This is a genomic window from Streptomyces sp. Wb2n-11 (genome assembly GCF_001049855.1).
GTDB classification, from domain to species: Bacteria; Actinomycetota; Actinomycetes; order Streptomycetales; family Streptomycetaceae; genus Streptomyces; species Streptomyces altiplanensis.
Genome location: NZ_CVPB01000001.1, coordinates 7363646 through 7421316 on the forward strand (window position 1 = coordinate 7363646; position 57671 = coordinate 7421316).

At 69.6% G+C, this 57671-nt stretch carries 47 protein-coding genes and 6 pseudogenes (2 of these 53 running past the window's edge); 30 read left to right on the top strand and 23 right to left on the bottom strand.

Going from position 1 to position 57671, the window contains the following annotated elements:
* On the top strand, positions 1–489 hold the 3' portion of the coding sequence (locus tag BN1555_RS33475) for an endo alpha-1,4 polygalactosaminidase (RefSeq protein WP_093802904.1). The gene continues 315 nt to the left of window position 1, outside the view; 489 of the gene's 804 nt are visible here — the last part of the coding sequence; its start codon lies beyond the left edge, outside the window; it ends in the stop codon at positions 487–489.
* 408 nt (positions 490–897) lie between these two features.
* Here BN1555_RS33475 and BN1555_RS33485 read toward each other — a convergent pair whose 3' ends face one another.
* From BN1555_RS33485 to BN1555_RS33505, 3 genes and pseudogenes are all read right to left on the bottom strand, one after another.
* Entirely contained in the window at positions 898–1272 is a 375-nt protein-coding gene (locus tag BN1555_RS33485; protein ID WP_093802906.1) for a hypothetical protein, read from the bottom strand.
* An 821-nt stretch (positions 1273–2093) separates the two neighbouring features.
* Complete coding sequence (locus BN1555_RS33495) at positions 2094–4436, bottom strand: Orn/Lys/Arg family decarboxylase (protein WP_093802907.1); 2343 nt, start codon at positions 4434–4436, stop codon at positions 2094–2096.
* A gap of 524 nt (positions 4437–4960) precedes the next feature.
* A pseudogene (locus tag BN1555_RS33505) lies at positions 4961–6958 on the bottom strand (flavin monoamine oxidase family protein).
* A 308-nt stretch (positions 6959–7266) separates the two neighbouring features.
* On the opposite strand from BN1555_RS33505, the pseudogene BN1555_RS33510 reads away from it, so the two are divergent.
* Positions 7267–9203: pseudogene (locus tag BN1555_RS33510) on the top strand (NAD-binding lipoprotein).
* 115 nt (positions 9204–9318) lie between these two features.
* On the opposite strand, the gene BN1555_RS39315 reads toward BN1555_RS33510, so the two are convergent.
* Positions 9319–9474 (bottom strand): hypothetical protein, encoded by a 156-nt coding sequence (locus BN1555_RS39315; protein WP_176710221.1) that lies wholly within the window; start codon positions 9472–9474, stop codon positions 9319–9321.
* 250 nt (positions 9475–9724) lie between these two features.
* Here BN1555_RS39315 and BN1555_RS33515 point away from each other — a divergent pair, with 250 nt between their 5' ends.
* The 8 genes from BN1555_RS33515 to BN1555_RS33550 all read left to right on the top strand — a co-directional run bounded on the left by BN1555_RS33515 (position 9725) and on the right by BN1555_RS33550 (position 18380).
* Entirely contained in the window at positions 9725–10360 is a 636-nt protein-coding gene (locus tag BN1555_RS33515; protein WP_255306308.1) for a hypothetical protein, read from the top strand.
* Between the two features lie 161 nt (positions 10361–10521).
* Positions 10522–10791, top strand: coding sequence for a hypothetical protein (locus tag BN1555_RS33520; protein ID WP_093802909.1), 270 nt, complete (start codon positions 10522–10524; stop codon positions 10789–10791).
* Between the two features lie 645 nt (positions 10792–11436).
* The gene (locus tag BN1555_RS33525; protein ID WP_093802910.1) at positions 11437–11916 is read left to right on the top strand and encodes an MSMEG_6728 family protein; all 480 of its coding nucleotides are present in this window, start codon (positions 11437–11439) and stop codon (positions 11914–11916) included.
* 974 nt (positions 11917–12890) lie between these two features.
* Positions 12891–13874: a TauD/TfdA family dioxygenase gene (locus BN1555_RS33530; protein ID WP_255306309.1), complete on the top strand. Its 984-nt coding sequence runs from the start codon at positions 12891–12893 to the stop codon at positions 13872–13874.
* A 59-nt stretch (positions 13875–13933) separates the two neighbouring features.
* Entirely contained in the window at positions 13934–14701 is a 768-nt protein-coding gene (locus BN1555_RS33535; protein ID WP_093802913.1) for a sulfite exporter TauE/SafE family protein, read from the top strand.
* 31 nt (positions 14702–14732) lie between these two features.
* Positions 14733–15806, top strand: a complete 1074-nt coding sequence (locus tag BN1555_RS33540; protein WP_255306310.1) for an alpha-hydroxy acid oxidase — start codon at positions 14733–14735, stop codon at positions 15804–15806.
* A gap of 75 nt (positions 15807–15881) precedes the next feature.
* Positions 15882–16997: an aminotransferase-like domain-containing protein gene (locus tag BN1555_RS33545; protein ID WP_093802915.1), complete on the top strand. Its 1116-nt coding sequence runs from the start codon at positions 15882–15884 to the stop codon at positions 16995–16997.
* A 78-nt stretch (positions 16998–17075) separates the two neighbouring features.
* The gene (locus BN1555_RS33550; RefSeq protein WP_093802916.1) at positions 17076–18380 is read left to right on the top strand and encodes a benzoate/H(+) symporter BenE family transporter; all 1305 of its coding nucleotides are present in this window, start codon (positions 17076–17078) and stop codon (positions 18378–18380) included.
* Positions 18381–18922: 542 nt separating this feature from the next.
* Here BN1555_RS33550 and BN1555_RS33560 read toward each other — a convergent pair.
* On the bottom strand, positions 18923–19438 hold the full coding sequence (locus tag BN1555_RS33560) for a M23 family metallopeptidase (RefSeq protein WP_093802917.1): 516 nt from the start codon (positions 19436–19438) through the stop codon (positions 18923–18925).
* Positions 19439–20721: 1283 nt separating this feature from the next.
* Here BN1555_RS33560 and BN1555_RS33575 point away from each other — a divergent pair.
* Entirely contained in the window at positions 20722–20940 is a 219-nt protein-coding gene (locus BN1555_RS33575; protein WP_093802919.1) for a hypothetical protein, read from the top strand.
* Between the two features lie 32 nt (positions 20941–20972).
* Here the strand turns inward: BN1555_RS33575 and BN1555_RS33580 are convergent, their stop codons facing one another.
* Entirely contained in the window at positions 20973–21422 is a 450-nt protein-coding gene (locus BN1555_RS33580) for a VOC family protein (protein WP_255306311.1), read from the bottom strand.
* Positions 21423–21498: 76 nt separating this feature from the next.
* Here BN1555_RS33580 and BN1555_RS33585 point away from each other — a divergent pair, with 76 nt between their 5' ends.
* The gene (locus tag BN1555_RS33585; protein ID WP_255306312.1) at positions 21499–22101 is read left to right on the top strand and encodes a TetR/AcrR family transcriptional regulator; all 603 of its coding nucleotides are present in this window, start codon (positions 21499–21501) and stop codon (positions 22099–22101) included.
* Between the two features lie 447 nt (positions 22102–22548).
* Here the strand turns inward: BN1555_RS33585 and BN1555_RS33590 are convergent, their stop codons facing one another.
* Positions 22549–23295, bottom strand: a complete 747-nt coding sequence (locus tag BN1555_RS33590) for a hypothetical protein (protein WP_093802920.1) — start codon at positions 23293–23295, stop codon at positions 22549–22551.
* Between the two features lie 1009 nt (positions 23296–24304).
* Here BN1555_RS33590 and BN1555_RS33595 point away from each other — a divergent pair.
* Positions 24305–25519 (top strand): serine hydrolase domain-containing protein, encoded by a 1215-nt coding sequence (locus BN1555_RS33595; protein ID WP_093803840.1) that lies wholly within the window; start codon positions 24305–24307, stop codon positions 25517–25519.
* A gap of 412 nt (positions 25520–25931) precedes the next feature.
* Here the strand turns inward: BN1555_RS33595 and BN1555_RS33600 are convergent, their stop codons facing one another.
* The gene (locus BN1555_RS33600; protein WP_141662931.1) at positions 25932–26288 is read right to left on the bottom strand and encodes a hypothetical protein; all 357 of its coding nucleotides are present in this window, start codon (positions 26286–26288) and stop codon (positions 25932–25934) included.
* A gap of 138 nt (positions 26289–26426) precedes the next feature.
* Between BN1555_RS33600 and BN1555_RS39320 the strand changes: the two genes are divergently transcribed.
* A complete protein-coding gene (locus tag BN1555_RS39320) occupies positions 26427–26576 on the top strand; it encodes a hypothetical protein (RefSeq protein WP_176710223.1) in 150 nt (49 codons plus the stop codon).
* 96 nt (positions 26577–26672) lie between these two features.
* Here BN1555_RS39320 and BN1555_RS33605 read toward each other — a convergent pair.
* Positions 26673–26984 (bottom strand): annotated as a pseudogene (locus BN1555_RS33605) (calcium-binding protein); the annotation flags it as partial.
* Positions 26985–27022: 38 nt separating this feature from the next.
* Positions 27023–27511: an MmyB family transcriptional regulator gene (locus tag BN1555_RS33610; protein WP_176710224.1), complete on the bottom strand. Its 489-nt coding sequence runs from the start codon at positions 27509–27511 to the stop codon at positions 27023–27025.
* A 483-nt stretch (positions 27512–27994) separates the two neighbouring features.
* On the opposite strand from BN1555_RS33610, the gene BN1555_RS33615 reads away from it, so the two are divergent.
* On the top strand, positions 27995–28363 hold the full coding sequence (locus tag BN1555_RS33615; protein ID WP_093802923.1) for a VOC family protein: 369 nt from the start codon (positions 27995–27997) through the stop codon (positions 28361–28363).
* A 337-nt stretch (positions 28364–28700) separates the two neighbouring features.
* On the opposite strand, the gene BN1555_RS33625 is transcribed toward BN1555_RS33615, so the two are convergent.
* The 3 genes from BN1555_RS33625 to BN1555_RS33635 form a co-directional block, all read right to left on the bottom strand.
* Positions 28701–29234, bottom strand: coding sequence for a phosphotransferase (locus BN1555_RS33625; RefSeq protein ID WP_093802925.1), 534 nt, complete (start codon positions 29232–29234; stop codon positions 28701–28703).
* Between the two features lie 150 nt (positions 29235–29384).
* The gene (locus tag BN1555_RS33630; RefSeq protein WP_176710225.1) at positions 29385–30200 is read right to left on the bottom strand and encodes a S1 family peptidase; all 816 of its coding nucleotides are present in this window, start codon (positions 30198–30200) and stop codon (positions 29385–29387) included.
* 143 nt (positions 30201–30343) lie between these two features.
* The gene (locus BN1555_RS33635) at positions 30344–30625 is read right to left on the bottom strand and encodes a hypothetical protein (RefSeq protein ID WP_093802926.1); all 282 of its coding nucleotides are present in this window, start codon (positions 30623–30625) and stop codon (positions 30344–30346) included.
* A 1006-nt stretch (positions 30626–31631) separates the two neighbouring features.
* On the opposite strand from BN1555_RS33635, the gene BN1555_RS33640 reads away from it, so the two are divergent.
* The 3 genes and pseudogenes from BN1555_RS33640 (at position 31632) to BN1555_RS33650 (ending at position 34123) form a co-directional block, all read left to right on the top strand.
* Positions 31632–32120, top strand: a complete 489-nt coding sequence (locus BN1555_RS33640; RefSeq protein WP_093802927.1) for a hypothetical protein — start codon at positions 31632–31634, stop codon at positions 32118–32120.
* Between the two features lie 95 nt (positions 32121–32215).
* Positions 32216–32395, top strand: a pseudogene (locus BN1555_RS33645) (transposase); the annotation flags it as partial.
* Between the two features lie 201 nt (positions 32396–32596).
* Entirely contained in the window at positions 32597–34123 is a 1527-nt protein-coding gene (locus tag BN1555_RS33650) for a hypothetical protein (RefSeq protein ID WP_093802929.1), read from the top strand.
* A gap of 611 nt (positions 34124–34734) precedes the next feature.
* On the opposite strand, the gene BN1555_RS33655 is transcribed toward BN1555_RS33650, so the two are convergent.
* The gene (locus BN1555_RS33655) at positions 34735–35658 is read right to left on the bottom strand and encodes an aminoglycoside phosphotransferase family protein (RefSeq protein ID WP_176710227.1); all 924 of its coding nucleotides are present in this window, start codon (positions 35656–35658) and stop codon (positions 34735–34737) included.
* Between the two features lie 437 nt (positions 35659–36095).
* Between BN1555_RS33655 and BN1555_RS33660 the strand changes: the two genes are divergently transcribed.
* Complete coding sequence (locus BN1555_RS33660; RefSeq protein WP_176710228.1) at positions 36096–36341, top strand: hypothetical protein; 246 nt, start codon at positions 36096–36098, stop codon at positions 36339–36341.
* A gap of 44 nt (positions 36342–36385) precedes the next feature.
* Here BN1555_RS33660 and BN1555_RS33665 read toward each other — a convergent pair whose 3' ends face one another.
* From BN1555_RS33665 to BN1555_RS33675, 3 genes are read right to left on the bottom strand one after another with little or no spacing between them, the layout of a single operon-like run.
* Positions 36386–36730, bottom strand: coding sequence for a hypothetical protein (locus BN1555_RS33665; protein WP_093802930.1), 345 nt, complete (start codon positions 36728–36730; stop codon positions 36386–36388).
* A gap of 35 nt (positions 36731–36765) precedes the next feature.
* Positions 36766–37359, bottom strand: coding sequence for a hypothetical protein (locus BN1555_RS33670; RefSeq protein ID WP_093802931.1), 594 nt, complete (start codon positions 37357–37359; stop codon positions 36766–36768).
* The gene (locus tag BN1555_RS33675; RefSeq protein ID WP_093802933.1) at positions 37356–37694 is read right to left on the bottom strand and encodes a hypothetical protein; all 339 of its coding nucleotides are present in this window, start codon (positions 37692–37694) and stop codon (positions 37356–37358) included. The genes BN1555_RS33670 and BN1555_RS33675 overlap by 4 nt, the downstream gene beginning before the upstream one ends.
* An 829-nt stretch (positions 37695–38523) precedes the next feature.
* On the opposite strand from BN1555_RS33675, the gene BN1555_RS40935 reads away from it, so the two are divergent.
* Positions 38524–38646 carry a hypothetical protein gene (locus BN1555_RS40935; protein WP_255306313.1) on the top strand — a complete coding sequence of 41 codons (123 nt, stop codon included), beginning with the start codon at positions 38524–38526 and terminating at the stop codon, positions 38644–38646.
* A 180-nt stretch (positions 38647–38826) separates the two neighbouring features.
* Here BN1555_RS40935 and BN1555_RS33685 read toward each other — a convergent pair whose 3' ends face one another.
* The 4 genes from BN1555_RS33685 to BN1555_RS33695 form a co-directional block, all read right to left on the bottom strand.
* The gene (locus BN1555_RS33685) at positions 38827–40125 is read right to left on the bottom strand and encodes an RICIN domain-containing protein (protein WP_093802934.1); all 1299 of its coding nucleotides are present in this window, start codon (positions 40123–40125) and stop codon (positions 38827–38829) included.
* Between the two features lie 94 nt (positions 40126–40219).
* The gene (locus BN1555_RS33690) at positions 40220–41650 is read right to left on the bottom strand and encodes an endo-1,4-beta-xylanase (protein ID WP_093802935.1); all 1431 of its coding nucleotides are present in this window, start codon (positions 41648–41650) and stop codon (positions 40220–40222) included.
* Positions 41651–42612: 962 nt separating this feature from the next.
* Positions 42613–42741: a hypothetical protein gene (locus BN1555_RS40940; protein WP_255306314.1), complete on the bottom strand. Its 129-nt coding sequence runs from the start codon at positions 42739–42741 to the stop codon at positions 42613–42615.
* Positions 42742–43135: 394 nt separating this feature from the next.
* A complete protein-coding gene (locus tag BN1555_RS33695) occupies positions 43136–44107 on the bottom strand; it encodes a glycoside hydrolase family 6 protein (RefSeq protein ID WP_093802936.1) in 972 nt (323 codons plus the stop codon).
* Positions 44108–44378: 271 nt separating this feature from the next.
* Between BN1555_RS33695 and BN1555_RS33700 the strand changes: the two genes are divergently transcribed.
* On the top strand, positions 44379–45410 hold the full coding sequence (locus tag BN1555_RS33700) for a LacI family DNA-binding transcriptional regulator (protein WP_093802938.1): 1032 nt from the start codon (positions 44379–44381) through the stop codon (positions 45408–45410).
* A 323-nt stretch (positions 45411–45733) separates the two neighbouring features.
* A pseudogene (locus tag BN1555_RS38245) lies at positions 45734–46095 on the top strand (family 1 glycosylhydrolase); the annotation flags it as partial.
* Positions 46096–46196: 101 nt separating this feature from the next.
* Here the strand turns inward: BN1555_RS38245 and BN1555_RS33710 are convergent.
* Positions 46197–48415, bottom strand: a pseudogene (locus BN1555_RS33710) (glycoside hydrolase family 3 N-terminal domain-containing protein).
* Between the two features lie 9 nt (positions 48416–48424).
* Entirely contained in the window at positions 48425–49438 is a 1014-nt protein-coding gene (locus tag BN1555_RS33715) for a LacI family DNA-binding transcriptional regulator (RefSeq protein WP_093802940.1), read from the bottom strand.
* Positions 49439–49668: 230 nt separating this feature from the next.
* Between BN1555_RS33715 and BN1555_RS33720 the strand changes: the two genes are divergently transcribed.
* The 8 genes from BN1555_RS33720 to BN1555_RS33755 form a co-directional block, all read left to right on the top strand.
* Entirely contained in the window at positions 49669–50961 is a 1293-nt protein-coding gene (locus tag BN1555_RS33720; RefSeq protein WP_093802941.1) for an extracellular solute-binding protein, read from the top strand.
* Positions 50962–51058: 97 nt separating this feature from the next.
* The gene (locus BN1555_RS33725; RefSeq protein WP_107081140.1) at positions 51059–51955 is read left to right on the top strand and encodes a carbohydrate ABC transporter permease; all 897 of its coding nucleotides are present in this window, start codon (positions 51059–51061) and stop codon (positions 51953–51955) included.
* Positions 51952–52782: a carbohydrate ABC transporter permease gene (locus BN1555_RS33730; protein ID WP_093802942.1), complete on the top strand. Its 831-nt coding sequence runs from the start codon at positions 51952–51954 to the stop codon at positions 52780–52782. Before BN1555_RS33725 ends, BN1555_RS33730 begins: the two co-directional genes overlap by 4 nt.
* Positions 52783–52827: 45 nt before the next feature.
* Entirely contained in the window at positions 52828–54222 is a 1395-nt protein-coding gene (locus BN1555_RS33735; RefSeq protein ID WP_176710229.1) for a glycoside hydrolase family 30 protein, read from the top strand.
* Between the two features lie 29 nt (positions 54223–54251).
* Entirely contained in the window at positions 54252–55292 is a 1041-nt protein-coding gene (locus BN1555_RS33740; RefSeq protein ID WP_093802944.1) for a glycoside hydrolase family 10 protein, read from the top strand.
* Complete coding sequence (locus tag BN1555_RS33745) at positions 55289–56335, top strand: Gfo/Idh/MocA family protein (RefSeq protein WP_093802945.1); 1047 nt, start codon at positions 55289–55291, stop codon at positions 56333–56335. The genes BN1555_RS33740 and BN1555_RS33745 overlap by 4 nt, the downstream gene beginning before the upstream one ends.
* Positions 56332–57192, top strand: a complete 861-nt coding sequence (locus tag BN1555_RS33750) for a DUF6807 domain-containing protein (RefSeq protein WP_093802946.1) — start codon at positions 56332–56334, stop codon at positions 57190–57192. The genes BN1555_RS33745 and BN1555_RS33750 overlap by 4 nt, the downstream gene beginning before the upstream one ends.
* Positions 57189–57671, top strand: the 5' portion of a protein-coding gene (locus tag BN1555_RS33755; protein WP_093803843.1) for a cupin domain-containing protein. 261 nt of this gene lie beyond the right edge of the window; the window shows 483 of its 744 coding nt (coding positions 1–483); its start codon is at positions 57189–57191; its stop codon lies off the right edge, out of view. Before BN1555_RS33750 ends, BN1555_RS33755 begins: the two co-directional genes overlap by 4 nt.

Here is a 57671-nt window from a genome sequence, read left to right on the forward strand (position 1 = left end):
GCCGCCGTTCTGGGCCGGGGCAACGGGTGGGCCGGCGAACGCTGGCTCGACATCCGCCGGCTGGACGTCCTGCGCCCGCTGATGGCCAAGCGCTTCGACATGTGCCGCGAGAAGGGCTTCGACGCGGTGGAGCCGGATCTGATGGACGGCTACCTCAACGACACAGGTTTTCCCCTGACCGCCGATCACCAGCTGGCGTACAACCGTATGCTCGCCGGCCTCGCTCACGCGCGCGGCATGTCGGTGGGCCTGAAGAACGACTTGCCGCACATCCCCGAGCTGGTCGCGGACTTCGACTTCGCGGTGAACGAGGAGTGCGCGCAGTACGACGACTGCGCGGCACTCACTCCCTTCGTCCGGGCCGGCAAGGCGGTCCTGCACGTCGAGTACGCCGTCCCGGTCGGCGACTTCTGCGAGCGTTCCAGAGAGCTCGGCCTCAGTTCGATGCGCAAGAAACTGGACCTCGGAGCGTGGCGCCAGCCGTGCTGACAGGCACCGGCGTCCGCCCCGGACGGGCGGTTATGACTACGCGCCGACGTCGTGCAGGACACGAGGTCCCGGCTCTTCGCCACGCCCGGAAGGTGGCCGTGTACAGGGACGTCGAGAGGGTGCGGGAGCGGCCGGTGCCGCAGGGCGAGCAGCCAGTGGATCCGCCGCGGCGCACGTCGGGTGATCCGCACTACGACACTCCGCTGAGCAGTACGGCCGCCTCACACGCAGCGTGGCAGCGCAGCGTGTGCGGGTACCTGGTGATGACACGGTCCGTGCCGGACAGGGAGCCTCAGGATCCCTGCGATCGGTCCGAGGCTTTGGCCGTGACGGCCGAGGCCTCACGGACGGAGGGCCTGGCGGCGTTCTGGTACGTCCACCGGGCTGAAAACTGGCACTGACCGACGGTCACGAGTCCGGATCGGCCGCGTGGGGAGGGACCTCGACGCCCGACACGGCGAAGGGCCGCACGAGCACGTGGTAGTGCTCCTGCGCGAGCCTTTCGCGGCGGTGGACCGCCCGTGCGGCAATGACGTACGCGGACTTGGCGTCCGAGAGCAGGCCGGAGCGGAACGCGTTCAGTTCCTCGGCACGCGGCAGCAGTGCCGACCTGACCACGGCCTGCAACTCGGACTCGTGCGAAGCGGAGAGCTTGAGCGTGCGGCTTGCCTCGCGGCCTCCTTGACCGCGAAGGAGCACCGTGTGGTCGTAGACGGCGGCGAGCACGTCGGGGGTCAACTTCGCCGCTGTCCCGATGAACCGGGTGGTCACCGCATCCAGCATGTGCTCCTCCTCGTATGGAAACCGGCCGAGGGCAGCCTATCCCCGCTGCTGCGAGGCACTGCCGGCGATCCTTGCTTCGGCGTATGGAGGTGGGGCATGGAGGTGGGGTGGCCGGGGCGGTTTTCGTGAATCGTCGCGGCCATGCGGCCGACCGGTGCAGCACCGGTGCATGCCGCCACCCGGGTCCCGCCGAATGGGCCGTGCCTGCCCCGCAGCACGTCTTCACCCCGGCTGGCGCGTAGGGCGGATGACTCACGGCCCGCTCCCAGATGCCGACAACGGTCCACATCCGCAGACAGTTGCAGACAGCGCGCCACCTGCCGTACTTCTCCGGCAGGTGGACCCACTGGCGTTCCGGTCCGGAGCTTGGAGACGACCACGTCGATCACCTCATGGTGGTCACGCCGGACGAACCGTGCCCGCCACCGGCTCACCGCATGCGGTGTCGAGCGCTGCCGCGCGGCCACGTCCCTGTTCGACGCGCAGTGGCGTACGCCGGGATGATCCGGCACCGCCGTTCCACGCCTGCGGCGTGGAACGGCGCCCCGCACCCACCCCTCCAGCGCAGCCCGCTCCGTGCCCGGCAGGATCAACTCGCCCTTCAGCCGCCCCCGTACGCGTCACCAGGCGGCCCCGCGCATCTGCACAGAACGCCTGACTCGGGAGACTGGTGCGGACGACGCCGTGGCCCGTGACGGGTGATCCTGTCCGTCTCGGACGTCGTGAGTTCCCTCGTCGCCGTCCTCACGCGGTGAACTCGCCCTGGCGTCCGCTCGGAGAACGGTTCGGTCGCACGCAGCCGGGCGCCACCCCTTCGCGTTTCATTCCCCACCGGTGGGCGTGCCGTCCTGGCGCACGCATTCGATGAGGTAGTCGCCGGTGTCCGGGTCGATGGTGACGCCGTGGGCTTCGCTGTGGAAGCCGGGGAAGGCCCGGTCGAAGGCTTCCAGAGCGCTGAGGTAGCGCAGGACCGGCCCCTCGGGTGTGCCCAGGGCTTCTCCGGGCATCAGAACGGGGATGCCGGGCGGTGTGACGGTGACCATCGCGGCGGCGATCCGCCCTGCGGCCTGAGCGAGCGGGAGGCGTTCGGTGCCGCCCCTGATCAGTTGCTGGTAGCAGTACTGGGGCGGGTGGACCGGCTCGGGCAGTTCCTGGAAGGCGGTGTCCAGGGCGGTGATCAGTTCGGCACGGGTGAGGTGTTCGTGCATGTCCTGGCACAGGCCGCGCAACGTCATGTGGCCGTAGCGCTGCGGATACTGCTCGACCAGCTGCGGCAGGACCTGCCGCAGCGGGGTGTCGGAGTCATGAAGCGCCTTGAAGTCCATCAGGGCGTCCATCAGCGTCCCCCATTTCCCCTTGGTGATCCCCATGGAGAACAGGACGAGGGTGGTGTAGGTGTCGGTCTTCTCCACCACGATGCCGCGCCGGCCGAGGTAGGAGGTCAGGACGCGGGCGGGAATGCCCCAGGGCTCGGTCTCACCCGTGGCCACGACTCCGGGGCAGGTCAGGGTCACCTTGACGGGGTCCAGCATGCACTGGCCCTGGCTCAGCCCGCGGAAACCGTGCCACGGGGCCTCGGGCTCGAGCAGCCAGCAGCTCGGGTCGGAGGCCAGCAGCGCCGGTGAGGCATCCGCGAAGGCCGACTGCGTACCGGTGACCGGGTCGGTGACCGTCTCGGGCTGCCAGATGCCGAAGAACCACGGCGGCCGGTCACCGGCCTGTACGATCCTGCGCCCGGTCCGTACGACCGCCTGCCGGAACCGGATCGCCTCGGTCACCGCCTCATTGACCAGCCACTCGCCCTGAGGCCCGTCCATCATGGCCCCGGCCACGTCGAGCGAGGCGATCGCCGGATACAGGGCCGAGGTGGTGCCGTGCATCATGAACGCCTCGTTGAACCGCTCGTGCTCGACCGGCGCCCGCGGCGAGGACTTCACATGCACCATCGCGGTCTGGGACAGCGCGGCCAGCAGCTTGTGCGTGGACTGGGTGGCGAAGACGGTGGGACGGTCGTTCTCCTCGAACGTCTCCGGTCCGACGGCCATGCCGTACCGGCCGGAGTAGAGCGGATGGAAACGCGCGTAGGCGAACCACGCCTCGTCGAAGTGGAGCCGCGGAGTGCTGGGCGCGAGTGCGCGGGCGGTCTGGAGGGTGTCGTAGCACAGGCCGTCGTAGGTGGAGTTGGTGATCACGGCGTACTGGGCCTGCACCGAGACTGCGCCCGGCGTCAGCGGATGCGCGGCGATCCGGGCAGTGACCGCCTGCGCCTCGATCTCACGGATAGGCAGCGGGCCCGCCAGCCCGTACCCGTTGCGCGTGGGGATCAGGTAGACCGGTCGGGCGCCGGAGATCACCAGCCCGTGCAGGACCGACTTGTGGCAGTTGCGGTCCACCAGGGCGATCTCGTCGGAGGTGACGCAGTAATGGCCGACCATGCGGTCCGCGGTGGAATCCCCGTGCAGGACGAAATACGTGCGGTCGGCGCCGAAAATCCGCGCGGCGTTGCGCTCGGCCTCGCCGATCGGGCCGCTGTGCTCGAAGAGGGAGCCGAGTTCTCCCACCGAGATCGACAAGTCGGTGCGGAAGAGCCGCTCACCGTAGTAGTCGAAGAACGCCCGGCCCACCGGCGACTTCAGGAACGCGACCCCTCCCGAGTGCGCGGGAGTGTGCCAGGAGTACTCATGGGCGTCGTCGAAACGCCGCAAGGCCTTGAAGAACGGCGGCAGGACGGAGTCGCCGTAGGCCCGGGCCGCACCGGCCACGCGACCCGCGATGAAGGACGGGGTGTCCTCCAGCGGCCAGATGTACCCCACGGCGATCTCTGCCACCCACAAGGGAAGCCGATCCAGGCCGTGATCGGACTCCTCCGACATCACGATGAACGCGGGCAGGTCCTTGAAGCGCCGGGAAATCTGCCGCAGCACCGCCGCGCCGCCGCCCTCGGCACTCCCGCCGGCTTCGGACGGAAGATCCCAGCCCACCACGACCGCGGTCAGCCCGGCCTCCGTGCGCAACGCCGCGCAGGCCCCCTCGGCCGTGCCGGCCCACCGCACCTCCAGGCCCCGGTTCTCCAGTTCCTTGCCGATACGCCGAAGCTGCTCTCCACCCACCCCGCCGCCCAAGGGGTCTTCGCGCAAAGCCAGCAGGACGGTTCCGTTCGCCATGACACTCTCCACCGGGTCGCACCGACTTCACTTCCCGCCCAAGTGTTCCGGCTGCCGTCCGGAGACCGGAGGACTACCGCACGGATCACTCGAAAGAGATGCTGGGTTGCGATGGCCAGGGCCGGGAAACGGCGAACCGGTTCGGACATCGCACAGCACGTACGGCAGCGGCTTGCTGGACTGCGCGACCGCATGCCCCGGATCCTGCAGGCATGCGACCGGCTGTGGGGGAAGCGCCGGTTCGCGGTCGAACCGGCTGCGGCCCTCCCGTTCGCCGCATGGCCGGTGGGCCGGGTTCCCGGAGACCTGCCGTGCCCGATCGCCCGCGGTGCGAACGCCTGCCGGGCCGCCGGGTGAGGGCACGTGCCGTGACGGCCGAGTGGGCCGAGAACCGCATCAGCTTCCGCGGACCAGCCGTGTGAGCACGCACGACGGGAGCCCGGTGACGTACGCGCACACGGGCGGCCGTCCCCGCCGGAGCGCGGCGAGGACGGCTGCCGCGCTCCGGCGGGGACGGGTTCTTCTCATGCCGTGTGGACCTCCCAGGCGGCGCGCACCGCGGATTCCAGCGCTCCCTCGATCCAGGCCGGTTTGACGGACGTGTGGTCGCCGGCGAAGTGCAGCGGCCCCTCGGGTGTGGGGATGGCGGGCAGCAGCTCGGTGTGCTGGCCGGGCAGGAGTACCGATGCCTCCCCGTAGGCGTAGGGGTCGCGCAGCCAGCTCTGTGTCCGCCCGGCGCCGGTGTAGAAGACCTCGATCCGCTGGCCGTAGACCTGCTGCATGCCGCACAGGGCGTGAGGGTAGCGGGCGTCGTCGTCCAGCGAGTCCCAGCGCCGGGCGTCGTCCGCCCAGCTGTAGGAGGCCAGGACCACACCGCCGTCGCTGCCCGCCACCGGGTGGGAGGGGTGGAACATGAACCGGTTGGCGTTGTCGGACATGGAGCCGCCGCCCAGGACCTCGACCGCCTCGGGCTGGTCCCGCGTGATCGCGCGGTTGGCCGCGTAGTGCGTGCGCTGGCCCTCGGTGATGTGACCGGCGGGTACGGAGGGGTGGGCGCCGAGCAGGCTGCCGTCGGCGGGGCGCGTCCCGTACGGTAGGCCTCGTACAGCCCCGGACGGATACGGCGCAGCTCCCGCTTCCAGTCGGCTTCGTCGAACTCCCACCAGCGGCGGCTGAATTCCAGCAGCACCTTGGTCGCGCTGTCGTAGTGGAGTTCGCAGACGGCGCGGCGTTTGCCGTACGACAGGGGCGGGTCGATCTGGACGTGCCGCAGCCCGGAGAACGGCACGGTCACCACCGCGGCGTCCGCGGTGAACTGCTGGCGCACGACAGGGCCGTCGCGCCCTTCGGACACGGTGTCCACCCACACGTGGGGTTTCTTGCCGCCGACGTGTTCGGCGCCGGCAGTGGGGCGGTCGGGGTGGTGGTACTGGATGCGGGTCACCCGGCGGTCGAAACGCACCTCTTCGTGCACGCGTTCCAGCAGGGCGTCCGGCAGCACGGCGGTGCCCCCTTCCAGCTCGTAGAAGGGGTGTCGGGGCTGATGAGCGAGGAGCCGATGAAGCTGTGGATGAAGGACAGGGGCAGACGCGAAGTGAGGTTCTCGAGGGTTCCGATCAGGTCGATGGTCCGCTCGTCGAGGTCCGCGTGCTCGGTGAGGAACCGGAACATCGACCAGTCACCGAACCGCTGCACCACCCGGGCCCAGCCCTGCAGCCGCTCCGGCAGCGGTTTGTCGACGCGCTTGCCGTCGCTGCCGACGCGGCTGAACTCGTCGCGCACGGGGTCCAGCACACCGCGCAGGATGACCGCGGCGGGGGTGTCCCAGAGGGCACGGGGCACACCGAAGGACTGGTTGATGCGCCGGGGTGAGCGGGCGTAGTCGGCGCGGCGCATGCGGATGCCGTTGACGTGGATCCAGGTGCGGTTGGCGGGACGGCCCTCGCTGTCGACGTCGATGTAGTGGAAGCGTCGCTTGGGCAGGTCGAACCGGTCGATCAGCCCCATCACCAGGGGGTGGCTGCCGGGGATGCGCATCGCGCCCGCCTCGGCGTACTGGCGGGGGTCGGCGAAGGGTTGTTCGGCCTGTTCGTGACCGCCGCGGCGGAAGGTCTTGACGCGTCCGCCCGCACGGTTGCCGTTGGCTTCCAGGATCGTCACGCGGTGGCCGGCCCGCTTCAGCAGCCAGGCGGCCACCAGGCCGGCCGGGCCGGCGCCGACGACCAGCACGTGCTTGGGGCGGGTCCCGCGGCGGGCGGGCAGGCCCTTGTCGAGGATGCGCTCGTAGCGCGGGACGAGCGGTTGGTCGTCGGAGTCCAGTACGAGCAGTGCGCGAGCGACGGCCAGGGACCGGTCGTCGGTACGACGGCCGCCCTCCGGGCCGGCCGGGGCAGCTGGAGCGGGCAGGGCCGCGGAGGGGCGCCGGCCAGAGCTGTCGCCGCCGTGGCCGTGCCGACCACTGCGGCGAAGCCGCGCCGGGACAAGGTGCCTCCTGGGCGCGCCACTGCATGATCTTCAGTCATGGAGGGCTTTCTACGGCAGCCTGGATACGGTGTCCGGGTTTCGCGCGGGCGTTGCCCCCAAGGGGTGATAGCGGTCGCACACTTGACGCCGTGCCGGTGGCGCGTCACCGGCACGGGCCGGGGGTCGCAGTTCCTCGAAAGGGTGACCTGCGGTGAAACCCACCCGCCGCGGAAGGCGGTGGAGCACACTGCAGACCCGGTACGTCCACCTCCGGATCCAGAGGTGTGAAAGAAGCGAACTGGTGTGCAAACCGGCGTGAGTGCAGTCCGGCCCGCCGGGGCACGAGGTGAGGAAGGGGGCGGGCAGGGTGGCACAGCAGCGCGATCCACGTGGTGGGGTCGGCGGGCTCAAGGAGTTCGGGGAACGGGCCCGTTACTGGTTCGACAGCACGCTGGCCCGCGGTGCCTCCGCTCTCGTCGGCTGGCTGGCCCTGCTGTGCCTGGCCGTCGTCGTGCCGGTGAGCGCCGTACTGGTGTGGACCGACCCGGCCATTCCGGCGTCCGCGCCGGACAGGCTGGCGGAGGTCTGGCGCCTCACCGGTGAGACCCTGCGCCTGGGCGGCGTGACGGGCACACCGCTGCGGGTGGCGATGTCGGTGCTGCTCGCGCTGATCGCCCTCCTGTACGTCTCCCTCCTCGTCGGGCTGATCACGGCCGCCCTCACCGAACGGATCACCGCGCTGCGGCGGGGCCGGTCCACCGTGCTGGAGCGCGGGCACGTGGTGGTGCTGGGGTGGTCGGAGCAGGTCTTCACCGTGGTGAGCGAGCTGGTGGCGGCCAACGCCAATCAGCGGCGGGCGGTGGTGGTCGTGCTGGCCGACCGGGACAAGACCGCCATGGAGGAGGCGCTCGGCACCCGGGTGGGTCCCGTCGGCCGGACGCGGCTGATCTGCCGCAGCGGCCCCATCACCGACCCGGCCGTACTCTCCTTGACCAACCCGGCCACAGCCGGCGCCGTACTGGTGCTGCCCCACGACGAGCCGGACGCCGATGCCGAGGTCGTCAAGACGCTGCTGGCCCTGCGAGCCACCCTGTCCCGGCGGGGGACGGCCCGGAGGCCCGTCCTTGCGTGGTCGCCGCGGTCCGCGACGACCGGTTCCACCTGGCCGCCACCCTTGCGGCAGGGCCGGGCGGGGTCGTCCTGGAAAGCGACACGATCACCGCCCGGATGATCGTCCAGGCCGCTCGCCGCCCCGGGCTCTCCCTCGTCTACGGGGAGCTGCTCGACTTCGCCAGGGACGAGTTCTACCTCGTCGCGGAACCCGCGCTGACGGGCCGCCCGTTCGGCCAGGCGCTGCTGGCCTACACGACATCGAGCGTCGTCGGGCTGATGCGCGCGGAAGGGGTCCTGCTCGCTCCCCCGCCGGACACGACGATCCGTGCGGACGACAAGATTCTCGTCATCTCCCGCGACGACGACACCGTCCGGCTGGAGGACTGCGCGGCCTCGGTCGAGAAAGCGGCCATGGCATCCGAGCGGCCCGCATCCACACGACCGGAGCGGGTGCTGCTGCTGGGCTGGAACCGCCGGGCACCGCTCATGATCGACCAGCTACGGCGCTGCGTGCTGCCCGGATCGGCCGTCGACGTGGTGACGGTGGACGACGAAACCACCGCCCACCAGGTCGGCGACGCCGACGCACAGGCCGGTGCCGGACTGGCCTTCACGTTGCACCGGGGAGACGTCACCCGCCCCGAAGTCCTGCGCCGCCTGGACATCGGTTCCTACGACAGCGTCATCGTGCTCGGCCGGGATCCCGGTCCCAACGGCTCCACGGACGAGCCGGACAATCACACGCTCGTCACCCTGCTGCTGCTCCAGCAGCTGGAGGAGGCCACCGGACGCGAACTGCCGGTGGTCACGGAACTGGTCGACGACCGCAACCGGGTACTGGCGCCCATCAGTCCCAGTGCCGACGTGATCATCAGCGGCAAGATCATCGGCTTGCTGATGACGCAGATCTCCCAGAACCGGCACTTGACGGGAGTGTTCGAGGAGCTGTTCCGTGCCGAGGGGAACGGGATCCATCTGCGGCCGGCCGCCGACTACGTCCGGCTGGACCATGAGACCCCCTTCGCCACGGTGGTGGCCGCGGCACGCCGTCGGGGCGAGTGCGCGATCGGGTACCGGAACCACGGCACAGCGCGCCAGGGCCCGCCGTACGGCCTGCGCGTGAATCCGCCCAAGACCGAGCGGCGACGCTGGGCCGCTCATGACGAAGTGGTCGTGATCGGCAAGGACTGAGGTGCGGTGGTCACCGGGCGAGTGATCGCCTCCGGACCCACCGCCGCGACGTGGACGCGCGGCGGGCGCGGCCTGATGCCGCTCGTACCGCAACGGTTCGGCTTCGGCGACGAGTTCAGCGATCACATCGGGCGTCAGCCCTGTGATCCGCCGGCTTCGGACGATTGCTGCGCGTGCTCGGTTCCCCACCGCGCAGACCATGATCAACGATCACGATCTCGACACGCCGCCGCCAACCATGCACGAGTTCGTCATCCAGCAGTTCCTTCACCGGTTCGGTCCTCTCCTTCCGCGTTTCACGCTGGTGGCACAACCGGGCGGGTGGGTGCCTGTGCGCCTCACGCCTTGCCCTTCCCGGTGACGCCACACCCTCGCCGTCGGAGCACCGCGACCGGGCTCGTCCCACGACAGTGGGGCAAGCCGTAGCCCATGTGCGCGCCCCGACTGGTCGGTGCCGGTGATCGCGCTGAGGCTGGTTGCGGTGCCCTGGACCGCAGGGGCGCGAGCTTGGAGGGATTCGAATGTCAGAACGCAATACGGTCATGCGCAGCCTGCACGACATCGGGCTGGCGGCCTGGTTCGGTGGCTCCCTGATGGGTGCCGTCGGCCTCAACGGAGCAGCGAACAGGTCCGGGGACGATGAAATGTCCACCGCGCGTATCGCCAGCGCCGGCTGGGCAGTCTGGACGCCGGTGAACGCGGCAGCTATCGGTGCTCATCTGGTGGGCGGGGCCGGCCTGCTGGGTGCGAACAGCGCCCGGGTGGCCTATCAGCAGGGGGTAGGCGCCTCCACCGTGGCCAAGCTGGTGCTCACGGGAGCGGCCCTGGCGGCGACCGCCTACGCCCGTGTGGTGGGAAAGAAGGTCGAACTTGCCTCGTCCCTGGATCCCAAGGACGCCGAGACGGCCGCGGAGCACCCGGTCAAGCTCGACCAGGCACAGCGTCAGCTCGTCCTGCTGCAGTGGGCCGTACCCGCGTTGACCGCGGGCGTGCTGGTCCTCAACGCCCTGCACGGTGAGCAGCAGCGCCCCGAGCAGCAACGGCTGGGCATGATGCGCCGGGCCGCTTCACCCCTCGTCACAGCCGGGGGCACCGGGTGGGCTGCCGTGCGGCGGACGCGTGAGCACGGCCTGCCGCGGCGGCACTGCGAAGCATGAGTGCCCGTCCCCGGCCGCCGGGATCCGGTCTCGCCGTCCGAGCCGGAACCCGCCTTCGCGGTCCAGCGTGCGGGCGGGCCGCGCCGGGGCGCCACAAGATCACGCAGTAGTCGTGAACCCACCCCACCCCGCCCAGCCCCGCAACCGTTAGGAGAAAGCTCATGGCCAAGGTCACGCAACCTGTCACGGACGACAGCATCAAGGTGCGTCAGCTCAGCCACTACCAGTTCACCTGGGTCGCCGGCGGCCCAGGGGCCCGGGGGACCATCACCTTGCAGCTGGTGCTCGACGAAGGCGCGTGGGAAGAAGTGCTGACCGTTGACGCCGACGACGCGGACGTCCTCCAGGACCTGCTCTCCGAGACATCGACCGTGCACTACGACATCAGCCGCCGCACCCTGATGTTCGGTGTCACACCTGTCGGCGGCTGACACGCCCCTGCGTGCGCCAAGGACTCGTACGGCCGGCATGCAGATCGCCCAGTCTGTGCGGCAAATGTGGCCGGCCCGGGCCGTGTGGCACCGGGTCGGCCCACACGGCCCCGTCATCCGGCGCGGTCCCACCGTCAGGACACGACGGGCCGACGCCTGCCGCCGCGCGCCGCTGGACGCGGGCAGCGGCAGTCGTTGAGCCAGTCGCCCGGGACCGGGGTCACGAACACGGTCGAGTCTTCTACGGCTTTTCTACGGCCCGGCTGCGGGCCAAGACGGTCGTACCCGGTACGCGGACGAGGCGGGCCCGTCCGGTACCGACCGACCGGCGGGGACGGGGTGCGCCGATGCTGTGTGGTCACCGGGCGGTGCGGTGTCTGCGGAGGGCGTGGTATTCGCGCACAGGAGCAGCTTTCTCCTGCTGACGCGTCATCGGTACGGACGGTGAAGGCCCCACAGCCATGGCCGCGTATGCAAGGCCGTCTGCCGCCCGTGCCCCCGTACAGCAGGCCGCCACGTGGGTGGAAGCCGTATTCCTTCTGCGGGCATGCCGGGCATCCCCCGGCATCACCATGAGTGACAGTGACAACGTGAAGGAACTCGCCTCGCGCGAGTCGGGTGCCGAACTGCTGATGGGACGACGGCATGCAGACCTTTTTGCCTTATCCCGACTTCAGGGCCTCGGCCCTGGTCCTGGACCGTCGCCGACTGGGCAAACAGCGTGTCGAGGCGTTGCAAGTCCTTCGCGGCCTTGTCGTCCCGGGTTACGGGTGGCGCCACCATCCAGCAGTGCGGATGTGGGCCGGATACGAGGAAGCGCTGGTCCGGTATGGCTTGGAAGTCTGCAAGGTGTGGCGTGAGTACGGTCATCAGGACAGCTGTGCGGCCACACTCGTCGCCGACTTGCTCGCGTTCCGCCCAGGTGTACCGGTACGTGACCAGGCGCTGCTGGCCGTTGCGGGGGAACTGCCTCCGTGGCTCGGTGACGACGTCTTTCACCGCAGCCACCGGTCGGCGCTGGTACGCAAGGATTCGACCACGTACGCACCGCTCTTCCCCGGAGTTCCGGAGGATTTGCCCTACGTCTGGCCGACGTCGGACCGGGCGGGCCCAGTTTCCCCGTGAGTCCCTGACGATCAACAGATCCCGTTCGAGGTTGCCATCGGTGAAGCGCGGCCGGCAGTGCCGTACGTCGGTCTCAGCCAGGCCCCCGACCGGCACCGCGTCGATGGTGCGGTCACCGCAGGTCGCTGAAGGCGGGGAACCGCCGGCACAGGTGAGGGCGGCTGGAGGGCCGGTGGACAAGTCGGTGCCACTGGTCGTGCGGAGGCGGGGGTTGACGGTAGGCGGTCGGCGCTGGTGGCGGTGGGGGAGTAGGAGTGCGCGGACCGGTCCGGCGTGCCGGTGGCCGGCTCCGGGTGATGCCGGCCGGGGGCGGACTGGCGCGGGGGCGGGAGGAAGGCCGACTTGTGGCGGCGGTGGAGGGCCGGGAGCCGATCGGCGTCGTCCCACGGAAGATCGGCAAGTTGCCAGGCTCTGTGCCCTCGTGTCCGTATCCGTACCGGTGTCCGTGCCCGGCGCGGATGGTGCGTCCGGGGCGTCGAGCACGTCCGTCCCGTCGGCTCGCGGACCGCGGCCGTTTTGGCCGGACCCCATCGGCGGCCGGCCGGGCGGGTCCGCGAGGGAGACCTGACAGCGGCGGTATGTGATCCCCTTCACACCCCTGTCGTTCGCTGCTTTTCCCGGTCCGGATGGCGAGAAATCAGCTTTGAGGGACCCGTATGGGCGCCGGAGTGCGAACCCCGTACGTGCCCGGCGAGGTGATTCGGGCCGTTCATCTTCCGGACATCTGGCGCCGTAGAGCCAGCTCACACAGGGGGAGCGGCAGTACCAACCTGCTCTACACCCCTTACTGCGCGAGATGGTTTGCTCCATTTTATGCAGATCAAGGCTACAAGAGCCATATGCGTGCAATGTCGGACTAGTTAACCGGGGGCGTCACTGTCCGAAACCGATTGTTGACGGAGATAATGTGCCGGGATACGTTTTTTCCGCAATAGGAAAGACCTGCACACGGAAATCGGTGAGGAATTATGAGAATGGTTGCCCAGACTCTCAATGAATACCGATTAAGTGAGTCGGAGGCAGAGAAGGTGGGCGAGTTGTCCGCGCTTGCCGCGCACTTGTCGGACTCGCCTCCCATCGTCGCATCGGGGCTGCTCATGGATCTCCCGGAGGGGATGCGCAAAACGGTTCTCGATTTCGGTGCGGATGAGGGATCCGGCGGATACTTCCTGCTCCGTGGCGTCTCGGTAGGTGAGCTGCCGAAGACTCCGCAGGCTCACGAAGCCCACATCCTCGACGGTCATCCCACCAACGGAACCCTCATGCTCGTCGCGGATCTCCTCGGTTCGCTGACCGGGTATCAGGACGAGAAGTCGGGGGCTCTCTTCCACGACGTCCATCCCGTACGCGGGGAGGAGCGCCGGATCGAGAACAGCGGATCGGTCGCCTTCGACTTCCACACGGAGAACGTGCACCACCCCCTGCGCCCCGACTACCTGGGCCTGCTCTGCCTGCGCCAGGACCACGAGCAGATCGCCGCGACGCGCGTCTCGTCCGTACGGGACGCGCTGCCCCTGCTGACGGACGAAGAGGTGGCGGAACTGAGGAAGCCGCAGTTCCACAGCCTGTATCCGACCTCGTTCACGCGGGACATCGCGGGGCCACGCCCCTCCGCGGGCCCCCACCCGGTGGTCTTCGGTCCGGTGGACCGCCCGTTCATGCGCTTCAACTCGCACAACACCCAGGGCACCGGACCGGAGGCGCAGGCGGCGCTGCGGGCCCTCGCCGGGGCACTGGAGGAGGTCTGCCGCGACCTGGTGCTCGCGCCGGGCGATCTCGTCGTCCTGGACAATCACGTCGTGGTGCACGGTCGCACCGCTTTCACGCCCCGCTACGACGGGCGCGACCGGTGGCTGCGACGCTTCTACTCCCTGCGTACCACCCCTTTGTGGATCCAGCGCATGACGTGGCACCCGCGCGTGCTGCCCGCGATGAAGGAGATCCGCGGGGTCCTCTGACCCGGTGGACGACGCCCCGCCCGCCGGGAACCGGGGCTGCTCGATGTGAATGAGGAAGAGTGGAACTGTACGAGGTGCTCGGCCTGCTCCTTGCCGCTACGGCAGCCGGCTGGGTGGACGCTGTTGTCGGCGGGGGCGGGGTCCTGCTCATCCCGGTACTCCTGCTGGTCTTCCCCCAGTACTCGCCGGCGGTGGCGCTGGGCACGAACAAGATCGCGGCGATCATGGGCACCACGACCGCCGCGTACATGTACCAGCGGCGCACCGAACTGGATCGTTCGGTGCTGTTGCCGGCCGCCGGGCTCGCGGTTCCCTTCGGCGCCCTCGGTGCCCTGTCCGCGTCGAGTGTTCCCGCGAGCTATTTCCGGCCCGTCGTCATGGGCCTGCTCATCACGGTTGCGCTCTTCGTGGCTTTCCGGCCCAGTTTCGGGGTGCAGCAGCAGAACATCGTCGTCACCCCGCGCCGCCGCAATGCGGCGATCCTTATCGCGGGCGTCGGGATCGGTTTCTACGACGGGGTCTTCGGCCCCGGAGTGGGCACCTTTCTCATCATCTCCTTCACCACGCTTCTCGCGACGCAGTTCCTGGAAAGCGCGGCCATGGCGAAGGTGATCAACGCCTCTTCCAATCTGGGGGCCCTCGCGGTCTTCGCCTGGCAGGGAAATGTCCTGTGGGCCCTCGGGCTGGGAATGGCCGTGGGAAACATCGCCGGCGCGATGATCGGATCGCGTACAGCGATGAAAAGGGGATCCGGTTTCGTCCGGGTCGTCCTGGTCCTCGTGGTCACCGGAATGGTGGCCAAGATGGCTTTCGATCAGTTCACCTGACGAAAATTCATCCGACGACGGAAGAGGTCTCATGGCAAGGGAATTATCCGGGTTATTGACCCTGGCCGACTTCGAGCACGCCGCCGAGTCCGTTCTCGACGCCGCTTCCTGGGCGTACGTGGCGGGCGGAGCAGACACCCAGCTCACCGTCCGTGCCAACACGGACGCCTTCGACCAGGTCTGGCTGCGCCCACGTGTCCTCGGCGGTTCGGGCGAGAAACCCGACACCACGGTGACCGTACTCGGGCACCGGCTCGCGCTGCCGGTCCTGCTCGCCCCGACCAGTCCCCAGCGGCTCCTCCACGAGGATGCCGAGATCGCGACCGCCCGCGCCGCCGAGTCCACCGGCACCCTGTCGATCGTCAGCACCGACAGCCACCACGTGTTCGCCGACGTGGCCGGCTCCGTCGGAAGCGACTGCTGGTTCCAGCTCTACGCCTACCGGTCCCGGGACGACGTCGCCGCGACGATCGCCCTGGCGGAGGACGCCGGCGCGACCGCGCTCGTAGTCACGGTCGATGCCAGCTACGCGGCGCGCCGCATCAGCACCCGGCGCGCGGGCTTCCGCACCCCGGCGCACGTCGACTTCGGCAACTTGCGCGCGCTGGGCGTGCTCATGGGGGAGATCCCGGACGGCGCCCGCATCGAACGGCTTCCCCTGACCTGGGACGACCTGGAGTGGATCCGGGCCCGTACACACCTTCCGGTCGTGGTCAAAGGTGTTCTGCGGGCCGAGGACGCCGAGCGGTGCGTCGGCCTGGGCGTGGACGGCGTCATCGTCTCCAACCACGGTGGCCGCCAACTCGACGGAGCGGTACCCAGCCTGATCGCCCTGGAGCAGGTGGCGGCCGCGGTCTCCGACCGCGCTCTGGTGCTCCTGGACGGCGGCATCCGCTCCGGTGTCCACGTCGTCAAGGCCCTCGCACTCGGTGCGGACGCGGTGTGCATCGGCCGCCCTTACCTCTGGGGCCTCGGCCTGGCCGGCCAGCAGGGCGTCGAGGCGGTCCTCGACCTCCTCCGGAGCGAGATCGAGGACACGCTGCTCCAGCTCGGCGCGGACTCCATCGCCGACATCGACGCGGACTTCGCCGTCAGTGCCCACTGAGCCCCTGCCCCGGGCCGTCCCACCGATGTCCCCGGGCAGCCCCGCTGAGCTCTTCCCCAGGCAAGGAGACACCCTGTGACCGTCCACTTCTCGCGCGGCATCCCCCCGCTCGAAGCGATTCCGTCCGCCGCCATCGCCGAGCTGACCGGGGCGATCCTCTCCTCGGAACCGGACCGGGTCTTCCAGTACGCCCCCATCGGCCACCACACCGGCGACCGCGAACTCCGTGACCAGCTCGGCGCGTTCCACTCCGTCGACCCGGACCGGATCTTCGTCACCAACGGCTCGCTCCAGGCCCTCGACCTGCTCGCCGCCCACCTCCTCAAGGACGCACCCGGCAAGCAGGTCCTGGCCGAAGCCCCGACGTACGACCGCGCCGTCCAGATATTCGAGCGGCACGGCGGACGGGTCTCCGGGGTGCCGCTGCGGCACGACGGACTCGACCTGGACATCCTGCGGGAGCGCCTGCGTACCGAGGTGCCCGCGTTCGTCTATGTGATCCCCGACTTCCAGAACCCCAGCGGCGTGACGACGAGCGAGGAGAAGCGGCGCGAACTCGTGCGGCTGTCCGCCGAGTTCGGCTTCACGATCCTGGAGGACATCCCCTACCGGGAACTCCGCTTCGACGGTGCGGCCCCCACGCTCCTCGGGGAACTCGCGGACCTGGTCGACGGTGCCCGAGTGCTGACCATGGGGTCGCTCAGCAAGGTCCTCAGCCCGGGGCTCCGGGTCGGTTACGTCATCGCTCCCCCCGGCGTCCCGCGCGCCCTGGCGGCGCTGGCGGAGAGCACGTACCTGTCCCCGGCCCCGCTGCTCCAGGCGGTGGCCGCACGGGCTTTCGCGAGCGGGCTGGTGCGGCAGAACATCGAGAAGGTCCGGAAACTGCTGCGCCCGCGGCACGACGCCGCGGTCGAGGCGGTGCGCAAGGTCCTCGGCGACGTCGCGCTGTGCGTGCCCGAGGGCGGCTACTACATCAGTGTGCACCTGCCGGTCCGGACCACCGAGGAGAAGCTGCTTGCCGCGGCGTCCGCCGGGAGCATCGCCCTCACACGCGGCTCGGCCTTCTACCCCGCCGACTCGGCGCCCCCTGCCGGAACCGTGTTCCTCCGGCTGCCGTTCCAGGCTCTCGGTGGCGAGGAGTTCGCCGAGGGTGTCGCGCGGCTCGCCGAGGTGGCGCAGCAGGCGCGGTAGCGGGCGGGGGCGGCGGGCCGGCGCGAGGTACGCGGTACGAGGGAGCAGCGGGAGTCACGAGGTGGGGGAAAGGGCACGATGACCACGGCCGAGCAGAGCACCGAGGGCGGTACCGGGACGGAGTCCGGGGAGGCCGGACACCGCGGGGTCCTGCGGGACGCCTCGCTCTCCGCCGTCCTCGCGGGCCTCATCACCGTCATGGTCTCGTGCTCCGGCCCCCTCCTCGTGGTCCTGGCGGCAGCGGCCGCCGGTCACCTCAGCGACGAGCAGACCGCGTCCTGGGTGTGGGCGGCGTGCGTGGGCAGTGGCGTGACCTGCGCCGTGCTCAGCTGGTGGACCCGCATGCCGGTGATCACCGCCTTCTCGACACCGGGCGCCGCGGTCCTCGTCGGCAGCCTCGGGGACTACTCCTACCCCGAGGCTGTCGGAGCCTTCCTGGTCAGTGGCCTTTTTATGGCTGTGGCCGGCCTGACCGGCGTCTTCGGGCGGATCATGCGGCGCATACCGCCCGGAATCGTGGCGGGCATGCTCGCCGGGGTGCTGTTCTCCTTCGGGGCCGGTCTGTTCTCGGCCCTGGACAGCGCCCCTCTCCCGGTGCTCGCGGCCCTCGCCACCTACCTGGCCGTCAAACAGAGGTCACCGAGATACGCGGTCGCCGGGGCGCTGCTCGCCGCTGTGCTCGCCACCGTCGTCGCACCGGGCCTCCACACCGCGTCCATCGACATCAGGTGGACCCTTCCCGTGTTCACGGCACCGGAGTTCAGCGGCTCGGCGCTCGTGGGGATCGCCGTTCCGCTGGCTGTGGTCACGATGGCCTCGCAGAACGCCCCCGGGCTCGGCGTACTGGCCGCCTGCGGGTACCGGCCGAACGACCGGCTGCTCATCACCGCCACCGGGCTCACCTCCTCGGCGCTCGCCCCGCTCGGCGGACACGCGGTGAACCTGGCGGCGATCACGGCCGCGATCAGCACGGGCGAGGAGGCTCACCCAGACCCTCGGCGCCGCTACGTGGCCGGCCTGGCGAGCGGCTTCTTCTACCTGCTGACCGGTGTCTGCGGAGCCGCCCTGGTGGGTCTCTTCGCCGCGCTGCCCGCCGAACTCGTCGCCGTCATCGCCGGGGTGGCACTCCTCGGCACGATCTCCACGAGCCTCGCTCAGACGGTCGCCGACGAGCGGGGCCGGGACGCGTCAGTGGTCACCTTCCTCACCACGGCGTCCGGTGTCACCCTCGGCGGCATCGGGTCGGCGTGCTGGGGCCTCGTCCTGGGACTGGTGACGCACGCGGCACTCACCGGACGAAGGCGGCGCCGCAGCCCGGGGGAGGACCCCACCGCTGTCGCGGCAGCTCGGTCCGCCGCACCGCCCCACAGACCAGAGCGATGACCACGCCCGGGTCCCAGGCCGCCGCAGCCGCTCCCGCTTCTTCCGGGGGTACCGGCTCCGCCTGCTCACCACCGCCGAGGGCCGGCCGGTCACCTGGTGTCCGGCCGGCCCGAAGACCGGTGAGCGAGAGGTGATGGCCGCGCTGCTGGAACGCGACCGCCACCTCGTGCGGGCCGGCAGGTGATCCTGGCGGACAGGGGCTTCGCGGGCAAAGGGTTCGGGCCGTCCGTCGCTGAACGGCTCGTCGCCCGACCGGTGCGGCCCGACCGGAAGGACGAACCGGTCCGGCACGGGGAGGGCCGCCCGGGTCCGCCAGTGGTCCGAGGCCGTCATCGGCGCCCTCAAGACCCAGCCCAGCCGGTGACCTCATGGACGGCTGCCTCGCCGAAGCCGGCCTGACCGTCAGACCCGCCTGAGCAACAACACGACACCACGAGTTCAACCTCAGTGACCGCATGGGGTGTCTTTCCACGCGCTGGCCGAGGGGGCCCGTTTCGAAGGACTGACTCGTCACGCCGGCTGTGGCGAGGGCGAGACCGGTATCAGGCGCGCGTGTTGACGCTCACCGGCCTTGATCCGGTGGGCGGCGTCCAGCCCTGAAGTGTGGCCGGGATGCCGACGCGGGTGTTGCAGTTGATGACCTGGAAGTGCAGGTGCGCGCCGTTCGCCGCCCCGGTGGCTCCCGACCAGCCGATGATCCGGCCCTGCGGGACCCAGTCGCCCGTGTTGTAGATCGCCCGGTTGAGGTGCGCGTAGTGGGTGCACTGGCCGTTCGAGTGGCGGATGATGACCTCGATGCCGTTCTGCCAGTACGGCGACCAGTCCGAGACGAGAACCGTGCCGCCCTGCGCGGCGGAGACCTCGTAGTTCGCCGGCAGGCCGAAGTCCCAGGCGTACTCGTTGTACGGGCCGGTGTGCGAGTACGTGCCCTCGGGCCCTTGGGTGACGAGGTAGGACTCACCCGACGGGTAGGGAAGTTCGTAGTAGTAGTCAACGGCCGCGGCCGGAGGGGCCGTTATGAGGCCGATCCCTGCGACTGCGAGTGCTGAGCTCGCCATGGCGCCGAATCTGAGGAGAAGTCGTCTCGCGTTGCGCACTGCGCCTCCCGTTGAGGGTCTGGTCCAGGCTGGACAACACTGGCATCAACGACCCCATTCGGCAAGGTTGTTGGAAAAAGTTGCAGCAAGTTCCGCCGCGGGCGGGACCGGGCGGGAACGGGCGGCTGGAGGCGGGGGAACAGCCTGCACCCCTGACCTTCCGGTGTGACGGAATGTCTACGGTCGTCCTACGTGCGTGGTGAGGATAGCCGTGCTGTCCGTGCGGGACTGCCTCGCATGTTCCGGTCGTACGCGACCGGGTCACCGCCGCGCGCAGATGTGTGAACTGACGGAGCCGGGCGGGGTGCGCGCGACGCCCCTCGGGCCGGACCCGGCCCGAAGCTGTGCGGGACGCCGCGGCGGGCCGTCCTCGGTCTGCTGCCGGAGTCCGTCCCTCACCGCGCGGATGGCGTCTTCGCCGGCGGCGATGAGGTCCGGAGCCACCGGCCCGGGTTCGGCGATGTGCTGCTCGTCGGGGCATGCTCCAGGCGGCGACCGGCGCAGCGGCCCGATTCGCCGGCAGCCGTACGACCGCCCGGACGGGTGAGGGCCGTAGGCCTGCTGCCGCTCGCCGGTCGCGCGGGTGCGGCCGGACCCGTAGACAGGGACGGCAGCCCGCGGTCCGACGACAGGACCGGGCCTTCAAGGCTGCTGCCCCTTTCGCCGGGGTCCGCGCCACCCCGAGCGCGCGGACCCCGGCGAACCCCCGGAGACGGGCCTGGGTCGCGCTGTGCGCAGCGCCGTCGCGGACAGAAGCCACGAGCGAGGAGAAGACATCGTGGCATCCCGGTGAGACCGTGCCCGTCGGCGGGATCTACGGATGCGACTGCGGCGGAGAAGGACACCACTGGAGCGCCGGTGTGAAGGGGCATCGCTTCCCGTCCCTGCCGTCGGGCCGCTCCGCGGAGTTCTGGAAGCTGCAGGAGCCGGCGCATCCCGAGAACTGCCCCGGCTGACCGGCGCGGCGCGACGGTGCTGAAGCCTCCCGTGGAGCCGATGCTCGCCCACACCGGGGAGACGGTGCCCGCGCCGGGCGTCCTGCCGGGCAACCCGGCATTCGAGGCCAAGTCCGACGGTCGGACCGTGGTGCAGTCGGCCGATGCGATCCCGCGCGCTTCATCGCCTTCGGCCTCCCGCAGATCGACGGCCAGGAGCTGCTCGCCGAACCGTACGCGCGCCGCCGCGCCGCGCTGGAGATCCCGTTTCGCGAGCGCGGGCTGTCGCCGCCGTGGACGCTGTGCCCGATGACGGCCGTCCCGGCCGCCGCCCAGGAGCGGCTGTTCTCCTGGACGGAAGTACAGGGCGCTGAGGGGCTGGTCATCAAGGGGCGTGAGGCAGCGCCACCCGCCGGGCGCCAGAGACTGGTCTGCTGGCTGCACCGTCTGGTGGATCAGGTCGGCACGGTGGAGCCTTCGCCCCACCGTCCGCCCTGCCGCCGCACAGAGGAGGCGCTGGTCCGCTAGTTGCGCTGAACCCCGGGGGCCCGGTCCGGGAATCAGGTGCTGGTGTATTGGGCGGCGTACTCCTCGCTGGGCGGGACGACGGTGATGACGTCGATCAGCACACCGCCGGGGGCGGTGATGATGAAGTGGCGCTGGCCGAACTCCTCCGTACGCAGTGGCAGTACTTCGGGCAGGCCGGCCTCCGCCACGAGCCGCTGGTGCTCGGAGTCGACGTCGTCCACCTCGAAGTTCAGCAGCAAGCCGCCCTGGAGCGCGGTCCGGTGGCCTTCGGGGACGGTCGGGTGGGTGTGGTCGAGGAGGGCCAGCTCGTACTCCGGGGCGTCGGGGCGGCGCAGACTGACGTACCAGTCCGCCTCGAAGGTCACCTCGAACCCGAGGTGGCGGGTGTAGAAGTCGCGGGAGGCCGCCACGTCCGAGGTGGCGAGAACCGGGTAGAAACCGCTGAGCCGGGGCGTGGGCATGGTCGTGCGTTCGTCAGCCATGGCAGAGGTCCTTCCGCTTCATTTCGCGTACCCGGGGTATGTGAGTCGTGGCGTTAGCATACCCCGGGTACGCGAAATGGAAAGGGCGGTGCGCGCGATGGCGGTCAACCGGGCGGAGCAGCGGGCGGCCACACGGCAGGCCCTGCTGGCCGAAGGGCGGCGGCGGTTCGCCGCCGACGGGTACCACCACGTGGTGCTGGCCGAGGTGGCGCGGGCCACCGGGGTCACCAAGGGGGCCGCCTACCACCACTTCGACAGCAAAGCCGGGCTCTTCCGCGCCGTCGTCTCCGAGGTGCAGCAGGAACTGGGCGAACGGGTCGCGGCCGCAGCCGACCGGTACGAGAACCTCTGGGAGCAGCTCCAGGCCGGCTGCCGGGCCTTCCTGGCCGCGGGGACCGACCCGGCGGTGCGTCAGATCCTGCTGGTCGACGCGCCGACCGTGCTGGGCTGGGACGAGTGGCGGGCCCTGGACGAGGAGTCCTCCGCCCGGCACCTCGAGGAGGCCCTGACGGCGCTCGCCGCAGCCGGGATCATCGCCGATCAGCCGGTGGAGCCCCTGGCCCGGCTGCTCTCGGGGGCGATGAACGAGGCCGCGCTCTGGATCGCGCGGGGCGGAGACCCGCAGGCCGCGGAGCAGGCGCTCGACCGGCTCCTGGCGGGGCTGCGTACCCCGGCCTGACCTCTCGCCCGGACAATCAGCGCCTTCGCGTGGGTGCAGGGAAGGCTCAAGGTCCGCCGCGACACCACCGAAGCGGTCGTCGGCGGCACAACCGGCACACTGCGGCGGCCGCAGATTCTCGTCCTCGGCCGCTACGGCGAAGAGGGCCGGCTGCGCGCGGTCGGCCGCAGTGTGCCGCTGAAGCCGGACGCCGCGGCCCAGCCCGCCGATCACGTCCGGGGCGTCGAGCGCTCCGGCAATCCGGTTCGCCGCCGCGCCGCCGGAGGCCGACGGGCGGGGGAGTGCGACCCGGATGGCGGTGGTCCAGCGCCTCCACGGCGGCCCCGGGCCACTGCCAGGAGGCACGTCGGGGTCTGTGGGACGAGTCCGGAGCGCCGTGCCCACCGGTACGCGGCCGCAGACTCGGTGGCGGCCGTGCGTCGTCCGGTTGTCCGGCCCGTGCCGTGGTCAGAGCGGGCGGCGTCCGGTCAGGTCCTGCCACCCCTTCCGGGCGTCGTCGAGGGCTTTTCGCGCCTGCGGGAGCTTGATGTCGGCATCGTGGCGGGCGCGTGTCCTTTCCAGCCCCTCCTGTGCCACCGTTATCGGCTCTGTCGCCTTCCGGGCCTCACGCAGCCTTGCTTGGAGCGCGCGGATGTCCCCGGCACGCTGTTCCTGGAGGCGCTGTGCCGCTACGGCCGCGTTCTGGATCCGGACGCTGAACCGGCGCACCGCCTCCTCGGGGAACTCCTTGCCCTCGTAGCGCTCCCTGCGCTCCCGCCCGTCGGGCTGCTTCAGGTACACGCAGGAGACGTGCGTGGAGCGGGCAAGCTCGAACCGGACGTGCATGCCGGCCAGCGGCACTTCGTCGCCGGCGATGAGGACCGTGTGCTCGTGCAGGGTGATCCCGCCCAACTGCTCGATTCGGGCACCGCGGTGCGGTGTGCGCAGTTGCTCCAGTTCGGACTCCGCCCGCCGGACCCGGCGCCAGTAGGCCCATTCGACCCGCTTCACCTCGGCCCGTGCCCGCCACGTCTCGCGACGGGCCGTGCCCCGCAGTTCTCGTACGGCGTTGCGGGCCTCAGCCAGGGCCTGCCGTTCCTCCTGGTGCTCTTCATGGAACGCATACGCCCATCCACCCGGGTATCGGACGAGCCGCCAGGTCGCCCAGCACACTCCCAGGGCCCCCAGCATGGCTGTCCACCAGATCGCCGTCATGGTGCTCCCCCTCCCGCGACTGCACGGCCACGCGGTCAACGACAGCAATAGCGGGGTGTGTCGGGTCCCGTCAATGCGCCCTACTCCGGGGTGAAATACCACAACTGTTCCGGCACCCCACCCGGGCCGGGGGTGCTCCTTGGCCAGTCACCCCCCGTCCTCCCGCGTGCCGTGCCCGTGGTGAGGAGAGCGATCTTGCGCAGTTCGCCGCGGAGTGCCGGGTTGGCAGAGTGCGATTTCCGCGGGTGGACCGGGGATGCCGGACGGCCGGGCCCCGGGCGGGCGTCGTTCAGGTGCGGTCCAGCAGGGCGGTGCCCACGAGGAGCGCTGCACCTGCCGAGGGATGGGCGAGGGCGAGGCAGGTGACGCCTGCCCGGCGAGTGACAACACAGCGGTACGCGGGTCGAACCGACCGTTCGTTCGCAGTCCTTCGACCGGGCCGGTGTGGGGAGGCCTTCTGCCGGGGTCATTCGCTGCGCATGGCTTCCAGAACCGTTGGTGCGCACCGCGATGCGCACCACTGAACCTCCACCGACTTGAATGCGCAGGGCGAAGGGCTGGTGTGACCGGTTCCCGGGCTGCTCATGCTGGTGGCGGGCGGCGTCTGCGGAGCAGACCGTCTGTCAGCGCGGTCGCCTCGAAGCGAAAGGCGGCGGTTCGCGTGTGAGCGGCGCCCCCTCCGGCGGACACACATAAATGCCGACGCCCTCTCTTCCACCGCCCCGCCCCCGTTCGGGACGGTTCCTGTATGTCCCGGACCGCCTCCGAACCCCGGCGACGCTCCGCGGCCCACCAGCGAAACGGCCCTGTCACCCTGTCGGACGGGATATCGGCGCCCCGTGACAGGAACCGGCGTGACGCGTTGACCCTCATGCTCCATGGGGATTCCGGACAGCGCGCAGTGATCGCTCCTCCCAGGCCCCCGCGGCACACCCCACGCGTGTGCCGTTCTCCGACGAGTCGAGAACGAGGAAGTCACGTGCACCTGCCGACGCACCGACGTCTGGCCATGAGCGCCACCCTGATCGCCGCCCTCGCCGGCGGTCTCGCCTTCGCCACCGCGGCCTCCGCGGCACCGGCCGTCCCCGCGCCCCTTGCCGCGCCCGCCCCCGACATGGACGGCGTGACCGCGGCTTTGAACGCCGCCATGGCCAACGGCGCTCCGGGCGCGATGGCCCGCTTCACCGGTCCCGACGGCGTCCGGACGCGCACTGCCGGGGTCCGCGACCGCGTCTCCGGTGAGGCCATGGACACCCGGGCACGCTTCCGCATCGGCAGCGTCAGCAAGACCTTTTCCAGCGTCGTGCTGCTCCAACTGGTCGATGAGGGAAGGCTGGAGCTCGACGCGCCGGTCAACCGCTACCTTCCCGGGCTGCTGCCCGACGATCGCATCACGGTCCGTCACCTGCTCACCCACCGCAGCGGCCTGGCCGACTACACCGAGGCCATGTTCGCCAAGACCGTGCCCGGCTTCGAAGCCGTGCGCAACCGCGTCTTCACCTACCAGGAGCTGGTCGACCTCTCGCTGACCGAACCCCGCACCACCGAGCACGGTGTGGCCTACAAGTACTCCAACGCCAACTTCGTCGTCGTCGGCATGCTCATCGAGAAGGCCACGGGGACCTCGGTCGCCAAGCAGTACGAGCAGCGCATCATCAAGCCGCTGAAGCTGCGTCACACCTCCTACGTCCACCCGGAGACCCGGATCAAGGGAGCACACGTGCGCGGCTACCTCCACCCCGACGAGGAGGGGGCGCCGCTCGTCGACTCCACGGAGCAGACTGTTTCCTGGGCCCAGACGGCCGGTGCGGTCATCTCCGACCCGGCCGACCTGAACACCTTCACGACCGCGCTCATGCGGGGCAAGCTGCTCTCGCCCCGGATGCTGGACGCCATGACCACGGTCACCCCGACGGACACCGCCCAGACCCGCTTCTACGGGCTCGGGCTGCGCCGCTACGACCTGTCCTGCGGCACCCGGGTGTACGGGCACACCGGCACCGTGCAGGGCTTCTACACGTACGCCTTCGCCACCCGCGACGGCCGGCGCGCGCTCTCCGCCATGGCGAACACCTCGAACCGGGGCGCGGCGAACACGGCGCTCGGCGGGACGCTGGAAGCGGCCTTCTGCGGGAAGAAGACCGCGCCCGCGGCGTCGTCGACCAAGGTGCAGCGCGCGCTCCCCACCCTGCCGGCGGAGGCCGACCTGCCCGAGCGCCGCTGAGACCGGCCTTGGTCTGAGGCCGCAGCCGACGGAAGGCAGGGCCGACGGCGCGCTCGTGCGTCGAAGGGAGGCAGGCCACCGCCTCGCCCGGATGGCGGCCCCGAGCGCATCCCCGGGCAGCGGTGCGGACGCACACCGTGAACCTCGAAACCAACCGCCGACAGACGATCTGCTTCGCAGACTGCCGGCCGCCACCAGCATGAGCAGCCCGAGAACCGGACACACCTGCCCTTCGGCCTGCGCATTCAAGTGGGTGGAGGCCCAGTGCACAGCATCCGACGCACATCGGATGCAGGCCGGGCCGCTGCATCGTTCCTGGACCAGGTTCGCTACGTGCGGCATCCCCCCCGAACGGTACGGCGCCCGGGGGGAGGAAACTCCGCCCCCGGGCGCTTCCCGGCTTCCGCCCCGCTCAGGCGGCTGCCGCTGCCGCTGCCGCTGCCGCTGCCGCTCCATGCCCGGCGCCGGCGTCGCCGCGGACGCCGACGAGGAACTGGCGGACCTGCTGCCTGCACTCGGTCAGGAACTCCACCGCCACCCAGGCGGCCTGTGCTGTGCCGCCCGCGAGGCGCCGCCGCTTGAGGCGCCGGCTCGCCACGGTCACCAACTGCCGGAGGGTGTACGCGGACTCGCAGTCGGTGTGCTCATCGGGAACGGCGGTGGTGCGATCGGCCGGCAGCGCACCGAAACCACCGGCCGACCGTGCCAGTTCACCCGTCGGCCGCGCACACAGTCGCCACACCGTCCGTGCCGGTAGACCTGTGCCCATGCCAGCCACTGGCCTGGGCCCCCTTGAGCACTCCGCGGGTTTCGTTCTGTTGGGTATGCGATCTTCGTCCGTCTGGCTCATGGTGGATATGGACCTTCTGCGTCACGCCACGCCGTGGTACCGCTGTCAGGAGGCGTCATGGTGCTGTTGGCACTGCTCGTCCCCTTGGCGCTCGGGGGCATGATGTTCGCGCTGGACGCCTTTGAGGGATTCCTGTTCCCGCCCCCGGCAACTCCTCCCGGCACCCCACTGGAGGACCGTACGAACTCATCCGATCACGAAGGGTGACATCCTGCGCGACTGTCCATGGGCCGACTGCATGGTACGGCCGTGCTGGTGCAGGAAAGCGCCCTCTTCGGTCGTTGTCCGCCCGGTGCCCGGTGGTCATGCTTCGACGAGGGGAGGGGCGGAGGGGGTGGTACGGCGGCGTCCGGACACGATGGACGAGAAGTCGTTGACGAAAGCGCTGCGGCTGTACGTTCCGGCGGTGCCGGTGGTGTCGCGCTGGAAGGCGGTGCGGAACAGGGTCCGCTATCGGTCTGCGTCGATGTGCTGGTCGCCGTCCTTGTCGGTGACGTCGAAGAGGACCTCGGCGACCCTGATCAGCGCGGGGCCGGCCGGGGAGGGCATTGCGGCTGCGTACTCGGTGGCGCTGACGCGGCCGTCGGCGCCGAGGGCGGCCTGGAGTTCGCGCCACCGGTCGGCGCAGGGCGGTGATCATCCGTGCCGGTCGCTCATCGCCTACGACCACTGATCACATCGGATCTACCCGCCCAGACGTCAGGTCTCGCGCTGCCCACCGTGGCCAGGTCACGCAGAAGTGCTCCCGTGGCCTCGTCCATCGGGAAGAACGTCTCCACCGCGAGTTCGGAGAGTGTCACGTCCGCAGGAGCACCGAAGGTCGCGATCACGCTGAAGAGCGACATGTCTCCACAGTGTGTACGGACCCGCAGCGGGACGACGATGCCCATCGGGTCCACCGGGCTGGGCGTGAAGTCGGTGCCTGGGGGCGCCGGATAGACGGAGACCTCGTCGTACAGCTCTCGCAGACCGCGGTGGCCGGTGGCGTTGACCTGGTGGAGAAGGCGGCCGAGGGCGTGGGCGCGGACCTCGGCGAAGTTCAGGCACTGGGACGCCAGGCCGTCGGGGTGCAAGATCAGCCGCATGACGTTCGCGCCCGAGTCCGTCAGGTGCGGTGGAACCATGTCGAGGAGCACGGACATGGCACCGTCTACGCGGCGCTGGAGTACGCCGGTCTGCGGCGCATGACCACGGTGGGCTGACCCGCCCCGTACGAAGTAACTTCCACGAAGTCGCCTCCGTCCGGGACTGGTTCCTCCGGCGCCGGCTCGGCGCGACGTCGGTCGCGCGGGCGCGGGCGCGCATGGAGGCGATCGGAGTGGGCAGGGTGATGATCCCGTCCGCGCCGCGCAGGGCGCCGAGTCGACGGGTCACCTCGTCGGCGAAACCGGTACCGGTCAGAGCGGCCCCGACTGCTTCCGGGGTCACTGGCCAGTTGTTGTGAATGAAGCTCCGCCATCTTGAAGCGACTGGTCAGCGGGGTGGTGTGTCCTCGTTCTCGGGTGCTCGTGCTGGTCGTGATCGGCAGTCTGTGCTGCAGATCGCCCGGCGGGACGGTTCTGCCGATGAGTTCACCGTCCTCGAACGGTCCACCCAGTGACACGACCGTTCTCGACAGGAGTGCTATGTCCACCATCCAGCCAGTGATCGTGACTGCCGCCCAGGACGTTCTGCTCGGCTTCTATACGAAACTGTTCGGCGCTGAGGAGATTTTCCGGGTGCCGGAGGAAGGCCCGGCCTTCTACCTCGGCTTGCGCATCGGCGACACCGACCTCGGGCTGGTGGCCAAGGCGGATCCGGGGACCGGGGCGGCGTCGCGGATCCTGCTCAGCATCGGTGTCGACGACGTCGACGAGACGCTCGGCCGGGTGGCGGCGCTGGGCGGCTCGGTCCGCGGCAACCCCAACGACATGCCGTGGGGACAGCGTGTCGCCCACATCCAGGACCCCGACGGCAACCCGGTGAACCTCACTCAGCCGATCCCGGCCCGGTGACGCCGTTCCGGGGGTATGCGCTGATCGTGGGCGCCCCGGGCCGCAAAGTGGGCGCTGGGTCGCCGGCGGATCCTTGGATCCTGCCATCGGCACGTACCTCGTCCGGGCAGACGTCGCCTACGGCCTCGGCTACCCCGAGGAGCTGGAGCCGTTTGTCCACTGCGGGCACGACCTGGACGGCCGGGGGAGACCCGGGGGTCTCTCTTGAGGCCCTCCGCAGGGAAGCGATTGAGGCGGCGAAGCAGTTCCTGAGCAAGAGGCCGGCAGCGCGCGGAACTGGACGAACGCGAAGAACGGCCGGCCAAGCAGTGGGTGGAGGTGCGGGACGAACCGGCCGTCACCGAGCGGACGAGCCCGCCGCATCGCGACGGTAGTCGGTGATACGGGCCCTGGTCCACGCCCAGTACAGAGAAGCGCCGAGCGCGAGGAGTTCCGCCGGCGCCGTCTGCGCAACGCGCTGGTCGTCTGCGGTGGTCAGCAACCGTGCCGCGATCTCCGGCGCGATGACGTGGATCAGCCCGACCCAGTACGCGTGGGACAGCGGGGGACCGACGTGGTGGGCGTTGCCGTAGTCGATGCACGCGACGGTCTCACCAGTGACGATCATGTTCTCCGTCCGCAGGTCACCGTGGACCCGGCCCGTTGGGCGCAGGCGTTCCGGAGCGGCGAGCGCGGCACGGGCCGTCTGGCGCATGACGGTGCGCTGTTCGCCGGTGGCGTGGCCGTCGCGGGCGGGGTGAAAACCTCCTGCGCGCAGTCCCTGACGCCAGGACAGGCCGTACGCGGCGATTTCGTGCCCGAGGTGCCCGCGGGCGCCGGGTACAACAGGCGGTCTACGCCGCAGACCGCCGCCCACGACCAGCGTGAACACCCCGAGAACCGGTCACACCGGTCCTTGAAACGACCTCTCAGGACTCGCGCGTCCGGTCATTTGTGAGAATTACGGTGTGCGACGAGCGTAGTCGTGGTGCTGTTGGTCCAGGACTCACGTCCCCGTCGGCCGCTTTGCGGCTGTCGTGGATCAGGTTTTGCGCTTGATGGTCTTCCGGATCCACTCCGCGTAGGCGGGCACGTTGCTGTAGAGGCCCGGCCCGTCCGAGCACGCGACCCCGGGGGCGCCAGGACCCGAAGTGACTCCGATGAGCTCCCACCGCCCGTGCCTGCCCTTCTGGATCTGCGGTCCACCGGAGTCCCCGAAGCACGCCATGGCCTTGGGCACGCGGCTGATCGTGCACAACCGGGTCCGGTCCGCGTAGCCGGGGGCGCACTGGGCAACGGCTCCCCTGCGTGTGTCGAGCTCCTGCATCCGTTCCGCGAATTTCAGGCCGGTGTCGACGGTGGTGCCGAATCCCAGGATCCGGGTCGGAGTCTCCGGCCGTCCGGCCCGCTCCGCGATACGGATGGGCCTCTCGGCGACCGGTCGGTCGAGGCGGACGAGCGCGATGTCATCCTTGTTGGCAACCTCCCCCTCTCCGTTCACATAGCCGGGATGGACGACGGTCCGCTCGATGGCGCGGACGGTGCCCCCGGACTTCCGGTGCTCGCTCCCGATCCGGACGATGCCGTCCAGCTCAAGGCCATCGCCCCGCACGCAGTGGGCCGCCGTCAGTACCCACTGCGGATCGATCAGCGTTGCGCCGCAGGTACCGTCGTACAGTCCGTGTTTCGGGGCCGACTCCGGGATCGTCGCCATGAACGCGTAGCGCTCGGTGGAATCAGTCCCGTTGACGATCGCTCCGGCGCTGCCGGTCATCAGGGTGGCGCATGCCGTGACGGCGAGAGCGCCTACGGCAGTGGTGCTGGCCACGTGGCGGCGCACCGACTTCAAGCTGAACACAGAGAGTTCCTTACCTCGGGATCCGAACGTGTTCAGCCTGCTTGTTCAAGCCCCCCCGGGCCATACGGGCAACAGGTCGGAGCACGGTCCGGACAGCGGGACCGAGCACGGTGGGGGTAGCCCCGCCTCTGCGTCGGCCCATCTCACTGGGTTTCGCCGAATGGCCCGAAGGCCCGTTGCCCGAAGGCCCGTTGCCCGGAGGCCCCGGCCGGCGGTCCCGTCGTCGGCGTCGCGCCCTTGGGAAGGACGCCGTACATGCTCGTGTCGTCGAACGCGCCGCCCCTTGCTGGGTTCGTCTCAACGGAGACCGTGGCGAGCGGCGCGTCGTCCTGCGTCGGTTTCTCCGCCCCGTCGGTGAGGCGCGTGACGCCCCACGAGACGATCCCCACCACCACCGTCGTGACGACCGGTCCGGGCAGCGACAACCATAGTTCCCGTCGCGGCCTCCTCTCCCCCTGCCCGGTGTCCCCGGGTTCGGGCGCCCGTCCGTGGTTTGCCATACGTGCCCCCTCCCTCGGCATGGCTCCCTTCCGGCGCAGTGTCCCACCGCGTCGGCGTCAACCGCAGCCGTCTGTCGCTCGTACGACGTGCGACCTGGCCCTTGGTTCGGCGGGCCCGGACGAACCCGAGTCCGCTCCGGTACCGTTCTGGACGCATCACCCGTGAGTTCGGCTACAAGCCCCCTTCGGAAAACTCGAGCCCACGGCTTTTGCCCTTCCCCGAGACAAGATCGAGGACCCCGTGCCAGCCCTTCACCGAGGCATGCGGAACACACACGTCCGGTAACGACCCCATCAAGGCCGGGACGAAGAAGCACTTCACGTCATCCCGCAGAGGCCGATCACTCCGCCATGTTGCCCGGCTCGCCTACCCGACGGTCCTCGTTTCCCTGATCCAGGGTGTAAGCAGCTCACCGTGGACTCCGCAAGGGTGAGAAGAGCGGCTTGCGAGGGCAGCGAACGCCTTGGTCCTCTCCAGTCCCCGAGGTTCACTCCGAGACCGGTGCCGCTGCCCACCGATCGACCGGTGGTGCGAAGGCGCCGGGCAAGGTCTGCCCCGGCCCATGACCCGTGAGGCCCCTGACGGAGCGACAGCCCGGCGTCTGCGCACCACCACGAACCCACGCGTGTCCGTGAACCTCGCGTGGTGACGCGGGCGCCGGGCTGATGCCCCGGCTTCCCCGGCCATTCCAGGCCTCTGTCAAGAGCGGCATGGCCCGATGCCTCCGTGACCACCGCGAAACTCACAGCGGCTGACCAGAAGTTGATGTCACGGCGCGAGCCCGTGAGCGCTGCAGACAGATCGGGCCCCCGAAGTGCGCTGGTGTCGCGAACGGCGCGAACGCGTCGCTCACACATGTGCTGTTCTCTCCAGGCCCTTCCGACGTGGTGTGCGATGAGGGCTGTCGCCGCGCGGCGGAGAATGGTGCCCATGCGCGCTCTTTTCGACGGCCCCGAGCCCCGTTGTGTCCCGCCAGGCGAGTACCCCATGTGGGACCGGGCTCTCGCCCTCCTCAACCGGGACCTGGCGGTTACCCTTCCCGAGCAGGAACCCCTGCAACTGCTGGCCCTTCCGCCCTACGATGCGGACGAGCCGGAGAGCGTCTACGTCGCTCTGGCCAACGGCGAGTGGCACGGCAATTGCCTGTACCCGGATTCGGCGGACGACCCTGTCTCTGCGCTGGCGATCGTCGCCGATGCGGCGCAGGAGACCGTCACCGAGCGTCTGTGGCAGGCGTGGCCCCTGTGTGCCGAGCATGGCCTGGGCATGCATCCGCGGGATGCGGACGGGCAGCTGTCCTGGTGGTGCGCGGGAGAGCGGTTGCGTCGAGGCCCGGCCCATATCCGTGCGGCCGTGGGCGCGCTCGACACCTTCGTCCGCCCACGTCGCCCCCATCGCAAGAGACGGCAGGGTAGTTGATGTCCCACTGCGCCACGGTCGTCGAACCCGACGTGACGTGAAGAGGTCCGTTCGGATCGGGTGTTGCCGTGACGCGATACCTTGGCCGCACAGCCTTGTCCCATCGTATCTTCACCAGGATTTCGCGCCGGGTGCGGACCGGGGTGCGGGGGTGTGACCTGCCGGAACGGTTCGGGCCGTGGAAGGCGTGCTACGAACGTCACCGGCTGTGGCCGGCCGACGGGACGTGGAAGCGTCTGCTGCAGCAGGCCCGGGCCGCCGCCGATGCGGCGGGTGGGGCCGACCGGGACATCTCGGTGGACTTCCACCATCGCGTGTGCACAACAGCAGCATGCCGCGGGCGTCCGTACCGGTTCTTCTGATCTGCTCCGGCGAGCCGGGGGGTCGCCGGTGTCCGCGATTTCCGGCAGAACCAGGCGGATGACAAGTCCTGTTCCGCGAGGCAGACTTGGATTCGTCCGGCGACGGGGGGATCAATGGCTCGGGCACTGCGGATAGCGATACCCGTTCTTCTCGCGGGTCTTGCGCTTTGGTATGCCTCGTACCTCACCACGATCGTGGTGTGGGAGTTGCGGAAGATCCTTTCCTGGTTGTTCGTGCCGTTGCTGGCCGCGGCGTTCGCAGCCCTGCCATGGCTGGTGGCGAGACGGGTCGGCCGCGGCGAGCGCGGCCCGGGTTCCGGCACCGCGGCAGCGGCGTTCGGCTGTCTGGGGGCCGTGATCGGGTTGGGCGTGATGGTTTGCTGGTGGGCGTACAGCGCCTACCTGCAGGACCGCGCGTACATGGAGGGTTCCAGGATCGTGACCGGGCCGGTGCCCGAAGTAGCGGCCCGAGCCCCTTATCTGGTCGGTGCGGCGCAGGCCGCTCCGCACCTGGGCGATGTCACCGGCGAGATCTTCGACATCACCTACCTGCCCGACTCCGACAAGTTCGCCACGCTGGTCGAGCGGCGTGGATGGCTGGCCGGGTACGAGGTCGGTCTCGTACAGGACATCCCGCTCGGCGGCGACGGCCGAAGCCGGCAGCGCTGCCAGTTCGACGTAGGTGCGGCCGACGCGAGAGTGGGTGGTTGGTTCACTCACAACCTCGGTCGGAAGATCTCGGCAGAAAAGCGCGGCGTGCGGTTCGACGCCGAGGACGTTTACGTGACCTGCTCGGACGAGACACCCATCGTGGTCGTGCCCCTCAAGCGCCAGACCGGGATCCTGGTGGTGACCGAAAGGCCCGCGGGGCTCGCGCTCTACAACGGGCGAACGGGGAAGCTCACAATATCCGCCGACACCAGCGCAGTACCAGGCCCGTCCTACCCGATGAGCATCGCAGTCCGGCAGCGGGAAGCGACGGCTGCGGTCGGCAGCTTCGCCGACTGGTGGTTCGAACGCAGCGGTTGGGACGCCTCCGAAGATGGCGCGAACGAGGGCAACGAGTCGGAGTTCGCCCTGCAGTACCGCGACGGAAGCGGACGCGGGGCCTACGTCACCCCCCTTACCCCGCAAGGAGAGGCCAGCTCGGTCGTAGCCGTATCAATGGTGCCGACCCGGCATCGGGGCGGCGGGCTTGCCCCGATGACCGTCCACCGGCTCAAGCCGACCTGGCCCTCACCGGAGGCGATCGTCGCGCTGATCAAGGCCGAGTACCGGGATGTCTGCTGTTACAACGACGACATGGTGTTCGAGGTCGTCCCCACCGGTGGAAGCACCTGGACGGCCACCATCGGCAGCAAGCAGAACATCCGCTACCGGGTGGAAGGCAGAGGCCAGGTGGCCGGCCGAGAGGCGACCTGCCTCAAAGCGGCTGACGGGGTACTCATCCGGTGCGCTCACGCCGCGCCCGGATCGCCGGAGGAGAAGGAACTCAAACGCCGGGAACAGCAGAAACAGAAGGACGAGAGCCCGAAGCCTGCCCGGAATCCCGGTGACCTTTCCGACTACAGCACCGAAGAGCTCGCCGAACTGCACCGCCGTGTGTCGGAGGAAGTCGGCCGCCGCCTGAAAGACGGGTAGACGCGCAGGACAGGGACACCGCCACCGATTCGCTTCCGCCAAGGGACCTCGGCGCCGCGAATCCGGAAATTTCCACGTCGACATGCGATACGGCTGCGCTCACCTGCGGCGATCCTTGTGCGAGCGAGGAATTCCACAACACATGGCGCGTACGTGTGCCGCCGTCGGCCGCGTGGACGCCGGGACGGCCCACAGGTGATTCGTGACCCATAGGCCGCATGAACGATCACGCACAGCAGCAGCCGGCTTCGTGTCGAGGCAAGGTCCTGGTGGCCCTCACGCGGGCGAAGGGGGACGCCCAAGACATTGGCGAAGCGCTTGGGCGTCTCGTGCCGGATGCTGGAGCGCTACCGCGCCGGGCAGCTGGCGAAGCCGTAGAAGCGGCTTCGGGCCGTCTTGGTGGAGGAGATCGAATCCGAGTGAAAATCGCGGGTCAGAGCCCGTACGAGGCAGTGTGCGGCCGCTTCCGCAGGGCTGATCATCTCTTGCCGGGCCCGCTTCGATACGGCCGTCACCCTGGCGGCGCAGGAGCCCGAAGCGACGGGCAGTGATCTGCACCAGCTGGTCGCAGAGGTCGCCTTGGACGTCTGTTTCCGTCAAGGAGACGGCGGTTACCGGTTGAGCAGCGATTCCGCGATCGCGACGGAGGACGGGGCGAGCCGGGTCTCGCCGTCGTCGATCTCCCAGAGTGAGTTCTGCAGCAGCCGTCCCAAAGTCCAGCCGGTCGCGCGTGCGCGGTCCAGGCCGAGGACATCGGTGAGCAGGTCGAAGCGGCGCTGCACGATGCGCAGGGTGTCGCCCTTCGCGACGACGTCGTCCCACCTGCTGTCCAGGGCGGGCCACAGGTCGAATCCTGGGTCGCCGGCGAGTGGCTCGGGATCGATGGCGATCCACGGCTCGCGCTGTGCGGCTAGAACGTTGTCGTAGTGCAGATCCCAGTGCAGCATCCGGTCTCCGGGCTCATCGGCCAGTTCGGCCACCGCCGATGCCCAGCTCCGCAGGAGCTGACGGTCGGCCGGGTCGATCAGGTTACTGATCGCCTGTGGGACCTGCTCCAGCATCTCGGGGGCGATGTCGCCGAGGCTGCGCAGTCCCCGCGGCGCGGGGACTGCGACCAGCCGCGCGTGAAGCTCGGCAAGGGTGCTCATCGCCACGTCGTCGTCGTTGATCGAGGTCAGCGTGCGGGATCCGTCCAGTCGTTCCAGGAGCATGCTGCTGCTCACAGGGTCGTGATCGAGCAGCCGCACCATCCCCTTACCGTTCCAGGCACGGAGGCCAATCAGTGCGGCGGTGGTCTCCTGCCTGGGCATCTGGAGTCTGAGAACCGCGCGCGTGCCGCCGTGGCGCAGCACCGGCAGCACCAGCGAGGCTTGCCCGGCTCCGACCGTGCCGTCCCGTTTCAGCTCCCAGCGGTCCAGCATTTCCGCAGCCAGAGCCGGCAGCGCGGCGATCCAGGCTCTCCCTTGTTCGCCGAAGCCCGTGGCGTACGACGCTGCCAGGTGTGGCGGGACCTCCTCCGTTTCCAACGCGCTCACATCGGACCTCCTTCACCGGGAATCGAGTTCGGGCCGCAACCTGTCTGAGGCCGGCGGACGGCCATACCGCCGTCGGGGTTCGCCAGCCATTTTGAACTCAGCCTATGTACCGGCCGTTGCTTTGAGGAATCGCCGCAGGAAATCGGGACCTGATCTTTGCCACTGGTGGCACAAGCGCTGCTGAACGAGCATGTGTGACAAGCCGGTTGCCTCACTGGTGCCAATCAGGCTGTTTCGGCCGGCCCGCTCGTCAGTTCATCCGGCTCCGCCGGTGACAGCTGTCGCGCTTCGACTCATCTGTGGCTGCCGCGCCCGACGCACAACGGCCGGATTTCCGATTTCTTTCCCGCGACGATTGAAAGGCTCGCGTGAGCACCCCTGTGCCCCGATCCCGCCACCGTCCCCGTGTCCCGGCGCGGGCCGCTCGCGCGGTCATCATGGTGGAGCGCGCGCTCACCCAGCTCACGAAGTTCACCGCGAGCGATACGCACCGCCTGGACCGCGCGATCGTTTCCATCAGTGTCGACCCCGAGCCGGGCACCGAACTGCCCGGCACCCTGCTGCGCGAGTGCGCGGACGAGATCGAGGGAGCACGCCTCGTCCACTACGTGACAGCCTTCCGGCCCGGCGTTGTCCCGGGTCGCGGCGCGTTCTCTGCAGGTCGGGTCGATCCGGCAGCGTAAGGGACGTGAGACATGTAGCCGGTGCCGGCTGAGCAGGACACCTGTCATGGGTCGACTCGGCGGACTCCCGTGCAGGCCAGGACGGCGCCGGCATCCTCGGTGAGGAAGGGCGTGAAGGTCCGGGTTCTGTCGCGCGTGGAGATACAGTCGATGCGCAGCGGCGCGGTGCCGTACTGGGTGAGGATGTCGACGGTGGTTGACAGGGCGATTGTCTCGGTGCCCCTTTTCCTTGCGCGACGGTGGCGAGCCGCGTAGATGCTGGCAAGTTGCTGACCGGGGATGTTGCCGTCCCAGATGATGAAGCCGCCTCCGTCGAGAAGTGCTGCCTTCGCTGGTTCGCAGGCCGTGGTCTGTTCGTTGAGCATCTCGGCCAGGTCTGCCCGGTTCATCTGCCCCCTTCCTGCCCTTGGCGCCGGAGCTGCACTCAGTCGTTGTAATGGAGCCGTCGGCGGGTCCAGAGAGTGAGGTCGCTGCTGGTGGCGACGGCCAGAGAGAGTCCGGAGGGTGAGAATCCGGCGGTGCGAAGTTCTGAGTACTCCGAGTGGAAGACGTGCCACCACGTCTCTCCTGCCGGGCCTTTGCGGGTCCCGCCGTCTGCGGAGAGGATGACGCGGTCGTGGGGCCATTCCGGGCTGACGACGTCCAGGGCCCAGCCGTCGGGGGTGGTGCTGTGGAGGCCGCCGCCGAAGATGCCGGCGATGCGGACCTGGGTGCCTTCGATCGGCCCGAGACCGGGGCAGGTGAGGTCTGGCCGGGCGTCGGGAGTACTGGTGCCGGGGTCGGGATCCCGGTCGCGGGCGATCTTCTCGCCGGTGACCGCGTCGAAGAGCCCGTGGCCGTCGCTGGAGACGACCATGACGAGGTCGTGCCCGCTGTCGGGGTGGACGGCGAAGCCGATGCCGAGCAGGCCGCCGATGGGAGTTCTGCGGTCAAGTACCGGCTGCCATGGTTCCGGGGCCGGCATGACGGGGGCGGTGAGGTAGCGCTCGCGCAGCTTCTGCTGGTACTCCGTGATCAACTCGTCTCCTCGGTGTGATTCGCGTCGAGGGTCTCTCGCGCAGCGGTCCACGTCGACTCAAATTCGTGTCGGGTGATCTCGGCAGTGCCGCCCGCGTCCTGCCACCCGTACAGACTGCCCTCCGCGAGGACTCCGTACTTCCGCTCGTAGGCGTCCATCGCCGCGAGATCGGCGTGGTCCCGGGCCCTGATGACCTCCGCCAGACAGGCCGCAGTCACGGGGCAACGCTGAGGTCCTTGCAAGTCGACCTGCCGCAGCGCCCATCCTTCGCCGTCGAGTTCGAAGAACGACCAGGTGTCACTCTGGTCGCCGCAGGTGTGAATCCAAGGAGTCACGTTCGCATGATCTCTCGGCGGGAAGGTGCGGGCTCCGGCGGGTCTGCGAACCAGATGCCCTCCGGCCTGGCGGCCGTCGGGCCGCTCCAGGGCCTGCTCGAACTGGCCTGCGGCCTCATATGCCCGCGCCGCCTGCGAACCTCATCCTGAAGCGATCAGTTGGCTACGCTGAACCACCCGGCCGCACCTCGTTCAGAAGCGGTCGCAGCGACCGCACTGCGGACCGCATGTCCTGATCCGTGGCGTCAAGTGGCTCCGACAGGCTCAGCGCGTATCCGCGCAGCCGCCAGAGGTTGAAGACTTCGCTCCCGTCGGCTGCGAAGTCCACATCGACCTCAGTGCCGTCGTCGCTGACGAAGCGGCAGCCTGCCCCGTGAACCGTGTAGGAGTAGGGGCCGATGTGATCCCTCCGGCTGATCCGGCGCGAACGGGGCCAGGCCGACGACGTCCGCCACCCGCTCAAGGGAGGGAATCTCCCCCCTCGTGGCCTGATCAATCGCGTTCAGAGCGCGGACGTAACCGAGTACGAGGTCTCGCGCAGCCCCAACCCGTTCCATACGGCGTCATCCCCTGAGCCTGTGACCGGAGGGATTGTTCCATGGAGCCGCCGGCGTCTCCGCAGGACGGCATTCTGAAACGATCGGTCAGTCGGACCACTACCGCCGATTCCGCTGCCCCCCGACCACCCAAAGGGGCGACCCGCTGGTCCACCGCGCGGTCGTGGACAAGATCCCTTCCGGTGGGCGACCTGGCGCCGCAGACGACGACAAGCCCGCGGCAGCCACTACAAACGGCGCGGACAGACACCACCGCACACCGGCCCACCACCATGGCGAAAACCGTTGCGGTACTGAACCACCTCGGCCGCGGCAAGCAGACCGGGAGCAGGGGCAAGGCCGGTCCGGCGCACGAGAGCACTCCGGAAGCAGCACCCGCGCCCGTCGCCCCCTGATCACCACCGGTGAGGCCCAGGTGCCCGCTCCCCGACGGAGCGGGTACCGCTCTCGCTCCGCTCCGGCTCCGTGGTGGCCTCGGCCAAGGGCAGCACGGAGGACACGGAGGAGGCCAGAGCCCTGGACGCCGACGGAGTGGAGCCAGGATCATCCTGGCTCCACTCCACGGCGCGGGGGTGTCACTGGAACTGTGCGAAGAACCTCCAGATCTCTCCCTTGGTCCAGGTCGCGACGCCGCTCTCGGCGGGGGAGCCGTCGACCGGACCGGGGATGTGGCCTCCGTCGAACGCGGCCCATTGGACCGGGTACCCGGCACGGCAGCCCGAGTAGGTGGTGGTGATGTGCGTCCGGCTGCCCGGAGCGGGCTCACGCGGGCTCTGGGGAGTGCAGCCGTTGTTGCTGACGAATCTGTCGCGCAGGGACCGTCCTTGCGCGATGGTGAGGACGGAATCGCTGATGCCGTGGATTCCGAAGTAGGCGATGGGCTGGGTGCCGCCGCTGCACCCGCTGATCTGGCCGCCGGAGATGACCGCGACAGCCCTGAAGACGTTCGCCCGGGTGCATGCGAGTGCGTAGCTCATACCGCCGCCCCAGCTGAAGCCCGTGGCGAAACGCTGTGCCGGATTGACGCAGAGGCCGCCCTCGATTCGCCGGATCATGTCGTCGACGAAGGTGACGTCCTCACCGCCCGAATTGGCCCAGCCGTTGCCGAGACCCTGGGGGGCGACGAGGATCGCGCTGTTGTTCGACTGTCCCTGTTGGCCGTAGTAGGACCAGGCGGTTCCGCTCGTTCCGCCCGAGGCGACGTCACCGGCGGTTCCGCCTCTCCAGTGGAACGCGAAGATCAGCCGGTAGGGCTGGCTGTTGTCGTAGTCGGCGGGAACCCTGAGGATGAAGCTGCGGCTCTTGCCGCTGCTCTGAATCGTGTGCGTACCGCTCGCCAGGGTCGGGGCGCTGCCGCATCCGCCGCCACCGGACGACAGCTTGACCATCTGCCATTGCTGGTTGGCACCGCCCCAGTCGGTGTACTGGACGACGTTGGCGCCGTCGGCCGTGGAGGCGCCCTGCACCTCCACGGCCTTGCCGCTGTTGCGGTTGACCAGACGGACGTGGCCCGCGTCGGAGTCGGCCAGGCGGAACTGCTGGTTGGCCCCGTTGGCATCGGCCCACTGCGCGATCGCGGCACCGTCGGCGGTCGAGGCGCCGGCCACGTCGAGAACCTTGCCCGAATGCCGGGCCTTGAGCCGGTAGAAGCCGCCGCCGGAGTCCATGAACTGCCACTGCTGGTTGGCTCCGTCGTTGCGCGTCCACTGGCTGACTCGCGCGCCGTCGGCGGTGGACGTGCCATGGACGTCCAGCGCCTTGCCGCTGTGGCGATTGACCAGGACGTACGAGGCGTTGGGGTCCACCGTCGCCGCCTCGGCGGGCGTCGGATTCACCGCGACGAGCATGCCGGTCGCGAGGGTCGCCGCCACCACGACGGCGACCCGGGACCACCAGCGATGTCTTTGCGGAGGGGCGGGGGAAGCCGCACCGTAGGTCTTCATCGCTTCACCTTCTCGCTGTGGCAGGTCAGGTGCGGGCCCAGCGTTGGTTGCTGCCGTTCGAGCAGGAGTAGAGCTGGATCAGGGTGCCGTTGGCGGTGCCGTTGGCGGTGGCGTCAAGACAGAGGCCGGACTGGACGCCGACGATGGATCCGTCGGAGTTGAGGCGCCATTTCTGGTTGTCGCCACCCCAGCAGCTGTAGATCTGGACTTTGGTGCCGTTGCCGGTGCCGGCGGCGTCCAGGCACTTGTTGCCGTAGACCCTGAGCTCGCCCGCGGCGGTGTAGGCCCACTGCTGGTTGGTGCGGTTGTTGCAGTCCCACAGGTTGACCTGGGTGCCGTCGGTGGTACTGGTGCCAGGCACGTCCAGGCAGCGGCCCGAACCGACGCCCTTGATCTGTCCGGAACCGGGCGAGGGTATGGGGGAGGTGGCGTTGAGCGCGTTGAGGACGGCGGTGTAGGCGGGCTTTTTGCTGCCGTCGCCGTTGAACAGCAGCGGCGAGTGCTCCGGACGCCAGGAGTCGGTGTCGCGCACACCCCAGACGGTGATGCCGAGGCAGCGCGGGACGGCCAGGCAGTCGTTGGTCACGTTGGCGTAGGTCGTGGCCGAGGCGCCCTGGATGTCGAGTTCGGTGATGGCCACATCGACGCCGAGAGCGGCGAAGCTCTGCAGTGTGGTGCGGAAGTTGCTGTTGTAGGGGCTGCCGCTGTTGAAGTGCGACTGGAAGCCGACGCAGTCGATCGGCACGCCGCGCTGCTTGAAGTCTCGGACCATGGCGTACATGGCCTGGGTCTTGGCCCAGGTCCAGTTCTCGACGTTGTAGTCGTTGTAGCAGAGCTTGGCGGCCGGGTCGGCGGCGCGCGCGGTACGGAAGGCGACCTCGATCCAGTCGTTGCCGGAGCGCTGCAGGTTGGAGTCGCGCCGGGCTCCCGAGGTGCCGTCGGCGAAGGCCTCGTTCACGACGTCCCACTGGGCGATCTTGCCCTTGTAGTGGCCCATCACGCCGTTGATGTGGTTGGTCATCGCCTGGCGCAACGCGCTGCCGCTGAGGTTCTGCATCCAGCCGGGCTGCTGGGAGTGCCAGGCCAGGGTGTGACCGCGCACCTGCTTGCCGTTCTGCACCGCCCAGTTGTAGACGCGGTCACCGGCGGCGAAGTTGAACTGGCCCTGCTGGGGTTCGGTGGCGTCGATCTTCATCTCGTTCTCGGCCGTCACCGAGTTGAACTCGCGGCCCGCGATCGTCGTGTACGTCGAGTCGTTGAGCCGGCCCGAGGCGATGGCGGTCCCGAAGTAGCGGCCGCTCTGCGCCGCCGCGCCGCCGAGCGTGCTCTCGGCGGCGTGTGAGGTCTGCGGTGCCACCAGCGCGGCGGCCGAACCGAGGACGCCGACGACCAGGGCTGTTAAGAGCCGGCCGGCCTTCCGGCGGACGGTGGGTGGGGGAATGGCATTTGAGCCCATGACTGAACCTCCAGGAAGGAAATCGCGGAAGGGTTGGAAGCGCGGCAGAACGAATCCGCGTCAGGGACGCCCGCGTTCATCGACAAGGGACGCTTGCCAGCAGGGCGTAACGGTCCAAGGTCGGCACCCGACACCCGAACAGACGGGTGACACCGCCTCGGCACTCAGCGTGGAGACCCCGCTGAAACATGTCAAGAGTTTCGAAAGCATTTCGAGAATCACTCTCTTCGTATAGCCCAGTAGCGGCTTTCGGTCGGTCAAGGATTACCGAAAATCTTTCGACCGGGATCGCCCGATCTGGATGTCTTTGAAAGCTCAGGCAAAACCAGGTGATCACGTGGCGTCCCCTGCCGTCTCGTGTCGAATCCTGGGCATCCATCACATTCGCTTTCGGACAAACAGAGAGGAATCCGGGCCGGTCACGGATATCAGCGCCAACGAGTAGGAGTTGGATCTGAACGGTGGTTCCTGAGGAGAGTTCCCGCCATGAACGCGTGCTTTCTTCATTTCGCATCTCTGGTGGAGCAGGTATCCGTCGCCCTCGGAGCGGCCGCCCCGTTGAAGCAGGGAGCGTGACTTCACGTGCGGCCGTACACGGTCGGCACAGATGGACGGCCCTGTGGACCGCCGTCGGCGCAGCGGCACTCGCCGGGTCCAGCTCGAACCGCCGTCGACGGAGCGGAACAGCCCGGTGACTCCCTTCACGGTCCGCTGAGGTGGAGCGCCTGGTACGTGGCGCCCGGGCCGGTTTGCCGAAGCCCGGGACGCTCGCCCGCTGCACCTCCGCGACCTTGCCCAAGCCCGCCCCATCGTCGGTGGGGTGCAGGATGCCCCTTGCCCCCTCCGGTGATTCACGGGTCACCGGCGATGCCCGGAGCCGTCTTGAGCTGTCCGTGAACGGGCCCCGTGCTGCCGTACCCGACTGTTCGCCGGGAACGACGTCCGGTGAGGGGGAGCCCCGGTCAGCGCAAGACCGTGTTGAACTCCAGGGTGGGGTCGGAGTTCCGGACGAGGGACTTGGCCTGCCCCGGCCACCACACGCCGGCCGCGGGATCGACGATGCCGTACTCCGGGTTCGCTCGGCGCGGCATACCAGGTCGCGTACGTGGGATTCGACCTGGTCCGGGTTGCCGTCGGTGAACCAGCCAGGCGGTCTCCGGCCAACCGGTCAGCTTCGCCACGGACTTGGCGCCCTCGACGTTCCGGTGGAGGAGGTCGGTGACGGCCTGGTGGGCCGCGTCGCTGCCGGGACCGACGGAGAAGCGGGTGTTCGCGGGAAGCGTGTGGGGGCCGGCGCGGAGCTCGTCTTGGCGGAGGCCGGGGCGGCGCCGAGGGGCAGCGTGAGTGCGCTCGCGGCCGGGACGGATCGGGACAGGGGATACGCACGAAGTTCCTTCGGCAGGGGTGTTCGGTGTCGCGGGCCCTGGCGCCGGACCGCGTGGCGGTCGGCCCGGCGCCAGGGCCCGGCCTTCGGCGGGGAACGGGTCAGTAGCCGTAGATCATTTTGTAGGCGACCTCCGGCAGGAACTGTCCGGCCGAGGAGCCGGCCCCGACGCCGCAGTTGCCGTCGGACTCGCCGGGGATCTTGATCCACAGCAGCATCTCGGCACCGCCGCCGCGCTGGCTGGGGGTACCGATCCGGCGGCCGGCGGGGTTGCACCACTGGCCGTTGGAACCGTTGCTGTTGCGGCTGGTGTCGACGACGAACGGCTTGGTGTAGCCGTAGGAGCTCAGGGCGGAGTTGACCGCGTTGCCGTAGGAGGTGTTCTGGTCGGTGGTGAAGTAGTTGGAGACGTTCAGCGCGAAGCCGTGTGCCCCGCTGACACCGGCGGCGGCGAGCTGCTGCGCCATGGTCGAGGCGCCGATCCAGCCGGGGTTCCCGGCGTCGAGGTAGACCCAGGTGTTGGGTGCTTTGGCCTTGAACTGGGCGATCGCGTTCTTCAGCATGGCGTTGCGCTCGGCGATCTGACCGGCCGTCATGCAGCTCTCGTGGCCGAGCGCGTCGGGTTCGAGGACGACGACGGCCGGGCGGCTGCCGATGCCGCCGGCGAAGGCGGCGATCCAGGTGTCGTACGCGGCGCGGCTCCCGGCGCCACCGCCGGAGTGACCGGCGCAGATGTCCCGGTTGGGGATGTTGTACGCGACCAGGATCGGCAGCTTGTCGTAGGAGTCCGCGCGGCCGACGTAGGCGCCGACGGCCGTGCCGATGTCGCCGCTCCAGTTGCCGAACCAGCGGGCTGCCGGGGTGTTGGCGATGGATGTCCGGATCGCTGCCGCCCGGCCGTCGCCGGGGTTCGCGTTGGCCCACCGCAGGGCGGAGTTGTCGGGGTCGGTGTAGAAGCCGCTGGTCATGGCGGTCGGGTCGGCGGCGTGCGCCGGGCCGGCGTTGATCACGGCGAGACCGGCGGTGAGAACACCGGCCAGCAGGACGGATGCAGCTCGGACGGACTTGCGCATGGTTCTTCCTCCGGTGAGTGGGGGCGGGGAAGTGGAAGCGCTTCCAGTTTTGATGCGAGGCGGACCGCGTTGATGGATGATTGGGTCCGTCGCGAAGGTGTGTCAAGAGGTTGAACACGGCAGTGCCGCGGTGGCCGGTATGGCTCGATAGGTTGGAAGCGCTGCCAGATCGAGGCAAGGGCGTCATCCGCGAGCAGGCCCGAAGTCGGGGCGGTGCATGAAATCATGGCCCCTGTTCGCCGTCCGCGTGAGCCTGAGGGGCAGTTTTTCCATGGAGCCGTCACCCAAGCGCATGCCGACTCTCGACGAGGTGGCTGCACGAGCCGGTGTGTCGCGCACGGCGGCCTCCCGGGTGATCAACAACGCCCCGCACGTCAGCCGCGCCAAGCGGGAAGCGGTCCAACGGGCGGTGCGCGAGCTGGATTTCGTACCCAATCCGTCCGCGCAGGCCCTGGCGACCCGCAGGGCCGGAACGGTGGTGCTGGCGGTCTCCAGCGACGAGCCGGGGTTGTTCGCGGACCCGTTCTTCGCGGAGGTCATCGTCGGCGTCAGCGTGGCGCTGGAGCAGACGGACCTGGAACTGATCCTGCTGCTGGCCAACACCCCGCGCGGCCGGGAGCGGTTCGAGCGGTTGCTGCGCTCCCGCCGGGCCGACGGCGTCATGTTGATGGCGCTGCGCGGCGACGATCCGCTGGGACGCCTGGGCGAGGAGGTCGATCTCCCCGTCGTCTTCGGCGGACTCCCGCTCACCGGTGAGCCCACGTGGTATGTGGACGCCGACAACCGGGGCGGTGCCCGCCTGGCCGCCGAGCACTTCGCGCGCACCGGCCGCCGACGGCCCGTCATGATCACCGGACAGGTGGACGCCAGGGCCGCCGTCGCGCGGGAGCAGGGGTTCACCGAGGGGCTGACGTTGTCCGGCCTGCCGCTGCTCGGGGTCGAGCCCGGGCAGTTCACCGAGGACGGCGGCGCCGAGGCGATGGAGCGACTCCTCCGGGCGCACCCCGGTCCTGACGCGGTGTTCGCGGCCTCCGACGCGATGGCCATCGGCGCTCTGCGCACCCTGCGGGAACGCGGGCTCCGGGTGCCCGAGGACGTCGCGGTGATCGGCTTCAATGACCTGGCGAGCGCCCGGCACACCAGCCCGCCGCTGACCACGGTCCATCAGCCGGTACGGGCGCTGGGGCAGGAGATGGCCAGGATGCTGGTCAGTGCCATCGAAGGACACCGCCCCAGCCCGCTGATCCTCCCGACCCGCCTGACCGTGCGCGAGTCCGCCCCCGACCTGCCCGCGTCGGCCTGATCGGTGGGCGCTTGCGTCAGGGCCGGCCCGACCCGACCGGGCGCGCTTCCCACCCGTTTCCCGGCCATTGCCGCCTCACGTCTTGACATCATCCTCTCGTGCGGCGGAAACTTCCCGGCGTGACCTCCTGGAAGCGCTTCCAGAGCCCGGAGGCCACCCTCACTTCTTCGAGCTCCTCCGTCTCTCCCGCTGGGAGGCTCCACGAGCCGACACACCGCCAGCATGCGAGCGCTCCCGCATGACCCCATCAGTCCAGGCCCCCGTCGCCGCGAGCCGGCGAGCAGGAAGCCGCCGACTGACTTCTCCGCTTTCTCCCCGGCTCCCTGCGGGGCAGCGCCACCTCGGCGTACCGGATCGGGGGAGCGGTCGGCGAGGGCGGGCGCACCCCGTCGGTCCGGGACACCTTCAACCGCATCCCCGGCACGGTGCACCGGGGCGACACCGGTGCACCGAGCCGGGGCCCGGCCGTGGAACGCGGACTCGGCTTCTCCACCGGCTGGTGGACGAACTCCTGGCAGCCGGGATCACTCCGGCGCCCGTGCTCTCCTGCTGGTACCTCCCACAGGAGCTGGCGGCTCCGTCAGGCGGCGGCTCCGCCGGGGGCGGCGGCCGGTCCGCCCGGGACACCGCCGAACGCTTCGGCGAGTACGCGGTCCTGGTGGCCGACGCCCTGGGCGACCGGGTGCCGTTCGCCGCAGTCAGCCTGTGGCGATCGAGGGGCTCGGCGCCGGCAGACGGACGGGCCGGGCCGTAACCCGGGCAGTACGGGATCACCGGACAACGTGGTCATGGAACCGGGACGATCTCGACCGGTACGGACAGCACCCGGTCGGCCGCCGGGTGACGTACGGGGCCATGCAGAGTGAAGGAGCCCTGGAGCGGAAGGTCGCCGCTGGACCGCCCGACGGCCACGCCGATCTCCCCGGGCTCCACTCTTCTCCGCAGGTCCACCCCGGTGAAGGAGGTCCGGTCGGCATGGACGGAGAAGGTGATCCGGGCGGCCGCGCCCGGCTGCAGCTCGACCCTGCAGAATCCGGCGAGCCACCGCTGCGGCCGGACGACGGACGCCTCAGGGTCCGAGAGGTACAGCTGGACCACCTCGGTCCCGGCCACCTCGCCGACGTTGCGTACGGTGACCGCAACGGAGACGGCTCCGTCCGTCGCGGCGACGGGATCCACCGAGAGCTCCGAGCAGGTGAAGCTGGTCCAGCTCAGCCCGTGTCCGAAAGGGAACAGCGGGGTCGGGTCCACCGAGCTCCAGTCGGTGTGCCCGCCGAGCCTGGAGTGCAGGTAGGTGCCAGGCTGTCCGCCGACCTGGCGGGGGATGGAGACGGGCAGCCGCCCGGACGGTTCCGCGGCCCCGCTGATGATCCGGGCGAGCGCCGTCCCGCCCTCCTCGCCGGGGAAGAAGGCCTGCACCACGGCGGACGCGCGCTCGGCCAGCGTGCCGAGCGCGTACGGCCGTCCGGAGACGAGGACCAGGACGGTCGGCACCTCGGAGTCCAGGACGGCGGAGGCGAGTGCGGCCTGGTCGCCGGGCAGGTCGAGGGTCTCGGCGTCGCAGCCCTCCCCGGAGGTGCCCGGCCGAACATGCCGGCCCGGTCCCCGAGCACCACCACGTTCACGTCCGGGTCGTCCGCGGTGACCGTGAACCCGGCAGCGGTGAGCGCCTCGCCGAGCGTCGGGATCTCAAGCCCGAGGTCGCCGGGCAGCGCGACGTGGTTGGGGAAGGAATAGCAGCCGAGGAAGGACTGCGGGTCGTCGGCGTACGGCCCGCTGATCGCGACCCGGCACGGCCGCAGCGGCAGGGTGCCGTCGTTGGCGAGCAGCACGGTGGACCGTTCGGCCAGAAGCCTGGCCAGTGCCCGGTTCTCCGGCGGGTCGAGTTCGACCGGCTCCGGCTTGACGGGTTCCCAGGCGGGGTCGAGCAGGCCGAGCCCGGCCTTCTGCAGCAGGACCCGTTCCGCGGCCCGGTCGATGAGCGCCTCGGGCACGCTTCCCGACCGCACGAGCTCGGTCAGCGGCTCGCCGTAGCAGCGGGCCGTGGGCAGCTCGACGTCGATTCCGGCGGTCAGCGCCAGCGCGCCGGCCGCGCCGCGCGATCCGGTGACGCCGTGCCGGGTCTCCAGGAAGGAGACGGCGTAGTAGTCGGCGACGACCACACCGCTGAAACCGAGCTCGCTTCTGAGCAGTTCGGTCAGCAGCCGTTCGTCGGCGGCCACCGGGACGCCGTCCACGTCGGTGTAGCTGTTCATCACCGACCGGGCGCCCCCCTCTCGCAGTGCCCGTACGAAGGGCTCGACCAGCACGTCGGCGAACTCGCGCGGTCCCGAGGGGACGGAGGCCATGTTCCGGCCGCCGCGCGAGGCCGAGTACCCGGCGAAGTGCTTGAGCGTCGCCACGATCCCGGCGCCTTCCAAGCCCTGCACATAGGCGGTGCCGATCGCTCCGACGAGATAGGGATCCTCGCCGATGCACTCCTCGGTCCTTCCCCACCGGTAGTCGCGGACCACGTCGAGGACCGGAGCCAGCCCTTGGTGGACGCCGACCCGCCGCATCCCCGCGCCGATGGCGACGGCCATCTGTCGCACGAGCCCGGGATCGAAGGACGCACCCCAGGCAAGCGGTCCGGGGAAGACCGTGGCCCCGAACGTCATGAACCCGGTCAGGCACTCCTCGTGAGCGATCGCCGGGATCCCGAACCGGCCGGATCCGGTCACCTGTCGCTGGAGCGAGGCGAGCCGCTCCATCCCGGCTTCCGCGGTGACCGGCGCGGTTCCGTACACCCGGGTGAGCTGGCCGAGCCCGTGGGCGACGATGTCGTCGAGGCCGGGCGCGGACTCGCCGGAATCGTCCTCCATCGGCGCGACAGGTGCTCCCGGATTCGAAGGCAACGCCCAGAAGCCGGCGAGCTGCCCCGCCTTCTCCTCCAGCGTCATCCGTTTCAGCAGATCGGCGACTCGCACGGACGCGGGCAGGAGAGGGTCACGCCAGGGCTCGGTCAAGGGGTTCTCCTAGGGACGAGGCGGGGCGGAGGAGAGCCGGACCTTGAGCTCGGTCGAGAGCTCCATCCGGGGGCTGACCAGGGGCTGGTCCTCCAGAAGCTGGAACAGTGTGCGGGCGGCGAGCCGGCCCATCTCCTCCAGCGGCTGACGCACCGTCGTCAGCGGAGGTGACAGCCATTCGCACATCGGCAGGTCGTCGAAGCCGACCACGCTGAGGTCCTGCGGGATGCTCAGCCCGCCCTTCCGGGCGGCTTCGTAGACGCCCATCGCCTGTTGGTCGCTACCGGCGAAGATGGCGGTCGGCGGCTCGGGGAGGGCGAGCAGTTCCCGGGCGCGCTGGAACCCGCCCTCGTGCTGGAAGTCGCCGAACCGGACCAGGTCGCGGTCCACCTCGATCCCGGCCCGCTCCAGCGCGGCCCGGTACCCGTCGATGCGGGCCTGGCTGCAGAGCATCTCCTTGCGCCCGCCGATCGCGGCGATCCGGCGGTGCCCCAGCTCCAGCAGGTGCTCGGTAGCGGCGAGGCCGCCCGCCCAGTTGGTCGCGCCGATGCTCGGCACACCGTTGCCCGGCAGGTCGATCGGGTCGATGACGACCAGCGCCACCCCAGCCCGTTCGACCTGGGCGCGCTGGGCCTGGGTGACCGAGGCGGTGACGAGGATGACGCCGTCGCTGTGGTGCAGGACCGGCAGTGCGGCCCAGCTCGACGGCGTGGCCTCGCCCGGCGGGACGAGCGACACGACGGTGCCGACGCTTCGCTGGGCGCACTCGGCCTCGACGCCGCGCAGTATCTCCACCGCCCACGCGCTGTCCAGACCACCGATGATCAAGTCGACCAGGCCCGACCTGCGGGCCCTGCCCTGCCGGCCGGGCTGGAGGTAGTTGTGGGATCGCAGCAGGGTCTCGATCCGTTCGCGTGTCGAGGATGCGACATCGGAGCGGCCGTTGACCACCTTGGACACGGTGGCCTGGGAGACCCCCGCCTCCGCGGCGATGACGGCCAGGGTCGGACGCTGCTCGCTCAATTTCGCTCCTCTGCGCGGCGCCTGGAGACGGCGACAAGTACCGCAAACTTTTCGAAGAGTTTCCGGTTGGCGTGACCTGCTTGTCAAGCAAAAGGAGTTGGTTTTTTCTAGGGAAATTGGTGCCAGGTCTTGACCGAGAAGCCCGCGTTCCTAGTTTGTGGCAGCACAGAATTCGAGAGTGTTACGAAATATTTTCGAGCTTGAATCGGCATTTCCCACCCGGAGGTCCCATGGCCAGCACCCTCCCGAGTCGACGACGCTTCCTGGCGCTCTCGGGCCTGACCGCACTGTCCGTCTCGCTGACCGCGGCCTGCGGCGGTGAAGACTCCGGCGACGAACCGGCGGCCGACGGCAAGGTGACCTTCGCGTGGTGGAACATCGCCACGACGGAACCGGGCAAGTCCCTCTTCCCGCAGATCTCCTCGGCGTTCACGGCCGCTCACCCGAACATCAAGATCGAGACGACCTCGTTGGAGAACGAGGCGTTCAAGTCCAAGCTGACCGCCACCACCTCTTCCGGCAAACTCCCCGACGTCTTCCAGACCTGGGGCGGCGGCGTGCTGCAGCAGCAGGTCGACGCGGGACTGGTCGAGGACCTCACCGACGCGTTCGGCTGGTCGTCCGACCTCACCCCGGTGTCGCTGCAGGCCTATCAGATCGAGGGCCGGACCTACGGGGTGCCCTACGACATCGGCATGGTCGGCTTCTGGTACAACAAGAAGCTCTTCGCCAAGGCCGGGATCACCGCGCCGCCGGCCACCTGGGCCGATCTCCTCGAAGACGTCAAGAAGCTCAAGGCGGCGGGCGTCACTCCGATCGCCCTCGCGGGCAAGGAGAAATGGCCGGGCCACTACTACTGGGCCTACCTCGCGATGCGCGTCGCGGGCCTCCCCGCGCTCCAGCAGGCCGCGACCACCAAGGACTTCACCGGCGCCGGCTTCGTCCAGGCCGGTGCCCACCTCAAGGAGCTGGTCGACCTCCAGCCGTTCCAGACGGCCTTCCTCGGCGCCGGCTACGCCACCCCGGGCGGCCAGGCCGCGACCATGGGCAACGGCAAGGCCGCCATGGAGCTGATGGGGCAGTGGGCGCCGTCGGTGCAGCAGGACGCGGGCGCCGACCTCGGAGCGGACCTGGGCTTCTTCCCCTTCCCGGCGGTCGACGGCGGAGTCGGTCAGGCCACCGAGGTGTTCGGTGGCGGCGGCGGTTTCGCGCTGCGCAAGGGCGCCCCGAAGGAGGCGCTGGACTTCCTGAAGTTCCTCGTTCTGGAGAACGAGTCCAAGCTGCTGGCCTCCAACGGCTACCTGCCGGTGGTCAAGGGCGCGGAGCGCCAGCTCACCGACACCAACAAGAAGGTGGTGGCCGACAGCCTGGTCAAGGCGACGGGCTTCCAGCTCTTCCTCGACCAGGCCTACCCGCCGGCGGTCGGCCAGGAGGTCAACGACAGCGTCGCCGACCTCATCGCGGGCAAGAAGACACCCGAGCAGGTCACCCGGTCGATCACCGAGGCTGCGAAGGGTGCCTAGCTCCGTGGTTGCCCCGGCCAAGGACCCGGCCGAGGAGCGGACGGGGGGCGCCGTACCCGTGCACTTGCACGCCCCGGCCCGGTCGCTCCCGCGCGAGCTGGGAAGCTGGGCGTCGATCGCCTGGTTCCTCGTCCCGGCTCTGGTCCTCTTCCTCGTCTTCGTCCTCGCCCCGATCGCCGTCGCCGTCCACACCAGCTTCTTCAAGTGGGGCGGAATCGGCTCCATGGACGACTTCGTCGGCTTCGAGAACTACACCAGGCTGTTCGCCGATCAGGTCTTCCTCGGCGATATGGGACGCGGGCTGTACCTGATCGTCCTGTCGATCACGGTGCAGTTGCCCTTCGCACTGTTCACCGCGGTCCTGCTCAACCAGAAGCTGCGCGGCCGGGCCGTCTACCGCATGCTGTTCTTCGCGCCGTACATCCTGTCCGAGGTGGTCACGGCGGTCCTCTTCACCATGATCTTCCTTCCCGGCGACGGCATGGCCGACCATCTCGCCGGGGCCCTCGGCCTGGAGGGCCTGCAGGGCAAGTGGCTCGCCGATCCCTCGACGGTCATGCCGACCCTGTTCGTGGTCATGACCTGGAAGTACTTCGGCTTCCACATGATGCTCCTCCTCGCCGGACTGCAGAGCATCCCGCGCGAGATCCTCGACGCCGCCTCCATCGACGGCGCCGGCGCCTGGCAGCGCTTCCGGTACGTGACGCTGCCGCTGCTCGGCCCGACGATCCGGATCAGCGTCTTCCTTTCGGTCATCGGGGCCATCCAGCTCTTCGACCTCGTCTGGGTCATGACCGCGGGCGGGCCCAACCACTCCTCCGAGACGATGGCGATCTCGATGTTCCAGTTCGGGTTCAAGCGCTACCAGGTCGGCTACGCCAGTGCGATCAGCGTGGTGCTGTTCATGATCAGTCTGGTCTTCTCCCTCTTCTACCAGCGTTACGTGCTCCGCCGTGACCTGAGCGGGGCCGTCACCACGGGAGGCGGCCGATGAACTCCCGCAGGGCGGCACGCGGCCTGTCGTTGCACGCCGCGGTGTGGCTGGTCGCCGCGTTCGTCGTCGTGCCGCTGATCTACGCGGTGATCTCCGGGTTCAAGAGCACCGGCGAGCTGACGACCAATCCGTTCGGGCTGCCGGAGCAGTGGAGGACCGGCAACTACACCGGCATTCTCGGCGACGGAATGTTCTGGCGGCAGATCGCCAACAGCGCGGGCATCGCGATCGGTACGACATTCTGCACGGTGGCGGCCTCGGCAATGGCGGCGTTCGTACTGGCCCGCTACGCCTTCCGCGGCAGGGAGCTGTTCTACACGCTGTTCACGATCGGGCTGATGTTCCCGTTCGCGGTGGCCGTCCTACCGCTGTTCCTGCTGCTCCGCAATTTCGACCTGCTCGACAACCCGCTCGGAGTGATCCTCCCGCAGGCCGCCTTCGGGCTCCCCATGACGATCATCATCCTGCGCGGCTTCTTCCGGACCATCCCGGCGGAGGTCGAGGAGGCGGCCGTCATGGACGGTTGCGGCAGGTTCCGCTTCTTCTGGAAGATCCTGCTGCCGATGGCACGGCCGGCGCTCGGCACGGTCTCGGTACTGGCGATCGTCGCGAGCTGGAACAACTTCTTCCTGCCGCTGCTGGTGTTCAACGACCCGAAGTGGCAGACGATCCCCGTCGGCGTCCAGCAGTTCCAGGGCCAGTACTCGACCGACTACGCGCTCGTCCTCGCCTACATCGTGCTCGCCATGGTCCCCGCCCTCGCCTTCTACGCCGTCGCCGAACGCCAGTTGATCGGCGGCCTCACCGCGGGCGCCACCAAGGGCTGACCCGTCCCGTGTGACCTCCACCCCCGAGGAGACCTTGTGAAACGCATGACCGTACTGACGGCGCTTCTGATGTTAGCGCTCACATCACAGGCCGCGGCCGACCCCGCGCGCCCCGCCGCCGCTCCCGCCCCCACCCGACCCGCCATCGACTTCCGCGCCGAACTCCAGCCCATCGACGGATTCGGCTTCTCGATGGCCTTCCAGCGGGCCGACCTGCTGCACGGCGCGCGCGGCCTCAGTCCGGCCAAGCAGCGTGAGGTGCTCGATCTGCTGCTCAGCAAGGACAAGGGCGCGGGCCTTTCGATCCTGCGCCTGGGCATCGGGTCGTCGACCGACAGGGTCTACGACCACATGCCGACGATCCTGCCGGCCGATCCCGGTGGGCCGGACGCCACGCCGAAGTACGTCTGGGACGGCTGGGACGGCGGCCAGGTCTGGCTCGCCAAGGAGGCCAAGGCATACGGCGTCGAACGGTTCTTCGCCGACGCCTGGAGCGCCCCGGCCTTCATGAAGACCAACGCCAGCGAGAACGACGGCGGCGAGCTGCGGCCCGAATGGCGCCAGGCCTACGCGAACTACCTCGTCCAGTACGCGAAGTTCTACCGGCAGGAAGGCATCAGGATCACCGACCTGGGGTTCACCAACGAACCCGACTGGACGGCGACCTACGCCTCGATGCGGTTCACCCCGCAGCAGGCTGTCGACTTCCTCAAGGTGCTCGGGCCGACCGTTCGCGCGTCCGGACTGAAGACCGGGGTGGTCTGCTGCGACGCCGCGGGCTGGGACCGGCAGGTCGCCTTCACCGAGGCCATCGAGGCGGACCCGGCGGCCGACAAGGCCGTGCGGACCATCACCGGCCACCGCTACAGCGGTCCGACCGAGGTCCCGCAGCCGACCGACAAGCGTGTGTGGATGTCGGAATGGTCGCCGGACGGTTCGACCTGGAACGAGAACTGGGACGACGGCAGCGGCTACGACGGTCTCACCGTCGCGGCCGACATCCAGAACACCCTGACCGTCGGCAACGCCAATGCCTACGTCTACTGGACCGGCGCGTCCCTCGGCGCGACCCGGGGGCTCATCCAGCTCGCCAACCCCGGTGACGACTACCGGGTGTCCAAGCGGTACTGGGCGCTGGCCGCCTTCAGCCGGTTCATCCGCCCCGGCGCCGTCCGCGTGCCGGCCGCGAACGCCGACCCGGCACTGCAGATTACGGCTTTCCGCAACACCGACGGCAGCCGTGTGATCCAGATCCTCAACACCGCGACCACCGAGAAGTCCGCCGAGTTCTCCCTTCGCGGCGGACACGACCGGCACCCCGACGGCTACGTCACCGACGAGACCCGCTCGATCACCCCGGCCGACATCGTCTCCACGCACGGCACGACCCTCACGGCGAAACTCGCCCCGCGCGCACTGACCACGATCGTCCTCGACTGAACCGCCCAGCACCCAAGGAGCAACCCGTCATGTCCGTGTCCCGGATTCTCACCGCCCTGTCCGCCGCCATCTGCCTCACGGCCGGACTCGCCGCCGCGCCCGCAGCCGCCGAGCCCCGCCCCAGGACGCTCGGCGAACTGGCCAAGAAGCACCACAAGTACTTCGGCTCCGCCACCGACAACCCCGAGTTCACCGACGCCGCCTATCTGAAGCTCCTCGGCAGCGAATTCGGGCAGACCACCCCCGGCAACGCCATGAAGTGGTACGCCACCGAGCCCGAGCGCGGCGTCTTCGACTTCACCGCCGCCGACGAGGTCGTGGCCTTCGCCAAGGCCCACCACCAGAAGGTCCGCGGCCACACCCTCGTCTGGCACAGCCAGCTCCCCGCCTGGCTGACCGAGCGCACCTGGACCGCCGACGAGCTGCGCGCCGTCCTCAAGAAGCACATACAGACGGTGGTCCGGCACTTCAAGGGCCAGGTGATCCACTGGGACGTCGTCAACGAGGCCTTCAACGAGGACGGCACCTACCGCGAGTCGCTCTTCTACAAGACGCTCGGCCCCGGCTACATCGCCGACGCCCTGCGCTGGGCCCACGAGGCCGACCGGAAGGCCAAGCTGTACCTCAACGACTACAACGTCGACGGGATCGGCCCCAAGAGCGACGCCTATTACACCCTGATCAAGCAGTTGAAGGCCGACGGCGTTCCGGTGGAGGGCTTCGGCATCCAGGGCCATCTGGCACTCCAGTACGGCTTCCCCGCCGACGTCCGGCAGAACATGCAGCGCTTCGCCGATCTCGGGGTCGAGGTCGCGGTCACCGAACTCGACATCCGGATGAACCTCCCCGCGACCGCGGAGAAGCTTGCCACCCAGGCCACCTGGTACGCCGACTACGTCAAGGCCTGCCTCGCGGTCGAGAAATGCGTCGGCATCACCATCTGGGACTACACGGACAAGTACTCGTGGATCCCCTCCGTCTTCCCCGGTGAGGGCGCGGCGCTGCCCTACGACGAGAACCTGCTGCCCAAGCCCGCCTATTACTCGATCAAGGAGGTGCTGGGCGGATGATCAGAACGGTGATCGTCGGAACGGGCGGGATCGCGGGCATCTGCCACGTCCCCGCTCTCCGGGCGCAGGCGCACCGGGCCAAGATCGTGGCAGCTGTCGACGTGGACGCCGCGCGCGCCGAGGCGTTCGCGGCCGAACACGGGATCCCCGCGGTCTACACCGACCTGCACACGATGCTCGAGGAGCAGAGGCCGGACCTCGTACACCTGTGCACGCCTCCGTTCCTGCACGCCGACCAGGCCGTGGCCTGCCTGGAGTCGCAGGCGTGGGTGTGGTGTGAGAAACCGGTGGCGCTGTCGCTGGCCGAACTCGACCGGATCCATGCGGCCGAGGGGTCCGCCGTCGCGGGCGCGGTGTTCCAGCACAGGTACGGCACGGGGGCCCGGTACCTGCGCGACCGGATCGCGGCGGGGGCGCTGGGCCGTCCGCTGGTCGCGCAGTGTGTCACGGCGTGGTACCGCGACGACGCCTACTACGACGTGCCCTGGCGCGGCACATGGGAGAGCGAGGGCGGTGGCCCGACGCTGGGCCACGGCATCCACCAGATGGACCTGATGCTCGCGGTGCTCGGCGAATGGGCCGAGGTGCGCGCGATGGCCGGCTGCCTGGAGCGCGACGTCCAGACCGAGGACGTGTCCGCGGCCCTCGTCCGCTTCGAGAGCGGAGCCATCGCGACGGTCGTCAACAGCGTCCTTTCCCCACGCGAGGAGAGCTACCTGCGGTTCGACCTCACCGACGCCACGGTCGAACTGCGGCATCTGTACGGCTACTCCAACGCGGACTGGACGTTCACCCCCAGCTCGTCCGGCGTGGAGTGGGACCCGCCGGACGACCTGCCCAGCTCGCACACCGCCCAGCTCGCGGCCTTCCTGGACGGCTACGAGACGGGGATCCGGCCCGACCTCGGCAGGTCCACCATGGAACTGGTGACCGCCTTGTACAAGGCCGCGATCACCGGCCTGCCGGTCCGGCGCGGGGAGATCGACGCGGCCGACCCGTTCTACGGCTCGCTCAACGGAGGGCGCCCGGAGGTGTTCCGATGACGTTCGAACTCCTCGAGAACGAGGACTCGCTGATCGTCCGAGCTCGCGGTGTCGACCTCTTCCGGTACGTGCACCGGCCGGTCATGGACCCCTTCGAGGCGCCGAAGCCCTATCTGCATCCGGTGCGCACGCTCGCCGGCGACGTGGTCACGGGGTACCGGCCGCACGACCACCGCTGGCACAAAGGCCTGCAGGTCACGGCGTCGTGGGTGTCGGGGCAGAACTTCTGGGGCGGCGGCACCTACCTGCGCGGCCAGGGCTACGTGGACCTGCCGAACCTCGGCACGATGCGCAGCCTCGCCGTATCCGCCGAAACGGGCCACGGCCGCACGGTCATCACCGAGGACCTGGCCTGGCGCACGATGGCGGGGGAGCACTGGATCGACGAGCGCCGCACGCTGACCGCACGCGACGTCGAGGCCGACTCCTGGACCCTGGACGTCACCACCGCGCTGACCAACGTCCACGACACCGATCTGATGTTCGGCAGCCCCGGTACTCAGGGCAGGGAACTCGCTGGATACTCCGGTCTGTTCTGGCGCGGCCCGCGCGAATTCACCGGCGGCGACGTGATCGGCCCCGCGATGGGCGAGCAGGGCGACTGGCTGGCCTTCGTCGGCACGCACGACGAGGTCGACCGCTCCTCCACGCTGCTGTTCCTGGACGATCCGGACGCCCCCTGCCGCTGGTTCGTCCGCAGTGAGCCCATCCCCGCCGTCAACCCGTCTCTGGCGTTCGACAAGGAACTGCCGCTGGCCCCGGGCGACACCCTGTCGCGCCGCTACCGGGTCGTCGTGGCCGACGGCGCGTGGACCCCCGGGCGCCTGACCCGCCATGTCACGGAACACCCGTGGTGACCCCGCTCCCCGGCGGTGTGGGAATCTCCGGGCTGACCGTGTACGACTGGGAGGCCGCCGACGGGCTGTGCGGCGGCACACCCCACATGCACCTCGTCTGCTCCGAAGCCTACGTCGTCACCGGCGGCGCGGGCAGCGTCCAGACCCTCACCGCCTCCGGCTTCGCCGACACTCCGCTGCACCCCGGCGATGTCGTCTGGTTCACCCCCGGCACGATCCACCGTCTCGTCAACGACGGGGGTCTGCGCCTCGTGGTGCTCATGCAGAACAGCGGACTGCCCGAGGCGGGTGACGCCGTCTTCACCTTCCCCGCTCCCGTGCTGGCCGATCCTCACGCCTACCAGGCGGCGGCCGCCCTGACCGGCGACCAGGCCGTGGCAGCGCGCCGCCGCCGCGACCTCGCACTCGAGGGCTTCCTGGCCTTGCGCGAAGGTGGACTGCGAGAGTTCCACATCGCGGCCCATCGCCTGAAGAGTGAG

What these genes read in the sequence shown, in the direction of transcription:
- BN1555_RS33600 (WP_141662931.1), bottom strand. Translation starts at nt 26,288, where the DNA reads ATGGGCACAGGTCTACCGGCACGGACGGTGTGGCGACTGTGTGCGCGG.
- BN1555_RS40940 (WP_255306314.1), bottom strand. Translation starts at nt 42,741, where the DNA reads ATGCCGCGCCGAGCGAACCCGGAGTACGGCATCGTCGATCCCGCGGCC.
- BN1555_RS33610 (WP_176710224.1), bottom strand. Translation starts at nt 27,511, where the DNA reads ATGTCCGTGCTCCTCGACATGGTTCCACCGCACCTGACGGACTCGGGC.
- BN1555_RS33660 (WP_176710228.1), top strand. Translation starts at nt 36,096, where the DNA reads ATGGTGGAGCGCGCGCTCACCCAGCTCACGAAGTTCACCGCGAGCGAT.
- BN1555_RS33730 (WP_093802942.1), top strand. Translation starts at nt 51,952, where the DNA reads ATGAACTCCCGCAGGGCGGCACGCGGCCTGTCGTTGCACGCCGCGGTG.
- BN1555_RS33495 (WP_093802907.1), bottom strand. Translation starts at nt 4,436, where the DNA reads ATGGCGAACGGAACCGTCCTGCTGGCTTTGCGCGAAGACCCCTTGGGC.
- BN1555_RS33590 (WP_093802920.1), bottom strand. Translation starts at nt 23,295, where the DNA reads ATGACGGCGATCTGGTGGACAGCCATGCTGGGGGCCCTGGGAGTGTGC.
- BN1555_RS33520 (WP_093802909.1), top strand. Translation starts at nt 10,522, where the DNA reads ATGGCCAAGGTCACGCAACCTGTCACGGACGACAGCATCAAGGTGCGT.
- BN1555_RS33665 (WP_093802930.1), bottom strand. Translation starts at nt 36,730, where the DNA reads ATGAACCGGGCAGACCTGGCCGAGATGCTCAACGAACAGACCACGGCC.
- BN1555_RS39320 (WP_176710223.1), top strand. Translation starts at nt 26,427, where the DNA reads ATGGTGCTGTTGGCACTGCTCGTCCCCTTGGCGCTCGGGGGCATGATG.
- BN1555_RS33695 (WP_093802936.1), bottom strand. Translation starts at nt 44,107, where the DNA reads ATGCGCAAGTCCGTCCGAGCTGCATCCGTCCTGCTGGCCGGTGTTCTC.
- BN1555_RS33720 (WP_093802941.1), top strand. Translation starts at nt 49,669, where the DNA reads ATGGCCAGCACCCTCCCGAGTCGACGACGCTTCCTGGCGCTCTCGGGC.
- BN1555_RS33575 (WP_093802919.1), top strand. Translation starts at nt 20,722, where the DNA reads ATGACGGCCGTCCCGGCCGCCGCCCAGGAGCGGCTGTTCTCCTGGACG.
- BN1555_RS40935 (WP_255306313.1), top strand. Translation starts at nt 38,524, where the DNA reads ATGGCGAAAACCGTTGCGGTACTGAACCACCTCGGCCGCGGCAAGCAG.
- BN1555_RS33640 (WP_093802927.1), top strand. Translation starts at nt 31,632, where the DNA reads ATGCGCGCTCTTTTCGACGGCCCCGAGCCCCGTTGTGTCCCGCCAGGC.
- BN1555_RS33700 (WP_093802938.1), top strand. Translation starts at nt 44,379, where the DNA reads ATGGAGCCGTCACCCAAGCGCATGCCGACTCTCGACGAGGTGGCTGCA.
- BN1555_RS33560 (WP_093802917.1), bottom strand. Translation starts at nt 19,438, where the DNA reads ATGGCGAGCTCAGCACTCGCAGTCGCAGGGATCGGCCTCATAACGGCC.
- BN1555_RS33540 (WP_255306310.1), top strand. Translation starts at nt 14,733, where the DNA reads ATGGCAAGGGAATTATCCGGGTTATTGACCCTGGCCGACTTCGAGCAC.
- BN1555_RS33580 (WP_255306311.1), bottom strand. Translation starts at nt 21,422, where the DNA reads ATGGCTGACGAACGCACGACCATGCCCACGCCCCGGCTCAGCGGTTTC.
- BN1555_RS33740 (WP_093802944.1), top strand. Translation starts at nt 54,252, where the DNA reads ATGTCCGTGTCCCGGATTCTCACCGCCCTGTCCGCCGCCATCTGCCTC.
- BN1555_RS33745 (WP_093802945.1), top strand. Translation starts at nt 55,289, where the DNA reads ATGATCAGAACGGTGATCGTCGGAACGGGCGGGATCGCGGGCATCTGC.
- BN1555_RS33595 (WP_093803840.1), top strand. Translation starts at nt 24,305, where the DNA reads ATGAGCGCCACCCTGATCGCCGCCCTCGCCGGCGGTCTCGCCTTCGCC.
- BN1555_RS33750 (WP_093802946.1), top strand. Translation starts at nt 56,332, where the DNA reads ATGACGTTCGAACTCCTCGAGAACGAGGACTCGCTGATCGTCCGAGCT.
- BN1555_RS33690 (WP_093802935.1), bottom strand. Translation starts at nt 41,650, where the DNA reads ATGGGCTCAAATGCCATTCCCCCACCCACCGTCCGCCGGAAGGCCGGC.
- BN1555_RS33650 (WP_093802929.1), top strand. Translation starts at nt 32,597, where the DNA reads ATGGCTCGGGCACTGCGGATAGCGATACCCGTTCTTCTCGCGGGTCTT.
- BN1555_RS33735 (WP_176710229.1), top strand. Translation starts at nt 52,828, where the DNA reads ATGACCGTACTGACGGCGCTTCTGATGTTAGCGCTCACATCACAGGCC.
- BN1555_RS33525 (WP_093802910.1), top strand. Translation starts at nt 11,437, where the DNA reads ATGCAGACCTTTTTGCCTTATCCCGACTTCAGGGCCTCGGCCCTGGTC.
- BN1555_RS33530 (WP_255306309.1), top strand. Translation starts at nt 12,891, where the DNA reads ATGGTTGCCCAGACTCTCAATGAATACCGATTAAGTGAGTCGGAGGCA.
- BN1555_RS33585 (WP_255306312.1), top strand. Translation starts at nt 21,499, where the DNA reads ATGGAAAGGGCGGTGCGCGCGATGGCGGTCAACCGGGCGGAGCAGCGG.
- BN1555_RS33550 (WP_093802916.1), top strand. Translation starts at nt 17,076, where the DNA reads ATGACCACGGCCGAGCAGAGCACCGAGGGCGGTACCGGGACGGAGTCC.
- BN1555_RS33615 (WP_093802923.1), top strand. Translation starts at nt 27,995, where the DNA reads ATGTCCACCATCCAGCCAGTGATCGTGACTGCCGCCCAGGACGTTCTG.
- BN1555_RS33515 (WP_255306308.1), top strand. Translation starts at nt 9,725, where the DNA reads ATGTCAGAACGCAATACGGTCATGCGCAGCCTGCACGACATCGGGCTG.
- BN1555_RS33485 (WP_093802906.1), bottom strand. Translation starts at nt 1,272, where the DNA reads ATGCTGGATGCGGTGACCACCCGGTTCATCGGGACAGCGGCGAAGTTG.